General features: G+C 69.9%; 52 protein-coding genes, 1 tRNA gene and 1 riboswitch (2 of these 54 only partly in view). Of the genes, 36 read left to right on the top strand and 17 right to left on the bottom strand.

Features of this window, described 5'->3' with window-relative positions:
• The 3 genes from EBN03_RS26610 to acs form a co-directional block, all read right to left on the bottom strand.
• Positions 1-374: the beginning of an alpha/beta fold hydrolase gene (locus tag EBN03_RS26610; RefSeq protein ID WP_122190868.1), read on the bottom strand. The gene continues 580 nt to the left of window position 1, outside the view; 374 of the gene's 954 nt are visible here — the first part of the coding sequence; the start codon lies at positions 372-374; the stop codon falls past the left edge of the window.
• A gap of 56 nt (positions 375-430) precedes the next feature.
• Entirely contained in the window at positions 431-913 is a 483-nt protein-coding gene (locus EBN03_RS26605; protein WP_122190867.1) for a phage holin family protein, read from the bottom strand.
• Between the two features lie 195 nt (positions 914-1,108).
• Complete coding sequence (gene acs, locus EBN03_RS26600) at positions 1,109-3,067, bottom strand: acetate--CoA ligase (RefSeq protein WP_122190933.1); 1,959 nt, start codon at positions 3,065-3,067, stop codon at positions 1,109-1,111.
• A gap of 222 nt (positions 3,068-3,289) precedes the next feature.
• Here acs and EBN03_RS26595 point away from each other — a divergent pair, with 222 nt between their 5' ends.
• Genes EBN03_RS26595 through EBN03_RS26575 form a run of 5 tightly spaced genes read left to right on the top strand, consistent with a single transcriptional unit; the run spans position 3,290 to position 9,434 of the window.
• Positions 3,290-4,894, top strand: coding sequence for a peptide ABC transporter substrate-binding protein (locus tag EBN03_RS26595; RefSeq protein WP_325052095.1), 1,605 nt, complete (start codon positions 3,290-3,292; stop codon positions 4,892-4,894).
• Positions 4,895-4,918: 24 nt separating this feature from the next.
• Positions 4,919-5,845 (top strand): ABC transporter permease, encoded by a 927-nt coding sequence (locus EBN03_RS26590; protein ID WP_122190865.1) that lies wholly within the window; start codon positions 4,919-4,921, stop codon positions 5,843-5,845.
• The gene (locus EBN03_RS26585) at positions 5,838-6,968 is read left to right on the top strand and encodes an ABC transporter permease (RefSeq protein WP_122190864.1); all 1,131 of its coding nucleotides are present in this window, start codon (positions 5,838-5,840) and stop codon (positions 6,966-6,968) included. Before EBN03_RS26590 ends, EBN03_RS26585 begins: the two co-directional genes overlap by 8 nt.
• On the top strand, positions 6,965-8,662 hold the full coding sequence (locus tag EBN03_RS26580) for an ABC transporter ATP-binding protein (protein WP_122190863.1): 1,698 nt from the start codon (positions 6,965-6,967) through the stop codon (positions 8,660-8,662). The genes EBN03_RS26585 and EBN03_RS26580 overlap by 4 nt, the downstream gene beginning before the upstream one ends.
• Positions 8,663-8,687: 25 nt before the next feature.
• Positions 8,688-9,434, top strand: a complete 747-nt coding sequence (locus EBN03_RS26575) for an oxidoreductase (RefSeq protein WP_122190932.1) — start codon at positions 8,688-8,690, stop codon at positions 9,432-9,434.
• A gap of 457 nt (positions 9,435-9,891) precedes the next feature.
• On the opposite strand, the gene EBN03_RS26570 is transcribed toward EBN03_RS26575, so the two are convergent.
• On the bottom strand, positions 9,892-10,785 hold the full coding sequence (locus EBN03_RS26570; protein WP_407671243.1) for an HAD family hydrolase: 894 nt from the start codon (positions 10,783-10,785) through the stop codon (positions 9,892-9,894).
• Positions 10,786-11,098: 313 nt separating this feature from the next.
• Between EBN03_RS26570 and ssd the strand changes: the two genes are divergently transcribed.
• The 7 genes from ssd (at position 11,099) to EBN03_RS26530 (ending at position 17,910) form a co-directional block, all read left to right on the top strand.
• Entirely contained in the window at positions 11,099-12,181 is a 1,083-nt protein-coding gene (gene ssd, locus EBN03_RS26565; RefSeq protein WP_122190930.1) for a septum site-determining protein Ssd, read from the top strand.
• A complete protein-coding gene (locus EBN03_RS26560) occupies positions 12,178-13,389 on the top strand; it encodes a TadA family conjugal transfer-associated ATPase (protein WP_122190862.1) in 1,212 nt (403 codons plus the stop codon). Before ssd ends, EBN03_RS26560 begins: the two co-directional genes overlap by 4 nt.
• On the top strand, positions 13,386-14,174 hold the full coding sequence (locus EBN03_RS26555; RefSeq protein ID WP_122190861.1) for a type II secretion system F family protein: 789 nt from the start codon (positions 13,386-13,388) through the stop codon (positions 14,172-14,174). Before EBN03_RS26560 ends, EBN03_RS26555 begins: the two co-directional genes overlap by 4 nt.
• A gap of 225 nt (positions 14,175-14,399) precedes the next feature.
• Positions 14,400-15,002, top strand: a complete 603-nt coding sequence (locus EBN03_RS26550) for a type II secretion system F family protein (RefSeq protein WP_233608657.1) — start codon at positions 14,400-14,402, stop codon at positions 15,000-15,002.
• Positions 15,003-16,868: 1,866 nt separating this feature from the next.
• Complete coding sequence (locus tag EBN03_RS35265) at positions 16,869-17,069, top strand: DUF4244 domain-containing protein (RefSeq protein ID WP_233608665.1); 201 nt, start codon at positions 16,869-16,871, stop codon at positions 17,067-17,069.
• A complete protein-coding gene (locus EBN03_RS26535) occupies positions 17,069-17,428 on the top strand; it encodes a TadE family type IV pilus minor pilin (RefSeq protein ID WP_233608656.1) in 360 nt (119 codons plus the stop codon). The genes EBN03_RS35265 and EBN03_RS26535 overlap by 1 nt, the downstream gene beginning before the upstream one ends.
• A gap of 119 nt (positions 17,429-17,547) precedes the next feature.
• A complete protein-coding gene (locus EBN03_RS26530) occupies positions 17,548-17,910 on the top strand; it encodes an Rv3654c family TadE-like protein (RefSeq protein ID WP_122190926.1) in 363 nt (120 codons plus the stop codon).
• A gap of 317 nt (positions 17,911-18,227) precedes the next feature.
• On the opposite strand, the gene EBN03_RS26525 is transcribed toward EBN03_RS26530, so the two are convergent.
• The gene (locus EBN03_RS26525; RefSeq protein ID WP_122190859.1) at positions 18,228-20,603 is read right to left on the bottom strand and encodes a DEAD/DEAH box helicase; all 2,376 of its coding nucleotides are present in this window, start codon (positions 20,601-20,603) and stop codon (positions 18,228-18,230) included.
• A gap of 481 nt (positions 20,604-21,084) precedes the next feature.
• Here EBN03_RS26525 and EBN03_RS26520 point away from each other — a divergent pair, with 481 nt between their 5' ends.
• The 5 genes from EBN03_RS26520 (at position 21,085) to EBN03_RS26500 (ending at position 26,565) form a co-directional block, all read left to right on the top strand.
• Positions 21,085-21,291, top strand: a complete 207-nt coding sequence (locus tag EBN03_RS26520; RefSeq protein WP_019044597.1) for a cold-shock protein — start codon at positions 21,085-21,087, stop codon at positions 21,289-21,291.
• A 264-nt stretch (positions 21,292-21,555) separates the two neighbouring features.
• On the top strand, positions 21,556-24,516 hold the full coding sequence (topA, locus tag EBN03_RS26515) for a type I DNA topoisomerase (RefSeq protein ID WP_122190858.1): 2,961 nt from the start codon (positions 21,556-21,558) through the stop codon (positions 24,514-24,516).
• Between the two features lie 151 nt (positions 24,517-24,667).
• On the top strand, positions 24,668-25,192 hold the full coding sequence (locus tag EBN03_RS26510) for a mycothiol transferase (protein ID WP_122190857.1): 525 nt from the start codon (positions 24,668-24,670) through the stop codon (positions 25,190-25,192).
• Positions 25,193-25,202: 10 nt separating this feature from the next.
• Positions 25,203-26,423 carry a DNA polymerase III subunit delta' gene (locus EBN03_RS26505; protein WP_122190856.1) on the top strand — a complete coding sequence of 407 codons (1,221 nt, stop codon included), beginning with the start codon at positions 25,203-25,205 and terminating at the stop codon, positions 26,421-26,423.
• A gap of 66 nt (positions 26,424-26,489) precedes the next feature.
• Positions 26,490-26,565 (top strand) — tRNA-Thr (locus tag EBN03_RS26500).
• A 134-nt stretch (positions 26,566-26,699) separates the two neighbouring features.
• Here EBN03_RS26500 and EBN03_RS26495 read toward each other — a convergent pair.
• From EBN03_RS26495 to EBN03_RS26475, 5 genes are all read right to left on the bottom strand, one after another.
• A complete protein-coding gene (locus EBN03_RS26495) occupies positions 26,700-26,897 on the bottom strand; it encodes a hypothetical protein (protein WP_122190855.1) in 198 nt (65 codons plus the stop codon).
• Complete coding sequence (locus EBN03_RS26490; protein WP_122190854.1) at positions 26,897-27,571, bottom strand: ADP-ribosyltransferase family protein; 675 nt, start codon at positions 27,569-27,571, stop codon at positions 26,897-26,899. Before EBN03_RS26490 ends, EBN03_RS26495 begins: the two co-directional genes overlap by 1 nt.
• A 69-nt stretch (positions 27,572-27,640) precedes the next feature.
• A complete protein-coding gene (locus EBN03_RS26485) occupies positions 27,641-28,234 on the bottom strand; it encodes a GNAT family N-acetyltransferase (protein ID WP_122190853.1) in 594 nt (197 codons plus the stop codon).
• Positions 28,235-28,378: 144 nt separating this feature from the next.
• On the bottom strand, positions 28,379-29,044 hold the full coding sequence (locus EBN03_RS26480) for a hypothetical protein (RefSeq protein WP_147471713.1): 666 nt from the start codon (positions 29,042-29,044) through the stop codon (positions 28,379-28,381).
• A gap of 517 nt (positions 29,045-29,561) precedes the next feature.
• Positions 29,562-30,263: a hypothetical protein gene (locus EBN03_RS26475; protein ID WP_147471712.1), complete on the bottom strand. Its 702-nt coding sequence runs from the start codon at positions 30,261-30,263 to the stop codon at positions 29,562-29,564.
• Positions 30,264-30,833: 570 nt separating this feature from the next.
• Between EBN03_RS26475 and EBN03_RS26470 the strand changes: the two genes are divergently transcribed.
• On the top strand, positions 30,834-31,286 hold the full coding sequence (locus tag EBN03_RS26470; RefSeq protein WP_233608655.1) for a DUF2752 domain-containing protein: 453 nt from the start codon (positions 30,834-30,836) through the stop codon (positions 31,284-31,286).
• On the opposite strand, the gene EBN03_RS26465 is transcribed toward EBN03_RS26470, so the two are convergent.
• From EBN03_RS26465 to EBN03_RS26455, 3 genes are all read right to left on the bottom strand, one after another.
• Positions 31,283-32,593, bottom strand: coding sequence for an aminotransferase class V-fold PLP-dependent enzyme (locus tag EBN03_RS26465; protein ID WP_122190850.1), 1,311 nt, complete (start codon positions 32,591-32,593; stop codon positions 31,283-31,285). The genes EBN03_RS26470 and EBN03_RS26465 overlap by 4 nt on opposite strands.
• Before the next feature lie 42 nt (positions 32,594-32,635).
• Positions 32,636-32,749, bottom strand: a riboswitch (SAM riboswitch).
• Positions 32,750-32,807: 58 nt separating this feature from the next.
• Positions 32,808-33,272, bottom strand: coding sequence for a flavin reductase family protein (locus tag EBN03_RS26460; protein WP_122190924.1), 465 nt, complete (start codon positions 33,270-33,272; stop codon positions 32,808-32,810).
• 132 nt (positions 33,273-33,404) lie between these two features.
• Positions 33,405-33,878, bottom strand: coding sequence for a YbaK/EbsC family protein (locus EBN03_RS26455; protein WP_122190923.1), 474 nt, complete (start codon positions 33,876-33,878; stop codon positions 33,405-33,407).
• Positions 33,879-34,296: 418 nt separating this feature from the next.
• Between EBN03_RS26455 and EBN03_RS26450 the strand changes: the two genes are divergently transcribed.
• Positions 34,297-35,118 (top strand): crotonase/enoyl-CoA hydratase family protein, encoded by an 822-nt coding sequence (locus EBN03_RS26450; protein WP_122190849.1) that lies wholly within the window; start codon positions 34,297-34,299, stop codon positions 35,116-35,118.
• A gap of 201 nt (positions 35,119-35,319) precedes the next feature.
• Here EBN03_RS26450 and ppa read toward each other — a convergent pair whose 3' ends face one another.
• Entirely contained in the window at positions 35,320-35,811 is a 492-nt protein-coding gene (gene ppa, locus EBN03_RS26445) for an inorganic diphosphatase (protein WP_122190848.1), read from the bottom strand.
• A gap of 138 nt (positions 35,812-35,949) precedes the next feature.
• Here ppa and EBN03_RS26440 point away from each other — a divergent pair, with 138 nt between their 5' ends.
• From EBN03_RS26440 to EBN03_RS26420, 5 genes are all read left to right on the top strand, one after another.
• Positions 35,950-37,428, top strand: coding sequence for a D-alanyl-D-alanine carboxypeptidase/D-alanyl-D-alanine-endopeptidase (locus EBN03_RS26440; protein WP_122190847.1), 1,479 nt, complete (start codon positions 35,950-35,952; stop codon positions 37,426-37,428).
• 13 nt (positions 37,429-37,441) lie between these two features.
• Complete coding sequence (locus tag EBN03_RS26435) at positions 37,442-38,581, top strand: zinc-dependent metalloprotease (protein WP_122190846.1); 1,140 nt, start codon at positions 37,442-37,444, stop codon at positions 38,579-38,581.
• Between the two features lie 16 nt (positions 38,582-38,597).
• Positions 38,598-39,605, top strand: a complete 1,008-nt coding sequence (tilS, locus tag EBN03_RS26430; RefSeq protein ID WP_199742970.1) for a tRNA lysidine(34) synthetase TilS — start codon at positions 38,598-38,600, stop codon at positions 39,603-39,605.
• Between the two features lie 16 nt (positions 39,606-39,621).
• Positions 39,622-40,173 (top strand): hypoxanthine phosphoribosyltransferase, encoded by a 552-nt coding sequence (hpt, locus tag EBN03_RS26425; RefSeq protein WP_122190845.1) that lies wholly within the window; start codon positions 39,622-39,624, stop codon positions 40,171-40,173.
• Between the two features lie 517 nt (positions 40,174-40,690).
• Positions 40,691-41,590, top strand: a complete 900-nt coding sequence (locus EBN03_RS26420) for a LysR family transcriptional regulator (protein ID WP_122190844.1) — start codon at positions 40,691-40,693, stop codon at positions 41,588-41,590.
• Positions 41,591-41,597: 7 nt separating this feature from the next.
• On the opposite strand, the gene EBN03_RS26415 is transcribed toward EBN03_RS26420, so the two are convergent.
• A complete protein-coding gene (locus EBN03_RS26415) occupies positions 41,598-42,968 on the bottom strand; it encodes an amidase (protein ID WP_122190921.1) in 1,371 nt (456 codons plus the stop codon).
• Positions 42,969-43,100: 132 nt separating this feature from the next.
• On the opposite strand from EBN03_RS26415, the gene EBN03_RS26410 reads away from it, so the two are divergent.
• Both EBN03_RS26410 and EBN03_RS26405 read left to right on the top strand, forming a co-directional pair.
• Positions 43,101-45,485 carry a serine/threonine-protein kinase gene (locus EBN03_RS26410; RefSeq protein ID WP_122190920.1) on the top strand — a complete coding sequence of 795 codons (2,385 nt, stop codon included), beginning with the start codon at positions 43,101-43,103 and terminating at the stop codon, positions 45,483-45,485.
• Complete coding sequence (locus tag EBN03_RS26405) at positions 45,482-46,171, top strand: nucleoside/nucleotide kinase family protein (protein WP_122190843.1); 690 nt, start codon at positions 45,482-45,484, stop codon at positions 46,169-46,171. The genes EBN03_RS26410 and EBN03_RS26405 overlap by 4 nt, the downstream gene beginning before the upstream one ends.
• A 162-nt stretch (positions 46,172-46,333) precedes the next feature.
• Here EBN03_RS26405 and EBN03_RS26400 read toward each other — a convergent pair whose 3' ends face one another.
• Positions 46,334-46,588, bottom strand: coding sequence for a DUF2277 domain-containing protein (locus EBN03_RS26400; RefSeq protein ID WP_122190842.1), 255 nt, complete (start codon positions 46,586-46,588; stop codon positions 46,334-46,336).
• 166 nt (positions 46,589-46,754) lie between these two features.
• On the opposite strand from EBN03_RS26400, the gene EBN03_RS26395 reads away from it, so the two are divergent.
• Positions 46,755-47,591, top strand: a complete 837-nt coding sequence (locus EBN03_RS26395; protein ID WP_122190841.1) for a DUF1266 domain-containing protein — start codon at positions 46,755-46,757, stop codon at positions 47,589-47,591.
• Positions 47,592-47,650: 59 nt separating this feature from the next.
• On the opposite strand, the gene EBN03_RS26390 is transcribed toward EBN03_RS26395, so the two are convergent.
• Complete coding sequence (locus EBN03_RS26390; protein ID WP_233608654.1) at positions 47,651-48,589, bottom strand: hypothetical protein; 939 nt, start codon at positions 48,587-48,589, stop codon at positions 47,651-47,653.
• 302 nt (positions 48,590-48,891) lie between these two features.
• On the opposite strand from EBN03_RS26390, the gene ftsH reads away from it, so the two are divergent.
• The 9 genes from ftsH to panC all read left to right on the top strand — a co-directional run.
• On the top strand, positions 48,892-51,270 hold the full coding sequence (gene ftsH, locus EBN03_RS26385) for an ATP-dependent zinc metalloprotease FtsH (RefSeq protein ID WP_122190839.1): 2,379 nt from the start codon (positions 48,892-48,894) through the stop codon (positions 51,268-51,270).
• A gap of 103 nt (positions 51,271-51,373) precedes the next feature.
• Positions 51,374-52,006: a GTP cyclohydrolase I FolE gene (gene folE, locus EBN03_RS26380; protein ID WP_122190919.1), complete on the top strand. Its 633-nt coding sequence runs from the start codon at positions 51,374-51,376 to the stop codon at positions 52,004-52,006.
• A 59-nt stretch (positions 52,007-52,065) separates the two neighbouring features.
• On the top strand, positions 52,066-52,908 hold the full coding sequence (folP, locus tag EBN03_RS26375; protein WP_122190918.1) for a dihydropteroate synthase: 843 nt from the start codon (positions 52,066-52,068) through the stop codon (positions 52,906-52,908).
• Positions 52,905-53,282 (top strand): dihydroneopterin aldolase, encoded by a 378-nt coding sequence (folB, locus tag EBN03_RS26370; protein ID WP_122190838.1) that lies wholly within the window; start codon positions 52,905-52,907, stop codon positions 53,280-53,282. Before folP ends, folB begins: the two co-directional genes overlap by 4 nt.
• A gap of 31 nt (positions 53,283-53,313) precedes the next feature.
• Entirely contained in the window at positions 53,314-53,826 is a 513-nt protein-coding gene (folK, locus tag EBN03_RS26365; RefSeq protein WP_122190837.1) for a 2-amino-4-hydroxy-6-hydroxymethyldihydropteridine diphosphokinase, read from the top strand.
• 5 nt (positions 53,827-53,831) lie between these two features.
• Positions 53,832-54,302 carry a DUF3180 domain-containing protein gene (locus EBN03_RS26360; RefSeq protein ID WP_122190836.1) on the top strand — a complete coding sequence of 157 codons (471 nt, stop codon included), beginning with the start codon at positions 53,832-53,834 and terminating at the stop codon, positions 54,300-54,302.
• 69 nt (positions 54,303-54,371) lie between these two features.
• Positions 54,372-55,448 carry a DUF6779 domain-containing protein gene (locus EBN03_RS26355; protein ID WP_147471711.1) on the top strand — a complete coding sequence of 359 codons (1,077 nt, stop codon included), beginning with the start codon at positions 54,372-54,374 and terminating at the stop codon, positions 55,446-55,448.
• 232 nt (positions 55,449-55,680) lie between these two features.
• Positions 55,681-56,634 (top strand): Rossmann-like and DUF2520 domain-containing protein, encoded by a 954-nt coding sequence (locus EBN03_RS26350; protein WP_122190834.1) that lies wholly within the window; start codon positions 55,681-55,683, stop codon positions 56,632-56,634.
• Positions 56,634-56,801, top strand: partial view of a pantoate--beta-alanine ligase gene (gene panC, locus EBN03_RS26345; protein WP_122190833.1) — the start only. Its footprint extends 801 nt past the window's final position; 168 of the gene's 969 nt are visible here — the first part of the coding sequence; its start codon is at positions 56,634-56,636; its stop codon lies beyond the right edge, outside the window. Before EBN03_RS26350 ends, panC begins: the two co-directional genes overlap by 1 nt.

Raw genomic sequence — 56,801 nt, 5'->3', positions numbered from 1 at the left:
CCGCCGGTGCCGTGACCGACCAGGGTGGCGTCGGTGTGCCCGAGTGCCCGGATCAGGCCGGCGACATCCCCGGCGAGCGTCCAGCCGTCGTAGCCGCGCGGTGGCTTGTCGGTGTCGCCGTAGCCGCGCAGATCGACCGCGACCGTGCGGAATCCGAGTTCGGCCAAACCGGTGAGCTGATGCCGCCACGACCACCACAGGTCACCGAAGCCGTGCAGCAACACCACCAGCGGCGTGCCCGGCGCGGCGAAATCCCGCCCGGCCGGGGCAGCCTCGACGACATGGAACCGAATCCCGTTGGCATGCACATCCCGGTGGGTCCACGGACCGTCGTAGCGGACACTCGACGGGTCCGGGCTGGGCTTGGATGACACGCCGGACAGCGTAACCGGATCGCCCGGTTCAGCCGCGCGCGGCGACCGGCTTGTCGTTACGGCTTCGCGGAGTGGTCACCGGTGAAGCTGTGCTGCAGCGCCGACCCGGTCTCCTTGAGCGAGTCGATCGTCTTCTCCGGGGCCCGCAGGCGCCGCACCTTCATGTAGCCGAGCAGGGCCAGTCCGACCGTGGTGCCCAGCATGAGCAGGAACACCACCAGGAACGCCACCCAGCGGATCAGCACCGTGTCGAGCAGTTCGGCGAGGAAGAAGAAAAAGAAGAACGACGAATACAGCAGGACCGTCAGCGCGAGAATGAAATACACGCTGCCCTGCAGGCCCTTTCGGACCTCGGTGGTCAGCTCGGCCTTGGCCAGAGCTACTTCGGCCCGGACGAGCGTCGACATCTGTTCGGTCGCGTCGCGGACCAGGTCGCCGAAGCTGGCGCCCGCAGTCGTGTCGACGGCGGACAGCGGAATCGAGGCGACTGACCGGTCCCGGCCTCGGTCCTGCCCGTTACCGCCCTGCGTGAGGCTCAATTGCTCGACCCTTCTCCTGAACGCGTGTGTGCCACAGCGAGGTTACCTGCCCGTCCGAGACGGGCGTGTTTGCAATGCCGATCACGACCGGTGGGCGCCCGGCTCGTGCACACCGGACAGGTGGCTACGAACCGGGCGCGGGTCGTCGGCTGCGGTAATCAGCGCTGGTTACCGCGGTTTTCGGGTGCGGTCCGGTCAGCGCTGCTTGCCGGCGCGAATCGCTTCGAAGACGTTCGGGTCCACCAGCGTCGACGTGTCGCCGAGTTCCCGGCCCTCGGCCACGTCGCGCAGCAGGCGGCGCATGATCTTGCCGGACCGGGTCTTCGGCAGCTCGGGCACGATGTGGATCTCGCGCGGCCGGGCGATCGGGCTGATCTCGCGCGACACCTCCGCGTTCAGCTCCTTGATCAGCGCGTCACCGGTGTCGGTGGCCTCGGCGGTCAGGATCACGAACGCCACGATGCCCTGGCCCGTGGTGTCGTCGCTGGCGCCGACCACCGCGGCCTCGGCGACCCCAGCGTGGCCGACCAGCGCGGATTCCACCTCGGCGGTCGAGATGCGGTGCCCGGACACGTTCATCACGTCGTCGACGCGGCCGAGCACCCACAGGTCTCCGTCGGCGTCCAGCTTGGCGCCGTCACCGGCGAAGTACCAGCCCTGCGTGGCGTACTGCTTCCAGTAGGTCGCGCGGTAGCGTTCCCCGTCACCCCAGATGCCGCGCAGCATGGACGGCCACGGCTGATCGAGGACCAGGTAACCGTTGGCCTCGGTCTCGCCGAGCTCGACCGGCTTGCCCTCCTCGTCGACCACCGCGGCCGAGATACCGGGCAGCGGGCGCATGGCGGCGCCCGGCTTGGTCGCGGTCACGCCGGGCAGTGGGGAGATCATGATCGCGCCGGTCTCGGTCTGCCACCAGGTGTCCACGATCGGGGTGCGGTTGCCGCCGATCACCTCGCGGTACCAGCGCCAGGCCTCCGGGTTGATCGGTTCGCCGACCGAACCGAGCAGCCGCAGGCTCGACAGGTCGTGGGCGTCGGGGATCTCGCGACCCCACTTCATGAACGTCCGGACCAGCGTCGGCGCGGTGTAATAGATTGTGACACCGTACTTTTCGATGATCTGGAAGTGCCGGTGCTCGTCGGGCGAGTTCGGCGTGCCCTCGTAGACCACCTGCGTCACGCGGTTGGACAGCGGGCCGTACACGATGTAGCTGTGCCCGGTCACCCAGCCGATGTCGGCGGTGCACCAGTACACGTCGCTGCCCGCCTTGTGGTCGAAGACGACGTCGTGGGTGTAGGAGGCCTGGGTCAGGTAACCGCCGGTGGTGTGCAGGATGCCCTTCGGCTTACCGGTGGTGCCCGAGGTGTAGAGGATGAACAGCGGGTGCTCGGCGTCGAACGCCTGCGCCGCGTGCTCGGTGGACGCCTGCCCGACCGTCTCGTGCCACCACAGGTCGCGGCCCTCGACCCACGGCACCTCGACACCGGTCCGGCGCACCACCAGCACGTGCTCGGCGCTGGACGGCACATCGCCGTCGGCCGCGAGCGCCTGGTCGACGGCCTCCTTCAGCGGCGACGACTTGCCGCGCCGCCACTGGCCGTCGGTGGTGATCACCAGGCGGGCCTCGGCGTCGTCGACGCGCTGCCGCAAGGCATTCGGCGAGAACCCGGCGAACACCACCGAATGGGTCAGACCCAGCCGGGCGCAGGCCAGCATGGCCACGATCGCCTCGGGAATCATCGGCATGTAGATCGCGACCCGATCGCCGGTCTCCAGTCCGAGTTCGGTGAAGTAGTTGGCGGCCTGCGAGACCTCGGCCAGCAGGTCGGAGTAGGTGATGTCGCGGGAGTCGCCCGGCTCGCCCTCCCAGTGGATCGCGACCTGGTCACCGTGCCCGTCGAGCACGTGCCGGTCCACGCAGTTGTAGGCGACGTTCAGCTTGCCGTCACCGAACCAGCGTGCGACCGGTGCATCGGACCAGTCCAGGACCTGGGAGAACGGCTGGTGCCAGTGCAGCCGGCGGGCCTGCTCGGCCCAGAATCCGTCGCGGTCGGCGGCCGCGCGATCGTAGTAGGACGCGTCGGCGTTCGCCGCGGCAGCGAAGTCCGCCGCCGGTGGATACACGTCGCGATGCTCTCCGGTGGTGTCGGTCATAGCTAGGCTCATCTCCACGTCTGGGCCCGCGGCTGGGATACGGGCTCGAATCGACACTAATGGACCGGATCGGGCCGAGGGGGCCGCAAGGGCTACTCACCGGGAACCTTCGTGATGGAATCGTGAATGGCCTTAGCCGGGACAACCGCTCGCCGAGTCACTATCGTCCGGTGCAAATCCGGTCCCGGGGGGCCGCTCCCACCGACGAATACGGGGTTCGATGTGAGGCTGCGCAAAGTGCTGGTGCCGGCGGTGGCGCTGGCGGTGCTGGCGGGGACGGTCGTGGGGTGCTCGTCGAGCGGGAGTGGCTCGGACCTGGTGACCGCCAACGGAACCGAGCCGCAGCACCCGCTGATCCCCACCGACACCAACGAGAACGGCGGCGGCCGCATCGTCGACCGGCTCTTCGCGGGCCTGGAGTACTACGACGCGGACGGTAAGCCGCACAACGAGGTTGCCGACTCCATCACCTCGCCGGACCGCAAGACGTGGACCATCACGCTGAAGGACGGCTGGACGTTCAGCGACGGCACTCCGGTGACCGCGAAATCGTTCGTCGATGCGTGGAACTACGGTGCGCTGTCGAGCAACAAGCAGGTGCAGAACTGGGCGTTCGCCGATATCGCCGGTGCCGACGCGGTCATGGCGTCGCCGCCGACCGCGCAGACCATGTCGGGCCTGAAAGTGGTGGACGACAAGACATTCACCGTCGAACTCACCGAACCGAACATCGACTTCCAGCTGAGTCTCGGGTTCGCGCCGTTCTATCCGCTGCCCGCGGCGTTCTACCGGGATCCGCAGGGCTTCGGGGAACACCCGATCGGCAACGGGCCCTACATGATGGCCGGTCCGGATGCCTGGCAGCACAACGTCGCCCTGTCGGTGAAACCGAATCCGGCGTATCACGGTGGCCGGCCCGCGCGGAACAAGGGCCTGAAATTCGTCTTCTACCAGAGCCTGGACACTGCCTACTCGGATCTGCAGGCCGGAAACCTCGATCTCGACGACACCGTGCCACGCAGCGCGCTGGCGACGTTCAAGCAGGACCTCGGTGACCACGCGATCGAGAAGCCGACGGCCCAGAACCAGCACATCGGCATCCAGATCGGGCATGCGCCGCATTTCACCGGCCCCGAGGGGGTGCTGCGCCGCAAGGCGATCTCGCTGGCCGTGAACCGGGAACAGATCGCACAGGCCATCTTCAACGGAACACGGATCCCGGCAAAGGATTTCACCGCCTCCAGCCTGCCCGGATTCGACGGCAACCTGCCCGGCACCGACCTGCTGGCCTACAACCCGGACCGGGCGAGGCAACTGTGGGCACAGGCGGACGCGATCTCGCCGTGGGCCGGGAAGTATCAGATCGCCTACAACTCCGACGGCGACCATCAGGCCTGGATCGACGCGGTGGCCAACAGCATCAAGAACACGCTGGGCATCGACGCCGAGGGCGCACCCTATCCGACCTTCAAGACGATCCGGGACCAGATCACCTCGCACACTTTCGATTCCGCGTTCCGGTACGGCTGGCAGGGCGACTATCCGAGTATGCTCGAATTCCTCACCCCGCAGTACCTGAGCACCTCGCAGACCAACGACGTGGAATACAAGAACCCCGAATTCGACGCCGCGTTGCGAGCCGCGCAGGCCGCCGCGACACCGGAGGAGTCGTATCGGGCGACGGCCAAGGCGCAAGCGCTGCTGCTGGCGGACATGGCGGATATCCCGCTGTTCGACTACGTGGCCGCGGCCGGTACCTCGACCAAGGTGACGGCGGCGAAGCTCAGCTGGTCCGGCCTGTTCGACTACGAGAACGTCACCGGATAACCGGCGAGAGAACAGGTACCGACCTTGGCCTGGTACGTCCTGCGGCGGCTGCTGCAGATGATCCCGGTATTCCTCGGGGCGACGCTGCTCATCTACGCGATGGTGTTCCTCATCCCCGGCGACCCGATCCGCGCGCTCGCCGGCGACAAGCCGATGACACCGGCGGTCGAGCACGCGCTGCGAGCCCAATACCATTTGGACAAGCCGTTCTTCGAGCAATACCTGCTCTATCTGAAGGGCATCCTGACCGGTGACTTCGGCACCTCGTTCTCCGGGCGCCCGGTGAAAGAGCAGATGGCGCAGGCCTTTCCGGTCACGTTCAAGCTGGCGGTCATGGCGGTCGCGCTGAACGCGGTGTTCGGCACCGGATTCGGGCTGGTCGCGGGGCTGCGCAAGGGCAGATGGTTCGACTCGACCATGCTGGTGGCCAGCTTGGTGCTGATCGCCACCCCTACCTTCGTCATCGGGTTCGTCGCGCAATATCTGCTCGGCGTGAAATGGGGGCTGGTGCCGGTGACTGTCACCGGAAAAGCTTCCGTCGCAGAACTTTTCGTTCCGGCCTGCGTGCTGGCCTCGGTGTCCTTCGCCTACGTGCTGCGGCTGACCCGGAACTCGGTGGCGGAGAACGCGACCGCGGACTACGTGCGCACCGCGACCGCGAAAGGGCTGACCCGCCGCCGGGTCGTGGTCGTGCACATCCTGCGGAATTCGCTGATCCCCGTGGTCACTTTCCTGGGGACCGACCTGGGTGCGCTGATGGGCGGGGCCATCGTCACCGAGGGGATCTTCAACATCCCCGGGGTCGGCGGCACGCTGTTCCAGGCGGTCAGCCGCGGTGAGGCGCCGACCGTGGTGTCGTTCGTGACGGTACTGATCGGAGTGTTCCTGGTGGCGAACCTGATCGTCGACCTCGGGTATGCGTTGCTGGACCCCAGGATTCGCTATGCCTGAGGCGGGCAGCGGGCCGGAGGACCCGGAGCGGCAGGAGGACGCCGGACCGCTGGGCGCGGAGGGTGCGCGGCGCGGGGAGCACGCGGACAGCGGACCGCCGGGCGCGGAGGGTTCGCGGCATGGGGAGCATGCGGATACCGGCGGGCAGCGGCGCGGCGCAGCAGCGGAAGCCTCTGTCGGGCAGGAGCATGAGCCGCGGCCCGGGCAGGGGCATGTGGTCGCACCCGCCGACGCGGTCGAAGTGCTGGCGGTGGACGTCGTCGAAGAGGCGCCGCCGGTCAGCCTGTGGCGAGCGGCTTGGCATCGGTTGCGGCGCAATCCGCTGTTCCTGCTGTCCGCGGTGCTGATCGTGTTCGTGGTCGCGGTGGCGGTGTTCCCGGGCCTGTTCACCGATCAGGATCCGCGGTTGTGCCTGCTCGATCGCAGCATGGGCCCGTCCGGTCCCGGTCACATCTTCGGCTTCGACCTGCAGGGCTGCGACATCTACGCCCGGACCGTGTACGGCGCGCGAGCCTCCGTGCTCACCGGGGTCTGTTCGGCGCTGGGCCTGCTGCTGCTCGGTGGCACGCTGGGCGCGCTGTCGGGGTTCTTCGGCGGCCTGCTCGACGCCGTGGTGTCGCGGGTGGGTGAGGTCTTCTTCGCGCTGCCGCTGCTGCTGGCGGCGATCGTGCTGATGCAGCTGCTGCACCAGCGCACGGTGCTGACCGTGGTCGCCATCATGGTGGCGTTCACCTGGCCGCAGGCGGCGCGGGTCGCGCGGGCGTCGGTGATCGAGGCACGCAACAGCGAATATGTGACGGCGGCACGGGCATTGGGTGTATCCAAGGGCGGCGTCCTGGTGCGGCACGTGCTGCCGAACGCGGCCGGGCCGCTGATCGTGATCGCCAGCATCTGGCTCGGCGTGTACATCGTCACCGAGGCCACGCTGTCGTATCTCGGAGTCGGGTTGCCGCCCAGCGTGATCGGCTGGGGATCCGATATCGCGACCGGCCGGCAGCAGTTGCGGTCCGGGCACCCGATCCTGTTCTATCCGGCCACCGCGCTGGCGATCACGGTGCTCAGCTTCATCCTGCTCGGCGACGCCCTGCGTGACGCCCTGGACCCGAAGGCCCGAACCCGATGACGGAACCCGCTGTGGCCGAAGCAGTCCCGCTGCTGGATATTCGAGATCTGCACGTCGCCTTCCGTACCGGCGGCCGGGACGTGCCGGCGGTACGCGGGGTGAACCTGACCGTGTACCCGGGGCAGACCGTCGCGATCGTGGGCGAATCCGGTTCCGGCAAGTCGACGACCGCGCACGCGATCATCGACCTGCTGCCCGGCACCGGCCGGATCACCGCCGGGGAGATCCGGTTCGGCGGCACCGACCTGACCCGGATCGGCCGCGCCGAGCTGCGGACCGTGCGGGGCCGGCGCATCGGATTGGTCCCGCAGGATCCGATGTCGAACCTGAATCCGGTGTGGACCATCGGATTCCAGCTCGAGGAGACCCTGGCCGCGCACGGCATCGCCCAAGGGAAGGCCGCCCGCGTGCGGGCCGCCGAACTGCTGGCCGAGGCCGGGATCGCCGACGCCGCCGACCGCCTCGGGCAGTATCCGCACCAGTTCTCCGGCGGTATGCGCCAGCGCGCGCTGATCGCGATGGGTCTGTCCTGCCGGCCCGAGCTGCTGATCGCCGACGAACCGACCTCGGCGCTCGACGTCACCGTGCAGCGCCAGATTCTCGACCGGCTCGCCGAGCTGGCAGCGGAACTGGGTACCGCGGTCCTGCTGATCACCCACGATCTGGGCCTGGCCGCCGAGCGGGCCGAACACCTGGTGGTCATGTACCGCGGCACGGTTGTGGAATCCGGTCCGGCACAAACGATCCTGCGCGATCCGGTGCACGAGTACACCCGTCGCCTGGTGGCTGCCGCGCCGTCGCTGGCCGCGCAGCGGGAGTCGACCGGCCGGACCCGCGCCCGGATCCGCGCGCAGGCGATGCGCACGGCCGAAGCGCACGCCGAGGACGACCGCACCGAACTGTTGGTGGCCCGGAACCTGGTCAAGCACTACCGGATTCCCGGCTCGGTGCCGTGGCGGCACAGCGAGTTCATCGCCGTGGACGACGTCTCGTTCACGCTGGACCGCGGCACCACCACCGCCGTGGTAGGGGAGTCCGGATCCGGGAAATCGACTGTCGCCCAGCTGGTTCTGGGCCTGCTACCCGCCACTGCGGGCACCGTCAGCTTCGAGGGAACCGACGTCGCGACACTGAAAGGCAAGGCGGAGTCGGCCCTCCGGCGCCGCGTCCAGCCGATCTTCCAAAACCCGTACGGGTCGCTGAACCCGATGTACTCGATCTTCACCACGATCGAGGAACCGCTGCGGGTGCACGGCATCGGCACCCGCGCCGAACGGGCCGCCCGGGTGCGCGAACTGCTCGACCGGGTGGCGCTGCCGCGCAGCGTCGAAGTGCGCTACCCGAGCGAGCTGTCCGGCGGCCAGCGGCAGCGCGTCGCCATCGCCCGCGCCCTGGCCCTGCAACCGGACCTGGTGGTGTGTGACGAGGCGGTATCCGCGCTCGACGTGCTGGTCCAAGCCCAGATCCTGGACCTGCTGGGTGAGCTGCAGTCCGATCTCGGCCTGACCTACCTGTTCATCAGCCACGACCTGGCCGTGGTGCGGCAGATCGCAGACCGGGTGCTGGTGATGCGGCAGGGCCGGATCGTGGAGGCGGCGAGCACCCAGGAGGTGTTCGACCACCCGCGCGAGGAGTACACGCGCCGCCTCCTGGACGCCATCCCCGGCAGCCGCGGGCGGTTCGCGCAGGGGTGAACTACCCCCGGGTAGCGTGTGGGCGGTGAGTGATGTGTTGCAGCCACTGGTCGAGCTGCCGGGTGTCGGCGACGCCGCGGTGAAAGCGCGCGACGCGCTGGCCGAGGTACACCGGCACCGCGCCAACCGGCGGGGCTGGCCGACCACGGCCGCGGAGGCCGCGGTGCGGGCGGCGCGCTCGTCGGCCGCGCTGGAGGGCGGAAGCACCGACATCCCGGCGGACGGGCAGGTCGAGGACCCGATCCTGGCCGGCGCGCTGCGGGTCGGGCAGGCCCTCGACGGCGAGGCGCTGCAGAACCTGGTCCGGGTGTGGCAGCGGGCACCGCTGCAGGCGCTGGCCCGCCTGCATCTGCTGGCCGCGTCCGATCTGGTCGCCGATCCACAGGAACTCGGCCGGCCGCGGTCCGTGCCGGGGGTGGCCGAGCGCCTGGACCTGCTGGCCCAGACCGTGCTCGGGTCCAAAGCGCCCGCGCCGGTGGTGGCGGCGGTCGTGCACGGTGAGCTGTTGTCGCTGCGCCCCTTCGGTTCCGCGGACGGCATCGTCGCGCGCGCGGCCTCACGGCTGGTCACGGTCGCCAGCGGACTGGATCCGCACAGCCTCGGGGTGCCGGAAGTGTTCTGGTTGCGGCGCGCGCAAGCGTACGCCGACGCGGCCGCGGGTTTCGGTTCCGGAACCGCGGCGGGGGTCGGCGGCTGGGTGGTGTTCTGCTGTGGCGCACTGGAAGACGGTGCCCGCGAAGCCAAGTCGATCGCGGATTCGGCGACCGGCTAGCCCGGCGGGCACCTCGCGGGTAATAGTGTGCGGACATTACTGCGGGCGGTGCATCGTCTGTGCGAAACACCGCCCGCAAGCACGGACAGCCCGGTTACCAAGCGTGCTGATCGGGTTGTGTCCTGTTCGGCCTCGGCGATCTGCCGGTCCCGGCCGGTTCATCCTCGCAACCCGTGCGAGGCGTTCGCCGCCGAATTTCCGGTTGTCGCAAGCCCACAACGCTGTTGCCCTTGTCGCGGCGCGCTCCGCGTGGGTGCCTGGCGTCCGTGCTGGGAAGGGATGGGATGGGAGACCGAACCTTCTCTTCCGGTGCGGCCTAGGCCTTCCGTCCTTCCGTGCCACCATTGTTACCCTGTGACCGCACTCACATCAAGGGCTGTGCGAAATTTCAATGATCCGCCCCGGTCAGCGGTATTTTCGGGCACCGCGACGGCACGATCCGCGTCCGCTGACCGGCTCAGACAGGCGGGTTTCTGCGCAACAGGCGGTAACTGACCGCGCCGGCCACGAGCGCGGCGATCCCCACCGCGGCGGTCGCGGCCACGGTCGTGGTGGACGCCGCCGGCAACCGGGCCCACAGTGAGACCGGGTTGCTGAAGGTCAGGATCGGCCAGCCCCGGGAAGTGGCCTCGCGGCGCAGATTCCGGTCCGGATTCACCGCGGTCGGGTGTCCGACGGCCGACAGCATCGGCAGATCGGTGATCGAATCGGAGTAGGCGTAGCACTGCGACAGGTCGTAACCGTGCTCCTCGGCGAGCCGCCGCATGGCGGTCACCTTGCCCTCGCCGTAGCAGTAGAACTCGACGCTGCCGGCGTACTTGCCGTCCTCGATCACCATGCGGGTGGCCGCGGTGTGCGTGGCGCCCAGGGCGGCGGCGATCGGGGCGACCATCTCTTCGCCGGACGCCGAGACGATCACCACGTCGTGACCGCGAATCTTGTGGTCGGCGATCAGGTTCGCGGCCTCGGCGAAGATCAGTGGTTCGACGAGTTCGTGCAGCGTCTCGGCGACGATCGCCTTGACCTGCGCGACATCCCAGCCCGCGCACATCTTGGTGAGGTGCTCGCGCATCCGTTCCATCTGGTCGTGGTCGGCGCCCGACAGCAGGAACAGGAAATGGGCATAGCTGCTCTCCAACACCGTCCGGCGGTTGAGCAGGCCCTGATCGTAGAAGGGTCGGCTGAACACGAAGGCACTCGACTTCGCGATCACGGTCTTGTCCAGGTCGAAGAACGCGGCGACCCGAGTGCGGGGTCGCGGCGTTTCACCGGCTTCCGGTATCTGGTTGGCCTCGGCCGTCACGGATACAGAATAGGAGGCCGCGCCCGGTCCGGAGCCTCGGTGCCACACCGTCCTGTCGTCCGGGAGACACAGGCTCGCTACCTCGAAATTTCCAGTTTCGGGACTTGCGCCCCGGACCGGTGCTGGGTGTAGTATTGCTGGCACCTGGACATGGTCCAGGCGTGTTCAGCCCGACCCCCCGGGGCTGAACCTCGACGGCCCCAGCCTCCTCCCCCCCCGGCTGGGGCCGTCCTCTATTTCCGGCCGGGCCGGTCCCTTTTCCTGTAACTCGGCGTTCTGTTTTCATCCACAGGGTGCGAGTTGTCCACACTCGCCGTAAGGCCGGTCGCCACTGCTGGTGTGCGCGATCACGCTGACCGGTATGAACTCCGCACCGAGCCCGGCTTCCCCCGCACTGGTCCTGCTGGCCGACCATCGGCTGCGCGAGGAGATCCGGCGCATCGCCGCCGCGGCCGACCGGCCGCTCGACGAACAACCCGGACCGGTCGGCCGACCCCTGTGGGCCGCTGCGGAATTGGTGATCCTGGACACCGTCTCGGCCCAGCAGTGCGCCGCGGCCGGTCTCGCGCGCCGGCCGGGGGTCCTGCTGATGACCGTCGGCGAGCCGGGATTGGCGGAATGGCGGGCGGCCGCCGCGGTGGGTACCGACCGGGTGTATGCGCTGCCCCAAGCGGCCGAGCACGTGATCGAGGTCTTCGCGCAGCGCGACGGTCGCGGCACCGGTGACGGGCTGGTGGTCGCCGTCGCCGGCGCCGGTGGGGGCGCGGGCGCCTCCACCCTGGCCGCGGCCGTCGCGCTTACCGGCACCGGCCGGTTGCGGCCGCACACCCTGCTGGTCGACGGCGACCCGCACGGAGGTGGTCTCGATCTGCTGCTCGGCATCGAATCGGTGGCCGGTCCGCGCTGGCCGGATCTGGTGATCCAGGACGGCCGGGTCGCCGCCGCCACCCTGCACGACGCGTTGCCCACCGCGGCGCCGGGGCTGGCGGTCCTGGCCTGTGCGCGCCCGACCGGCAGTGAGGCACCGATCGAAATCGGCACTGCCGCAGTGCGAGCCGTGCTGGAGGCGGGTCGCGCCGCGGGCGATCTGGTGGTCTGCGATGTCTCCACCCAGCGCGGCCGGGCGGCCGATCAGATGCTCGACGGTGCCGACCTGGTCGTGCTGGTGGTGCCCGCCCGGCTGCGGTCGATCTCGGCCGCCCGCACGGCGGCCGTCCACATCGGCCGCCGAAATCCGCGGTGCCGCTTGCTGGTTCGCGGGCCGGCGCCGGGCGGCCTGCACGGCAGCGAAGTCGCTGCGGCACTGGGCCTTCCGCTGTTGGCGGTGGTGCGTGCGCAGCCGGGGCTCGACGGGGACCTGGAGCGCGGCGGGCTGCGCGTGCGACGTGGGCCACTGCGCACCGCCGCACTGGCCGTCGCAGCCGAATTGGCGGTGGCGCGATGAGCGCGGACGACGGGCGCCGCGGCGACCCGGTGGTCACGCCGGAGCTGCTGGACCGGATCCGGGAGCGGCTGGCGGTCGAACCGGGCGACCCCGATCCGGTCCGGGTGGCAGCCGCGATCCGGGCCGAATCGGCCGGAGTACTGGGGGATACGGACCTACTGCGCGCCCTGCGGCTGCTGCAGACCGAGCTGACCGGGGCCGGTGTCCTCGAACCGCTGCTGCACGATCCGCAGGTCTCCGACGTGCTGGTCACCGGGCCCGACGCGGTGTGGGTCGACCGCGGGCACGGGTTGCGGCGCACCTCGGTCTGCTTCGCCGACGAGGCCGCGGTGCGCCGGCTGGCGCAGCGCCTCGCTTTGTCGGCGGGCCGGCGCTTGGACGACGCCCAGCCCTGGGTCGACGGCCGACTGCCGGAATTCGATGCGGTGCTGGGTGATTCGTTCGGTGTGCGGCTGCACGCGGTACTCGCGCCGATCGCCCACGGCGGTACCTGCCTGTCGCTGCGTGTACTGCGCCCGGCCGCACAGGGACTCGACGCCCTCGCGGCCGGCGGCGCGGTGGCTCCGGCCGCGAAGGTGCTGTTGGAACAGATCGTCGCGGCCCGGATCGCCTTCCTGGTGGTCGGCGGCACCGGAGCCGGAAAGACCACCCTGCTCTCCGGTCTCCTGGCGAAAGTCGATGCGGCCGAACGCATCATCTGCGTCGAAGACGCCGCCGAACTGGCGCCACCGCATCCGCACGTGGTCCGGTTGGTCGCCCGCACCGCGAACGTCGAGGGTGCGGGCGCGGTGACGGTCCGCGACCTGGTCCGGCAGGCCCTGCGCATGCGCCCCGATCGCATCGTGATCGGCGAGGTGCGCGGCGCCGAGGTAGTCGACCTGCTCACCGCCCTGAACACCGGCCACGACGGCGGCGCCGGCACCGTCCACGCGAACTCACCGCAGGAGGTCCCCGCCCGCCTCGAAGCCCTGGCCGCCCTGGGCGGCATGGACCGCGCTGCTCTGCACAGCCAGCTGGCCGCCGCCGTCCACGTCGTCCTGCACGTCCACCGTCGCGCTGACGGTACCCGCGGCCTCCGTGAGATCGGCATGGTCGTCCGCGACTCCGATGGCCGAGTCCGCATCGAACCGGCCTGGCGCGCCGACGGCGCACCGGCTCCGGCGGCCGACCGGCTGCACGCGTTGCTCGCAGAACGGCTGTGCGCATGAGCGCGGCGCTGATTGTGGCCGCCGCCGCGCTTCTGACGGTGCCGGTGCCGGTGTCCCGACGCCGTTTCCGGGCACTGTTCGGTGCGGCGCCTACGCGGAAGGCGTTGTCGCGCAATACCGGTGTGGTCGGTGCTGTCCTGGCCGCGGTGATCGCCGTGTGGTGGGGTGCCGGAGCGGGGACGGCGGTCGCACTGGCCGCGGGTACGGCCTGGGTGCGGTCGCGGGCGGCGCGGCGGCAGCGGGTACGAGTCGCCGAGCGGCGGGCGCTGTCCACCGCGCTCGCGGCAGTCGTGGCCGAACTGCGGGCCGGCGCCCACCCGAGTACCGCGGCCCAGCTGGCGGCTGCCGAAGCCGACGGCGACACCGCCCGCGCCTTCGCGGTCGGGGCGGCCCGCGGCCGGCTCGGCGGGTCGGCCGCCGACGGCCTACGCGACCCGAACGCGGTCGTGGCGGCAGAACTCGCACGAGTCGCCGACGCCTGGCAGGTCGCCGAGAATCACGGTTTGCCACTGGCCGAACTCCTGGCCGCTGCCCGCGCGGACCTGGTCTCCCGCATGCGTTTTCACGCCCGTACCGCGGCCGCACTGGCCGGGGCCCGCGCGAGCGCCGCCGTGCTGGCGGGCCTCCCACTGCTCGGTTTGGCGCTCGGCGAAGCAATGGGAGCCGCCCCGATCCGGGTGCTGTTCGGCACTCCGGCCGGCGCGGTGGTCCTGCCGCTCGGCGTCGCCCTGGCCTGCGCCGGCCTGCTGTGGACCGACCTCATCACCCGCGGGTCGGTGTCATGACGGCCTCGGTGTGGATGCCGGTCGCGGCCGCGGGTTCGTCGGTGCTGCTGCCGGTATCGGCTGGATCCGTTGTCCGACTGTGCACATTCGCGGACCGGGGGTGGCGGCCATGATGGTTGCAACCGTCCGGGCGTCGTTCGCGGACGCGGGTTTGTCGGTGCTGCTGCCGGTATCGGCTGGATCCGTTGTCCGACTGTGCACACTCGCGGGCCGCGGGTGGCGGCCATGATGGCCGCGGCAGTCTGGGCGTCGGCCGCGGTCGCGGGATCCCTGGTCCTTCTGCCCACGTCGACGGGTTCGGGCCTCCGCCTGCGCGCCCTGTCGGCCGGCGCTGCGCCGCAGCCGGCGGGACCGGATAAGCGTCCGCGCCTCGATCCGCTCGCCGCGGCGTCGGCTCTCGATCTGCTGGCCGGATGTCTGCGTTCCGGGTTGCCGGTCGCGGTGGCGGCTCGTGCTGTGGCGCCGATCGCCCCACAGCCGCTGGGCACCGCATTGGCCCAGGCGGCCGGATTGCTGGCGCTGGGCGCCGATCCGACTGTCGCCTGGCAGCGCGCAGCCGACGACGCCGCCGATGAGGACACCACCGCCCTCGCTCGATTGGCCTGCCGCTCAGCCCGTTCCGGTGCCGCGCTGGCCGACGCGGTCACCGAACTAGCCCAGCAGCGCCGCGGTGCGATCGAGGACGCCGCCGCCGCTCGCGCCGAACGAGCCGGCGTCCTGATCAGCGGCCCACTAGGCCTCTGCTTCCTCCCGGCGTTCGTCTGCCTCGGCATCGTGCCGGTGGTAATCGGCCTGGCCGGCCGAGTACTGGGCGCAGGCCTGCGATGACCGCCGCGACGACTCGAACCTTCCGGCGCGGACCCGCCGCCCCGGACCTGGTGAAAGGGGACACCTGTGAACACCACACGACCGGCGGCCCAGCCGCAGCCGATCCGGCCGGATCCGCCCGCCCCAGCCCAGCTGGAAGAGCCTGGGTTGCAACCCGACCAGCTCCACCCATCGGAACGGGACGTGCTTGGGCAGTCGCTCGGTGGACCGCGACTGGACGAGCCTGGGCTGCAACCCGACTCGCTTGGCCAATCGCAACCGGACGCGCTTGGTCCGCAACCCGATTCGCTCGGTGGACCGCAACCGGACGAGCCTGGGCTGCAGCCCGGCTTGTTCGGTGGGCCGCATCCGGACGAGGGCGGGCCGCAGCCCGACTTGCCCAGTGGGCCGCATCCGGACGAGGGTGGGCCGCAGCCCGACTTGCTCGGTGGGCCGCAACCGGACGCGCGTGGTCCGCAACCCGATTCGCTTGGTGGTCCGCAACCGGAGGAGGGTGGGCCGCAGCCCGGCTTGCTCGGTGGACCGCGACTGGACGAGGGTGGGCCGCAGCCCGGCTTGCTCGGTGGACCGCAACCGGACGAGCCTGGGCTGCAGCCGGACTCGCTCGTCGCATCGCCACTGGACGCGCGTGGGCCGCAACCGGACCTGCTCGGTCGATCACAACTGCAAGAGCTTGGCTTGCAGCCCGACTCCCTCGACCGATCGCGATCGGACGTGCCTGGGCCACAATCGGGTCCACTCGGCCGATCTCAACTCGAAGCGACTGGGCCGCAGCCCGACGCGTCCTTCGCCTCTTGCTCGGACGAAGCGGGCTGCTCGGTGCCGGCATGCAGGTGTCAGCCGGGGTTCGGAGTCGCTGCGACCTCGCGATCGGCTGCGGTGCGTGCTCCGAACGGATCCCGTGTCCCCGTACGCCGGCCTGCACCACAGCCGCCAATCGGCGTGACCCGGAAGCAATTTCGCCGGGCGCTTCGGTTGCGGGCGGTGTGGTCGGATTCGCGCTGGTGGGCTGGGGGCCGGCTGTTTGCGATGGCCCGTGGGTTCGGGTTTCGGTTCTGGTCGGTAATGAACCGGACGCGATTCTCTCGGGCGCTCCGAGTAGCTGTGGCGCGGCGCAGTCCGTGGAGCGGTGTGGCCGCGTCGATTTCGGTGGTCGGCGGGAAGGCTTCGGGTCGGCCTGCGCTCACGTCGACGACGCGGCAATTGCTCCGCGGGGCGACAAGACGGGTGCGGGAGGTGACCGGGACCCTCGCGACGTCGCGCGGGCTGCTGGTCGTGGCGGCGCGGTCACTGGCGACCGTCGAGGTGGGTTCGGTGCTCAGGGCGCGGTACCGGCAAGTGTTGTGCGGGGGAACGGTCCAGATTCGGTCGATGGGGAAAAGGGGTGTGGCGGTGTTGATCACGATGGTGCGGATGTCCGGTCGGCGGCTGTGGGGCGCGGTCCGGTCTCGGGTGGAGGTTTCGGAACAGCGGGATGGTGCGCTCGAGCGCCACAACCTGCTTCGTTGGTTGCTCGACCAATTGCGTTCGACGGGCAGAGCTCTGGCCGAACTTGCGGGCGCGCGACTGCGCGATCAGTCCGTCGGCGCAGCGTTGCCGCAGGCGGAATTGCCGGTGCCGTCCGTATCGGTTCGTCAGGAACCGCAGGAGCTCGGTGGGTCGGAGCTGCGGTCGCCCGCGGTGGAACCCTTGCCGCTCGCAGTGGACCCGTTGCCGGCCGGGGAGGTCGTGCCCGTGCGCGGGAGCGGGATATCGATGGGCACCAACGGATTGCCGCGAGCGCTGATCGTGCGGACGGTTCTGGCGCATCGTGCGGGGGAGCGGTTGGTCTCGGCGGCACGGGGACTGCGCGAACGGGGTGGGGCAGTGCAGCGCGCCGGGACGCGGGTCCGCGCGTTCGCGGCGGCAGCGGTCGCCGGGGAAGAGGGGCAGAGCACCGCGGAGTACGCGATCGGGACCATCGCCGCGGCGGCGTTCGGGGCCGTGCTGTACACGGTGGTGACCGGGGATTCGATCGTCAACGCGCTGACTCAGATCATCGACAAGGCGTTGAAGACCAGCGTGTAGTGGCGCACGCGGGCCGGCAACCGATCGCCGCCGACGCCGGCGGGGTGACGGTGGAGGCGGCGATCGCGCTGTCGGCTCTGGTGATCGCGGTAGCGCTCTGCCTCGGCGCGGTGCTGGCGGCCGGCACCCAGGTGCGGTGCGTCGATGCCGCGCGCGAGGCGGCCCGGCTGGCCGCGCGGGGTGCGACGGATCAGGCCGTTCCGTCCGCACGTCGTGTCGGTCCGCCGGGCGCGGAGGTGACCCTGCGTCTCGAGTCGGACCGCATCGTCGCCGACGTGACAGCACGCACGCCACTGCTACCGCTGCTGGTCTTGCACGCACAGGCGGTGGCGGTACCCGAGCCGGGCGTGGTGCAGTGATCCGCGACCGACGCCGTCGCGAAATTCGCACCACGTGCCGGTGCACTCCGGGCGGCGCCGCGATCACCGCTGATGGGTTCGATCTGGCGGCCGGCCACCGCCGAGCGGCCCGCGCGCGCATGCCCGGGGTTCTCACCCGTGAGAATGGCGGCGCGACTGTGACCGCCTGCTTGGCGCTCAGTGCGCTGCTGGTGGTGACAGTGCTCGTCGCTCAGGTCGGGGTGGCGGTGGTGGCGCGGCATCGGGCGCAGTCGGCGGCCGATCTGGGGGCGTTGGCGGCCGCGGGGGCGCTGGACGAGGGGACGGTGGTGGCTTGTGCGCGGGCGCGGACGGTCACCGATGCGGCCGGGGTTCGGCTGCGGTCCTGCGCGGCCGCGGGATGGGATGTTCTGGTGGTGGTGGAGGCGTCGGTTTCGCTCGGTCCGATCGGCTCGAGAATCGTCGGCGCGACCGCACGAGCGGGTCTCACCGAGCAGCCCTGACCACGGTGAATACCGAACGGTTGGTGTTCGGTCCCATTCCGTGACCTCAGCCACATTCACATCGGAAGGACAGGGGGGATGCCGTCCAATAGGTTGTAGGCAATTCGATACCCGCGAATAGGGGCGTGCCGCTCGACTCCTCGACCGCGAAATGTGAGCAAAACCTATCGGTCGTTAGGCAATGGCGTAGTTAACATAAAATCCATCCTTTTTATTCGATAGGGCACCGGGTTGATGTGTCCGCTTCGGTGGGCATGCCAAGCGCTTGTCCGGTTACCTTCGGGTATCACCGTGGATGCGGTCCTATTGCCCGGCGGTCACGATTGCGGCGTATCAATATCCAGGTCGATTGACCAGTGCTCGGGAAGTTCGTCCAGCACCGCCGCGAGCAGCGCCGCCGCACCGGCCTTGTCGAGCGGGTTGTTGCCGTTGCCGCACTTCGGTGACTGCACGCACGACGGGCAACCCGACGGGCAGGGGCACGATTCGATCGCCGATCGGGTGGTGCTCAACCAGGTCCGGAGGCGGGCGAATCCACGCTCGGCGAAACCGGCGCCACCTGCGTGTCCGTCGTAGACGAACACGGTGGGCAGCCCGGTCGCGGGATGTTCGGCGGTGGACACTCCGCCCAGATCCCAGCGGTCGCAGCCGGCCAGCAGCGGCAGCATGCCGATCGCGGCGTGCTCGGCCGCATGCAGCGCACCGGCCACGTCTCGGGGCCCGATACCGGCTCTGATCAGCAGTTCTTCGGTCACTGTGTAGAAAACCGCTCTGGTCGGCAGGGTGTGCGCCGGCATGGTCAGCTCGACCGCGTCGAGCACCTCACCGGTCGAGAGCGTGCGGAGATACCCGACGACCTGACTGGTGACGCTGACCTGCGCGAACCCCGCGGTCACCCCGCCGTGCGCCCGTTCGTGCTCGACTTCGCCCAGCTCGATCGAGGTCACCGACCGGGCCCGGGTGGTCCAGCCGGGCTGTGCGGCGTGCACGAAGGCGATACCGGTCTCGAGATCGAGGTCGTCCACCACGAAGGTCTCGCCCTGGTGCAAGTGGACCGCCCCCGGATGCAGGGTGGCCGGCGCCCGCCCGGCGTCGGCGGTGCCGAGCAGTCGCCCGGTCTCCTCGTCGACGATCGCGACGGTGGCGCCGATACCCCCTCGGACGTCCACTTCGTCGTGCGGCGGGGTGGTCGCCGTGACGTGCCAGCGGCCACCCAGACGCGGATGCCGGCGGTGGCGGACCAGCCCCTGAGCAGCCAGTTCCCGGATCACCGAACCCGCGCCGAGCTCCTCGATCTCACTGTCGGTCAGCGGATGTTCCAGGCCCGCGCATAGCAGGTGCGGACCCAGCACATAGGGATTGCGCGGATCGATGATCGCCGCCTCCACCGCCCGGCCGAGCAGCGCTTCCGGGTGGTTGACCAGGTAGATGTCGAGCGGATCGTCGCGCGCCACCAGCACCACCAGCGCGCCCTGTGAGCGGCGCCCGGCCCGCCCGGCCTGCTGCCAGAACGAGGCGATGGTCCCGGGAAAACCGCTGATCACCACGGCATCCAGACCGGCGATATCGACGCCCAGCTCGAGCGCGTTGGTGGTGGCGGCACCGAGCAACGACCCGTCCGACAGCGCCGTCTCGAGCTCGCGCCGATCCTCGGCCAGGTATCCAGCGCGGTACGCCGAGACCCGGTCGGCGAGCTCCGGCGCGGCCGTGGCCAGCAGGTTCCGGGTATCGATGGCGACCACTTCCGCGGCCCGCCGGGAGCGGACGAAGGTCAGCGTCCGGGCACCCTCGGCTACCAGGCCGGCCATGATTCCGGCCGCGTCGACGGTGGCCGGCCGGCGGGTCGGGGCGCCGTTGTCGCCGGTCACGCCGGTGCGCAGCGGCGGCTCCCACAGCGCGACCGTGCGCGCGCCACACGGAGACCCGTCGGTGGTGACCGCTGTGCAGGGCGCGCCGATGAGTCGCGCGGCGCTGACCTGGGGATCCGCCGTCGTGGCCGAGCACAGCACGAATACCGGGTCCGCACCGTAATACGCGGCCAGCCGCCGCAACCGGCGGATCACCAGGGCCACATGCGAACCGAAGACACCCCGATAGGCGTGCGATTCGTCGATCACCACATAGCGCAGCCTGCGCAGCAGCCGGGCCCAGCGCTGATGCGAGCGCAGGATGCCGGCGTGCAGCATGTCGGGATTGGTGAAGATCCAGCGCGAGTTCTCCCGCACCCAGCGCCGGATCTCGGCGGGAGTGTCCCCGTCGTAGGCGGCCGGACGAATATCCCGCAGCGGTCCTTCCCCGGTCAGTTCGATCGCCGCGCGCAGCTGATCGGCACCCAGCGCTTTGGTGGGCGAGAGGTACAGCGCGGTGGCTCGCGGGTCCTCGAGCAGCGCGTTCAGCACGGGCAGCTGGTAGCCGAGCGACTTTCCCGAGGCGGTCCCCGTGGCGACGACGACGTGCGCGCCGTCGGCCGCCAGGTCCGCGGTCTGCGTCTGGTGCGTCCACGGCGCCGCGATCCCGGTGGCCTCGACCGCGGTGACCACGTCGGGGGACAACCACTGTGGCCAGGCCGTGAGCTGGGCGGTTCGGGCTGGGAGTTCGGTCACATGCGTGAGCCGCGCGCGCTGGGTGCCGTTAGGGTCGGAGTCGACCCCCGCAAGGACACGATCGAGCAACGATCGACCATAACTGGGCATCGTGGCGAGGGGAGTTCCGAGGCTGCTGCGGTCCGAAGTCACCGGATCGAGACCTCGTACCGCGCGGTCGGTGTGAACCGTGTGCGTCTTACCAGCTCACTGTACCAATTGGCTTCCAAGCGATGATCCGTCTCTGGCCCGAAATGCTGCATGTTCGACCGGTTATCGGAAAGCAAACCTACCTGAAGTATGGATTTCACCACCGAGCCCCTCACCTGCGCATTCGCAAGATCATCCGATTTGCAAATTGTCGGTAACCCGGCTGTCGAATTGCTCGAAGACATGGTTAAGTGGTCCCTGGTCGCAAGCTTCTGTGTTCGAGGGAACGGATCGAAAGTCCAAACCGTCAGCAGGATCGTGTTGCGAACGCGGTACTTGTTGCTTTCCTTGCAGGGGGAACAGAGTACGGCGGTCGGAACGGACCCGGTGGGCGAACCTACTTGCTCCACCGTTCCGGTAGGGAAAGAGAAGGAACAGCAGAATGGCACAGGGAACTGTGAAGTGGTTCAACGCGGAGAAGGGCTTCGGCTTCATCGCGCCCGAGGACGGCTCCGCCGACGTCTTCGTTCACTACTCCGAGATCCAGGGCACGGGCTTCCGTACCCTCGAAGAGAACCAGAAGGTTGAGTTCGAGGTCGGCCAGGGCACCAAGGGCCCGCAGGCCACCGGTGTTCGCGCGCTCTCCTGAGAGTAGCCACAACAACACACCTGCTCGTCCCCCACCGCATGCTGCGGTGGGGGACGAGCCGTATGTGGGACCGCTACACTTGACCGGAACACGGGGCGATCCAACACGCCGAACCGGAGGTGCGCTGCTTCGGTCTTCCGAAGGCAACGCCGTCGACACGGTATAAACGTCCCTGGCGGGCGATATCACAGGTCGCCGCCATGCCCCACACCGCGCGCAGCGCCCGTATGCCGCGCGGGACCAAACGGAAAGGTGTGTTCGCCGGTGGCAACACGAGACCGCGGTGCAGCGCCGACCACAGCCGGAGCTTCGGAACACGGCAGGCCCCTGCGTCGTCTCGTCATCGTCGAGTCCCCGACCAAAGCGAAGAAGATCGCGCCCTACTTGGGCTCGGGCTATGTAGTGGAGGCCTCGGTCGGCCACATCCGTGACCTGCCTCGCGGCGCCGCCGACATCCCCGCCAAATACAAGGGCGAGCCGTGGGCGCGCCTGGGCGTCGACGTCGACCACGACTTCGAACCGATCTACGTGGTCAGCCCGGACAAGAAGGCCAAGGTCTCCGAACTCAAACACCTGCTGGCCGACGCCGACGAACTCTTCCTCGCCACCGACCCCGACCGCGAGGGCGAGGCCATCGCCTGGCACCTGCTGGAGACGCTGAAGCCGAAGGTGCCGGTGCGGCGCATGGTGTTCCACGAGATCACCAAACCCGCGATCCTGGCCGCCGCTGCCGACACCCGCGAACTGGACAACGACCTGGTCGACGCCCAGGAGACCCGGCGCATTCTGGACCGGCTCTACGGCTACGAGGTCAGTCCCGTGCTGTGGAAGAAGGTCATGCCGAAACTGTCGGCGGGCCGGGTGCAGTCGGTGGCGACCCGCATCATCGTGCAGCGTGAGCGCGAGCGGATGGCGTTCCGCACCGCCGAATACTGGGATATCGCAGCGAAATTCGACACCGGTGGGGGCAGCGATGTCGCGAACCCGCGCAATTTCGGTGCCCGGCTGATCAGCGTCGACGGCGCGCGCGTCGCCGGCGGACGGGATTTCGGATCCGACGGCCAGGTCAAGACCGCGGGCGTGACCGTGCTGGACGAGGCCCGGGCCCGCCGGCTGGCGGAAGCCCTGCACGGTGTCGACTTCCGAGTCGACTCGGTCGAATCCAAGCCCTACACCCGAAAGCCGTACGCGCCGTTCATGACTTCGACGCTGCAGCAGGAGGCCGCTCGCAAGCTTCGCTTCGGGTCCGAGCGCACCATGCGGGTAGCGCAGCGGCTGTACGAAAACGGCTACATCACCTATATGCGTACCGACTCGACCACGCTGTCCGAGTCGGCGATCGCCGCGGCCCGCGCCCAGGCGACGCAGCTCTACGGCTCCGAGTTCGTGCACCCGACGCCGCGGCAGTACACCCGCAAGGTCAAGAACGCGCAGGAAGCGCACGAGGCGATCCGCCCGTCCGGTGACACGTTCGCCACGCCCGGACAGTTGCACGGCCGGCTCGACAACGACGAATTCCGGCTGTACGAGCTGATCTGGCAGCGCACGGTCGCCTCGCAGATGGCCGACGCGCGCGGCACCACGCTGACGGTGAAGATCAACGGCCACGCCGGTACCGGTGAGGACTGCGTGTTCTCCGCGTCCGGCCGCACCATCACGTTCCCCGGTTTCCTCAAGGCCTACGTCGAGAGCGTGGACGAGGAATCGGAGAGCCAGTCCGACGACGCGGAGTCGCGGCTGCCCGCGCTCACCGAAGGCCAGCAGGTCGCGGCCGCGGAGCTGAACCCGGACGGGCACAGCACCAATCCGCCGGCCCGGTACAACGAAGCGTCGCTGATCAAGACGCTGGAAGACCTCGGCATCGGCCGGCCGTCGACATACGCCTCGATCATCAAGACCATTCTCGATCGCGGTTACGTGTACAAGCGTGGTTCGGCGCTGGTGCCGTCCTGGGTCGCGTTCTCCGTGGTCGGGCTGCTGGAGGCGTACTTCGGCCGGCTGGTGGACTTCGACTTCACCGCCGCCATGGAGGACGACCTCGACGACATCGCCGGCGGCCGCGAACAGCGCGGAAACTGGTTGTCCAGCTTCTATTTCGGTGGCGAGCACGGTGCCGAGGGTTCGGTGGCGCGTTCGGGCGGGCTCAAGCGGATGGTCGGGGAGAACCTCGACGACATCGACGCCCGGTCGATCAACTCGATCAAGCTGTTCGTCGATTCCGAGGGCCGCGACGTGGTGGTCCGGGTCGGCCGGTTCGGTCCGTACCTCGAGCGCATGGTCGTCAACCCGGACGACCCGGACGGCGACCCGATCTCGCAGCGGGCCAACCTGCCCGACGACCTGCCCCCCGACGAGCTGACCCCCGAGGCCGCCGAGAAGCTGTTCGCCACTCCGCAGGAGGGCCGCGAGCTGGGTGTCGACCCGGCGACCGGGCACCGAATCGTGGCCAAGGAGGGCCGGTTCGGGCCGTACGTCACCGAGATCCTGCCGGAGCCGGCCACCGATCTCGACGCCGAACCGAAGAAGGGCGCGAAGAAGGCGGCCGCGCCGAAGCCGCGCACCGGCTCGCTGTTCAAGGGTATGGACACCGCGACGGTCACGCTCGAGGAAGCGCTGCAACTGCTTTCGCTACCGCGCGTGGTCGGTACCGACCCGGCCACGGGTGAGGAGATCACCGCGCAGAACGGCCGGTACGGGCCGTACCTGAAGAAGGGCACCGACTCTCGGTCGCTGGCGACCGAAGAGCAGTTGTTCACAGTGACTTTGGAGCAGGCGCTGGCGTTGTACGCCGAGCCGAAGCGCCGCGGTCGGCAGGCTTCGGCGGCCGCGCCGCTGCGTGAACTGGGCGCCGACTCGGCGACCGGTAAGCCGATGGTGATCAAGGACGGCCGGTTCGGCCCGTATGTCACCGACGGTGAGACCAACGCCAGCCTGCGCAAGGGCGACGAAGTCGAATCCATCACCGACGAGCGGGCTTCGGAGCTGCTGGCCGATCGCCGGGCCAAGGCGCCGGTGAAGAAGGCCGCGAAGAAGGCGGCCAAGAAGGCGCCGGCGAAGAAGACCGCCGCGAAGAAGACGGCAGCCAAGAAGACGGCGACCAAGACCGCCGCCAAGACGGCCACGAAGGCGGTGGCCAAGAAGGCCGCGGCGAAGAAGGCTCCCGCCAAGAAGGCTGCGGCCAAGGCGGTTCCGTCCGAACCTGCCTCGGAGTCGGCGAGCGTCTGAGTCGCCGTTCTCGCGGCCGCCGCCGGCTCGGTCGGCGGTCTCGGGAGTCGCCGTGGGATCCCTGGTGTGCGGCTGTGTCCGGGGCCGCGATTCTGTCAGTGACCCGGCGTAGCGTCGGTAGCGACCGAATCGCTGATCCGAAGGGCACCCGATGACCGAGGCCGCGCTCGACCAGGAACGTACCGATCTCATCGCCATGCTGGACAGTCAGCGCGCGCTGGCGCGGCTGCCGTTCACCGGCATCGACGACGAGCAGGCCCGGCTGCGCAGCACTGTCAGCGAGTTGACGCTCGGTGGTCTGCTGCATCACCTGATCAGTTGTGAGCGGATGTGGACCGGAGTCATCCGCGACCGGGACGAGAACGCGACCCTCGACATCTCCCGCTTCGGCGGCGAATACGTCATGGCCGAGGACGAGACAGTGGCCGGGCTGCTGGCGGAGTGGGACGCCCTCGCCACGCAGACCACCGAGCTGATCCGCACCGTGGACGACCTCGACACCCTGATCCCCACGCCCACCTCGCCGTGGCGGCCCGAACGGGTGTGGTGGACAGTGCGTTTCACGCTGCTGCACATCTTCCGCGAGCTCTGCCACCACAGTGGTCACGCCGATATCGTGCGCGAGTCGATCGACGGCGCGAACACCACGTATCAGCGCGCGAACGCGGGAATCTAGGGTGTAAGCCGTGGCGAGCGTCTTCGATCGGATGGTCGGGCAGGATGCGGTCCGGGCCGAGTTGACCGCGGCGGCCGTGGCTGCCCGCAGTGGGGTGCCGTCGTCGGCGATGACGCATTCGTGGCTGTTCACCGGCCCGCCCGGGTCGGGCCGGTCGGTGGCGGCGTTGTGTTTCGCCGCGGCCCTGCAGTGCACCGACCCCGGTACCCCTGGGTGCGGGCAGTGCCATGCCTGCACCACGACCATGGCCGGTACCCACGGTGACGTGCGCCGGGTCGTGCCCGAGGGGCTGAGCATCGGTACCAAGGAGATGCGCGAGATCGTGCAGGTGGCGGCGCGGCGGCCCAGTACCGGGCGCTGGCAGGTGGTCGTGGTCGAGGACGCCGACCGGCTCACCGAGGCCGCGGGCAACGTCCTGCTGAAGGTGGTCGAAGAACCGCCCGCCCGAACGGTTTTCCTGCTCTGCGCGCCCTCGGAGGACCCCGAGGACATCTCGGTGACGTTGCGCTCGCGCTGCCGCCACGTTCATCTGGTGACACCGTCGGTGCCTGCGATCGCGCAGGTCCTGCGGGAGCGCGACGGCCTGGCCGCCGATGTGGCGGACTGGGCCGCATCGATCAGCGGCGGTCATGTCGGCCGCGCCCGCCGCCTCGCCACCGACGATCAGGCGCGTGCCCGCCGGCAGCGCGCCCTCGCCCTGGTCGGCGCCACCGCCCGCCCCGGCGCGGCCTACGCGGCCGCCGACGAGCTGGTGAAGTCGGCCGAGGACGAGGCCAAGCAGGTCAGCGCCTCCCGCGACGAGCGGGAGAAAGACGAGCTGGCCACCGCGCTCGGCGCGGGCGGCACCGGCAAGGGCACCGCGTCGGCCACCCGAGGTTCGGCCGGTGCGCTGAAGGATCTCGAACGGCGCCAGAAGTCCCGTGCCACCCGCACCGGCCGCGACGCACTCGACCGCGCCCTCATCGACGTCGCCGGCCTCTACCGCGACGCGCTCGCCGTCCGCCTCGGCGCGGCCACCACCGGCACCCGCGGCGCGGCGACCGGGGTGGCCCTCACCCACCCCGACCTGCCCGACCAGATCCGCGAACTCGCCGACACCATCCGCCCCGAGGGCCTGCTGCGCTCCCTGGAAGCCGTCCTGGCCTGCCGCGAAGCCCTCGACCTCAACGTCAAACCCCGCTTCGCCGTCGCCGCCATGGTCGCCGGCCTGCTCGCCGCCCGCACCTCCTGACCGCCCCCACCCGCCGGTTTTCACATTCCGCCCCCGAGACGATAGACTCGCACCGCCGAAAGGCACGCCGCCTTAGCTCAGTCGGTAGAGCGCTTCACTCGTAATGAAAAGGTCGGGGGTTCGATTCCCCCAGGCGGCTCCAGACCACAGGCCCTTCCCGGACATCCGGGGAGGGCCTGTTGCATGTCGGTCGCTGCCGATCCGTGTTCCACTGGAAGTAGGCGAGCCATTCCTCGGTGGGCGTACTCGGCACGCCACGGTACGCACATTGCCGACTTACTCGTTCGGGTTCCCGTCTTGCCCGCTGGTGCGCGGCGATTCTCGGATCGGAGCAGATGCGTCGTTGTCGTTCCGACGGTGTGAGTGGAGGGCCTCGTCCAGGGCCTGGATCAGGGCGGCCCGCTCGGCTGGGGCGGTGGGCTGCAGGCCGAATTCCTCTGGGGTGCCGAAGATCAGGCCGTCGATCTCGATCATCAGATGTCCTCCGATCGGTCCAGCTGGTAGATGACGGTGCGCCCGGTGTCCGGGTCATCCCAGCGGTGCAGTATTTCGAAGGCGCTCTCGTCCTTGAACGTTACCTCCGCTTCCAGCCGCCGCATCGCGAACGGCGCCACATAACGACCGGTGCGGGAGATGGTCGCGATCTGGGTCGACCCCGCGAACATCTCCTCCGGATGGATGCTGGTGCTGACGAATCCGCGGTCGATCACGACCCGGCCGGGCCGATACTGGGCCAGGACATTGCGGGGTAGGTCGACACCGCGGTAGACGATGCCGTGGAATTCGGGCAGCAGGTCCAATGCCTCGGCGAGCTCGTCCCGCCGGGCCAGAATCGCCGGGTCGTCGAGCAGGCCGGGATGTCGCAGCGCCTCGTTGAGGTCGCGGTGGCCGCCGCTGGTGTACCAGTGCACCGAGTTCTGTAATCGCCGGTCCAGCAACGGTTTCTCGGTGAGCGGGCGGTCCTCCCGCCTCCGGAACCGCAGTTCCAGCCGATCGGCTGCCTCGCGGTCGATCATGCGGTACTCCTCGGCGAACTGTTCCAGGGCCCGCGGAAAATCCCGCACCGCAGCCCCCTGCTGCTCGGCCCACCGTCGGAAGAGCACGGTGATACTGGTCCCGCACTCGCGGGCCACCATCGCCGGCGTCATTTCCACAACCGTGCCTCCGCGGCGACGATGACACAGCTGGCACGAATCCTGTTCCCCCACATGAAAGGGCTACTCCACCGGCCACGGCTCGCTCGAGCGGCGGGGATCGTCCCGGTGCAGGGAGGCGGTCCACACATCCTGTGGTCGGCCGCGTTGGAGGACGAAGTCACCAATGATGCCCTCGTAGCGGAAACCCAGTCGCGACACCGTTTTACGGCTCGCCCAGTTGCCGACGATCGCGCTCCAGTGGACGACTTCGACGCCGTGGGTGAAGGCATAGTCGAGGACCAGGTCCACGGCTCGCGCCATGAGGCCGTGGCCGCGGGCCGCGGGATGAAGCCCGAATCCGATTGTCGCCGTGCCTGTTCCGGTCGGCCGGAAATCGATGCCGCCGCAGAAACGCCCGTTCCGCTCGGGATCGGTCGTCGTGATCGCCCACACCCGTTCCGAATTCGGCGCGGACTCGGTCCAATTGCGCGCCGCGAGGGCCAGGAATTCCTCGGCGTGCGTGCGACTGTACGGGCGGGGAACGGTCGTGTAGCGAACCATCTCCGGGTCGCGGCAGTGTTCGACCATGGCGTCCAAGTCCTGTTCGCGATGCGCGCGCAGGACGACCACACCGTCGGTGAGGACGGGAACGTCGTCCGGGTAGCGGAAGGTCATGAGACCAGAAGAGCAGGAGCAGGCGTGGACGGCAATCGAATTCGGGGATCGGTCGTCAGCGATAGCTGCTGTTGCCGCGCAATATGTCCGGCGCAGGGTCCGTCCCGAGGGGCGGGCCCTGCTGTTTATCCGGGGCCGTAGTAATTACGGGCCGACGGTGATCGCGGTTGCGGTGTTGTCGGTGTCGTAGGCCCCGAGCTTGACGTTGAACGTGGCGTTACCGGACGTCGGGCAGAGGCCGCCACCGGTGGCGGTGAACGGAACGGTCTGGCCGCTGTTCGGGGTGATGGTGGACGGGTTGGTCGTCGAGTTGGTGCCGTTGGCGAAGGTGCCGTTGACCGTTGCCGGGCCGGACGGCGCCACCGTCACGGTGCAGGTCGCCAGACCGCTGGTCTTGACCACCACACCACCCGTCGGAATGATCAGGCTGCCGGTGATCGGGCTACCGTTCTGCGCGGAGATCGTCCAGGTGCCACTGGTGGTGATCGACGAAATGCTGGTGAACGGAGCGTTGATCGAGCACCCCGAGATGCTCGGCGGCGCGGCGGTGATGCTGACCGGGCCCGCGGCATTGTGGTTGCCGGGGCTGGCGGGGACCTGGCCGTTGGCGACCATTGTCGTGCAGGTGGCGGTGAAGGTACCCAGGGTGAAGGTCATATTGCCGATGTTCTTCAGCTGGGCGTGGGCACCGGCCGGGCTGATGGTGGTGCTGCCGGCGGCAGCCGCGGGCCCGGCACCCCAGAAGGTGGCGGCGGCCGCGACGGCGGCGGTGGCAATCATGACTCGGGATAAAGAATTAGTGGAACGCATGCCCTACTCCTGAAATAATTCGGCCGAGCTGCTGTTGCTCGACCGAATTCAGGTTATCGAGCCGGATATCGACCGGGCAACATGAATTACATGCAGGTTTTGCACAGAATTCACATATACGCATAGCGTGGGTTTTCACATGCGGACCTGATAAAATTATCGGTCGATTTTCGCGAAGTTGTCGTTTGCGCAAAATCGGCGGCCGGTGTACGGCATTGTGTCCCGGTGCCGGTCGGAGCCCGATATACTGCACAGGGCCCGATGATCAAGAGGTCCGCCGGGTTCGTTCCGATCGACAGTTCGATGCGCCGTCCGACTCTGGTGGTCAGATGACCAACTTGCGAGCATGCATTCGCAGTGTGAGGTTCAACCGATCGGTAAGGTATTCGCCGATGCCCGGACGATTTCGTCGACCGGACGGTCATCCGGCGGAAATGTAAGCGCCGAATGTGCGTGCAAGATCCGAAAGAACCCCGCCGATGCGCGCAATGCGATCGACGGGGTCCGTGGTATCTCGCTACTTCGAGACGGTGATCGCCGTCGCCGTGTTGTCGGTGTCGTAGACGCCGATCTTGCCGGCAATGGTGCCCGAGGTGTCGGTCGGGCATCCGCCGCCGGTGATCGACAACGGCACCGAGGAGCTCGCCTGGGCGTAGGAGGGGTTGGTTGTCGAGTTGGTGCCGTTGGTGAAGGTACCGCTCACGCTGGCCGGCCCGGTCGGCGCGGCGACTACCGAGCAGTTCAGGAGGCCGGAGATGGTCGCCGTCACGCCGGCTTTCGGGATGTTGAGGCTACCGGTGATCGGGCTGCCGTTCTGGGCAGACAGGGACCAGGCGCCGTTGGTGGCGTTCGCGGTGACCGTGACGCTCTCGAAGGGCGCGTTGATCGAGCAGCCGCTGAAGGTCGGCACGCCGATGGCGACTGCCACCGGGCCGCTGGCGTTGTGGTTGGCCGGCGCGACCGGAACCTGGCCGGTCGAGGTCAGGCCGGTGCAGGTGACCGTGTAACTGCCGACCGCGATGGTCACGTTGCCGATGTTCTGAGCCTTGGCGTGCGCGCCGGACGGGTTGATGGTGGTGCTGTTTCCGGCGGCCTGGGCGGGCCCGACGCCGAACGCGGTGGCGACGGCGCCGGCGCCGATGACGGCGAACACAACCCTACGGAAATTCTTCTGGTTACGCATGACCTGCTCCTGAATTAATTGCGGGCCGAGCCCCATGTTCGGCCCGAATTCAGGTTATCGAGGCGATTGCTCGCGCCGCAATATCGCATACATGCATGTTTTGCACAGTATTTACGTAATGCGAATCTCGGTATTCGGATAACCGGTCGGAGTACAATATTCCGCCGCATTTACTCTATGTGGTCCATTGTGTAAATCTGGCCCGTGGATCTGCGTTCGTCTTGTAGACTCGGTCGGTTTGGCTCCGAATTCCGACTGCGCCGGAGTTGGTGCCGAACTGCTGATATAGCTTATATGCATTACGGAGCGGTGTGGTGAAATAATCATCCGTCCAGTCTCCATATGTAATGTGAACGGCCGTTCTCGCCTCGACGCTAAACCGGCAGGTATGGTATTGGTTCGGTGGGCCGCCGATCGCAATCTCTTCGAACTGCGACGCGCCTCCGGTCGCGGTAGCCTGCCGTCGGCTACCCGCATCGCCCACAATAAACGTCGACCGACCGGACGGTCAGGCGAATCGAAGAAATAAATTGCCGGAATTCGCGTGCGCCGAACGTAATTCCGCGCGTTGGCGGACCGCCGCCGACCCGATTACTGTGGACGACTGTGGACAACCCGCAGGTGTACTCGGCCGGACCGGTCACAACCACCGTCCGGTGGCGGGCGCTCGGCGCACCGGCCCTCACGGCCGGCCTGCTCGCCGGCGCCACCACCCTGCTGCACTTCCGCGATCCGCACGTCTCCGGCTCGTACGGGATCTGCCCGCTCTACGCGCTCACCGGCTACTGGTGTCCCGGCTGCGGCGGCCTGCGGGCCATGCACAACCTCACCGAGGGGCACGTGCTCGACGCCGTCCACAGCAACGTGCTGCTGCTGCCACTGCTGCTGACCTTCGCGGTCTGCTGGGTGGCCTGGACGCGCCGGGCCTGGCGCGGCGTCTCCGGCGGCATCCTGCCCTCGTTCGTCGGCCCGCGTGCGACCTGGGCGCTGCTCGCCCTGGTCGCCGGCTTCACTGTCCTGCGGAATACGCCCTGGGGCACCTGGCTGGCACCGGTCTAAATCTGGCAGGGCGCCGCGCCCGCCGTACCGGTGAGACCCGCGCGGGTCTCCGGCACCGGATTCCATTGCCCACCTTCACATCCGTAGTTCCAGGTGGTTCCGCGCTCGACGAGGGTGCCGATCGCGCCGACCAGCCGGTCCACGTCGTCGGCGCTGGTTCCGAGGCCGACACTGGCTCGCAGCGCGCCGTCCACGCCGAGGCGTGCCAGCAGCGGATGCGCGCAGAACCGGCCGTCCCGCACCCCGATTCCGTGTTCGGCGGACAGGTAGGCGGCGACCCGGCCCGGTTCGAAGCCGTCCACGGTGAACGCCACGATCCCGACCGCATCGGGGCTGTCGGCGAAGATGCGCAGCAGCCGTACTCCGGCAACGGATTCCAGGCCGCGGCGCAGCCGCTCGGTGAGCACCCGTTCGTGTTCGGCGCAGGCGGCGGCGTCGAAACCGGCCAGGGTGTCGCAGGCGGCCGCGATCGCCACGGCCCCCAGCACATTCGGTGAACCGGCCTCGTGCCGCTGTGGTGCCGCGGCCCATTCGGTGCGTTCGATGCCCACCTGGCGGACCGCGCCGCCGCCGGCCAGATAGGCCGGTGCGGCGTCCAGCCAGTCTCGCCGGCCGACCAGGACACCGGCGCCGAACGGCGCGTACAGCTTGTGCCCGGAGAAGGCCAGGTAGTCGATTCCGGTGCCCTGCAGGTCGATTCGCCGGTGCGGGGCCAGCTGCGCCGCGTCCACCAGGATCCGGGCACCACACAGGTGGGCGATCTCGGCCAGGCGGGGGAGCGGCAGTACCTCGCCGGTGACGTTCGAGGCGCCGGTGACCGCAAGCAGCGCAGCGGGTTTCGCGCACAGTTCGGCCACCAAGCGGCGCACGGTCTCCTCGACGGTGTCGGCGGCGCGCACCACTCGGCGCCCGTTCCGCGTCCACGGCAACAGATTCGCGTGATGCTCGATGTCGAGGACCACGGTGTCGCCCGGAACGCAGGCCGCCAGCAGGTTGAGCGAGTCGGTGGTGTTGCGGGTGAAGACCACCACCTGGTCGTCGCCCGCGCCGACGAAGCGGGCGACCGAATCCCGGCTCGCCTCATAGCAATCGGTGGAGATCCGGGAGGCGTAGCCGGCGCCGCGGTGCACGCTGGCGTAGCCGGGCAGCGCCTGGGCGACCCGGTCGCTCACCTGCTGCAGCGCCGGTGCGCTCGCCGCGTAGTCGAAGTTGGCGTAGATGCGAGTTCCCCCCTGTACCAACGGAACCCGCAGATCATGGGAGCTGACAGAAGCGAAGGCGCAGGTGGGGTCGACTACAGCGGTCATCACGGAATCCCGTCGTCAAGGACTCCGGGGAGGAACGAACGGAGTCCGCGCTTGCCGTGCCCGGTCGGACAGCGGCCCGGTCGTCACCCGGAGCACCCCACCGCGGAGGAGGGTTGCCGACCAGCTAGCCGGGGCTTGACGCTGGTACTCGTGACCTGTCCACGACAGTGGCAGACGCCGGCCGCGGTTGTCAACCATGCGCGCCGGGCGGCGGTCATTCCAGCCGGTCGGGCCGGTGATAATTGCCGTTGAAATACACCAGCGGCGCGGTGATCGGCTGCTCGGCTGTGTTGTCGAATACGTCGGTCACCTCACCGATCACCAGCGTGTGGTCGCCCAGTTCCATACGCTGGCGCACCGTTGCCCGCACCCAGATCGGGGTGCCGTGCAGCACCGGCTCACCGGACGCCAGCGTCGTCCACAGCTCGGGGTCGGCGAACCGCTCCCCGGCCGCGCGGGCGAACCGCTGCGCCAGGGTCTGCTGGTGGGCGCCCAGGAAGTGCACCACCAGCGAGTCGGTGGCCAGCATGGCCGCGATACTCGACGAGTTCTGCGCGATGTTGAACGAGATGAGCGGCGGATCCATCGACAGCGAGGCGAACGAGGTCGCGGTGAAGCCGACCGGATGCTCGGCGTCGCCCAGCGTCACGATGGTCACTCCGGCCGGGTAGTGCCGCATCGCGGCCCGGTACCGCGTCGCGACCGCCTCCGTCCCGGACGTGCCCGGGTCCGCCTCGAGCCGGGAATCGGGAAAACTGCTCACCCGATCAACGTACGTCCCGCTCGTGCCGCCCGCACCGGCCGGGGGCACTCAATCGACGTCGATGGCCAGCCCCGCGGTAATCCGCACCAGCTCGCTGAACGAGGTCCGGAACAGCGTGTTCGGGTGTCCCCCGCACGCCCATAGCTCACGATGCCGCGACAGGGCGTTGTCGATGTAGGTGGGCAGATTGGTGGGGTGGCCGACCGGCGCGGTGCCGTCGGCGGGCTGCCCGGTGACCTGCCGGGCCAGCTCCTCGGACGCGGCGGTGAGCCGGCCCTCCAATCGGATTCCGGTGCGGCCCAAGTCGACTCGATGCCCGCCCGCCAGCAGCAGCAGGATCGGATCGTCGTCGAGCAGGTAGACGCGCGCCTCGGTGACCGCGCCGATGTCCACACCGAGGGCGTGCGCGGTCTCGGCGGCGGAGTGGGCGGGCATGGGCTGAGTGATGATGACCCCATGATGGCCGCGGGCGATCAGCGTGTCCGATACCCGGGATGCGACCGGAGGCAACGACCTTCGCATGTCACCAGGGTAGAGGGCCGCGGTGGCCGCCGGAGGATAACCCGATTCTGCGGACGGTTGCCGCGGCGGCCCGTCGGGTGCGCCGAGCGGTTCCGGCCGGTGCACCGTGCGTGCCGGATCGGACTCGGAAGTCGTTCGGTCGCAATCGAATCGGGCCTGGAAACGGAACTCGGCATCCAGTGAACGGGAAACCGGGATCCGGGTCTGCCCGACGGTGCCACGATAGCGGGGATGGGTTCGAGGCCAGCGGTTCTCCCGGGCGGGGCCGATACCTTCGAGGTGCGACACGGTGAACTCCGGGCGTGCGGGGGCGATACCTCCATGATCCGCCGTCGCGCCGCTGAAAACCAGTGTCTACCAGCACGGTCGCTACTGCCCGGTAGGCCGGGTCCGCGAGGGTGGGCATTAGGCTGGCGGAATGACCGATTGGAAGGCATTCACCGTCGAGATCGCCGATCACGTCGCCCAGGTGACCCTGACCGGCCCCGGCAAGGGCAACGCGATGGGCCCCGACTTCTGGCGTGAGCTGCCGTTGATCTTCGCCGAGCTCGACGCCGACGACGAGGTGCGCGCGGTGGTGCTGACCGGCGCGGGCGAGCACTTCTCCTACGGCCTCGACCTGCCCGCCATGTCGCCGCTGTTCGGCCCGCTGCTCGGGGACAAGGCGCTGGCCGCGCCGCGCACCGCCTTCCTGCGCGACATCCGCCGGCTGCAGGCCGCGGTGACCGCCGTCGCCGACAGCGTCAAGCCGGTGATCGCGGCCGTCTCCGGCTGGTGCATCGGCGGCGGGCTGGACCTGATCGCCGCCGCCGACATCCGCCTGGCCAGCGCCGACGCACTGTTCAGCCTGCGCGAGGCCAAGGTGGCCATCGTCGCCGACATCGGCTCGCTGCACCGGCTGCCCGGCATCATCGGCGAGGGCCACCTGCGCGAGCTGGCCTACACCGGCAAGGACATCGACGCCGCCCGCGCCGAGCGGATCGGCCTGGTCAACGACGTGTATCCCGACCGCGACGCGGTACTGGCCGCCGCGCACGAGCTGGCCCGCGAGATCGCGGCCAACCCGCCGCTGGTGGTGCAGGGCGTCAAGGACGTGCTCGACCAGCCGAAGGCCGGCCGGGTCGCCGACGGGCTGCGCTACGTCTCGACCTGGAACGCGGCCTTCCTGCCCTCGGAGGACATCACCGAGGCGATCCAGGCGGTCTTCGAGAAACGCCCACCGGCCTTCCGCGGCAAATAGTTTCGCGCCGCGGTCCGATCGGGCCGCCGCGGCCCCCGTTTGCCGGAATGGTGGCGGGGGCCGTTCGGCGCTACTGTTTCCGGTACCGCATCCGGTAGGACTGCTTGTCCGATATGCCGGATCGGGCACCGCGGGCGCGGACGACATCGTCGTATCGGGGGGTCGACGGTGGCGTCCGCGCCACGCTCAGGTGCGCGGCAGTCAGTGGTCGCCCTGCTCCTTGGCACGGGCGAACGCCTCCACGACCAGCGTCTCGGCCTTCTCCCGGCCGTCCCAGCCCTCGACCTTGACCCACTTGCCGGGCTCGAGGTCCTTGTAGTGCTCGAAGAAGTGCTCGATCTCCTTGCGCTCGAACTCGCCCAGGTCGTTCAGGTCCTGGATGTGGTTCCAGCGCTTGTCGCCGGCCGGAACCGCCACGACCTTCTCGTCGCCGCCGGCCTCGTCGCTCATCAGCAGCACACCGACCGGGCGCGCCTCTACGATGACACCCGGGAACACCGGCTCGCGCAGCAGCACCAGGCAGTCCAGCGGGTCGCCGTCCGAGCCCAGCGTGTTATCGATCGAGCCGTAGTCCGCGGGGTAGACCATCGGGGTGTAGAGGTAGCGGTCCAGGCGGACCCGGCCGGTCTTGTGGTCGACCTCGTACTTGTTGCGCTGACCGCGCGGGATCTCGATGGTGACGTCGAACTCCACGTCATCTCCTTACTTCGTTGGCTCGGCTGCCGACTCGCCAGTTCGTTCGGAGGAACCCTGGCGAGGTGAGGATAGTGTGGGCGGGGAACGCACGGGCGAGGAGACGGCGGTTCGGTGGTTGGGCTTCGGAACAAGAACATGGGTGGGCTGGCCGCCCGGCGGCGGCGCAGAACGTGGATCGGACTGACGGCCGGGTTCGCCGCGGTCGTGGCGCTATCGGTTGCTGCCCTGCTCACGGTCAAACCGTGGACGCCCGAATTCCGGCACGGGGGACTGGTGATCGTGGCCGCGCCCGCGCCGGTGCGCGCCTTCTCCCAGATCGCGCCGGCCGCGGCGAACGCGCCCCAGCCGAGTGCGCGTGGTCTGGCGGCCGCGCTGGGACCGCTGGTCACCAGCACCGACCTGGGCGGTTTCTCCGGTTCGGTCACCGACGCCGCAACCGGCACCGTGTTGTGGAGCGCCGAGCCCGACAAGCCCGTGATCCCGGCCTCGACCAACAAGGTGCTGACCGCCGCGGCGGCCCTGCTCGTAGTGCCGTCCGACCATCGGGTCGCCACCACCGTGGTATCCGGCGCGACGCCTGGTGAGCTGGTCCTGGTCGCCGGCGGTGACCCGACCCTGACCGCCGCCCGCGACGGCAAGGGCTACTACCCGGGCGGGCCGAAACTGTCCGACCTGGTCAGCCAGATCAAGCAGTCCGGGCGGCACGTCGAGTCGATCGCGGTCGACACCTCGGTCTACTCCGGACCGGGCTGGCCGGTGGGCTGGGATCCGGCCGATATCGCCGGTGGCTCGTGGGCGCCGATCGAACCGGTCATGCTCGACGGTGGGCGCCTCGACTCGCTGGTCGAATACTCGCCGCGCAGCGGCACTCCCGCCCTCGACGCCGGACGCGCCCTCGCCACGGCCCTGGGTGTGGATCCCGCGGTCGTCCACCCGGGGAAAGCGGCGGCCGGTGCCGCCGAGATCGCGCGGGTGCAGTCGGCGCCGATGCGGGATCGGTTGCGGCAGATGATGGTCGACTCCGACGACGTGCTCGCCGAAACCATCGGCCGCGAGATCGCCGCCGCCACCGGCGCGGAACAGTCCTTCGGCGGTGCCGCGGGCGCCACGCTGACCGCGCTCGGCGCCGCGGGCTTCGACACCTCCGGGGTCACGCTGCTGGACAATAGCGGCCTGTCCACCGAGGACCGGGTCCCGGCGCGGCTGCTGGACAAACTGCTGGCCGAGGCGGCCGCACCCGCGACTCCCGCGAGCACCACGCCGACCGGTGTCCCCAACCCGGTTCCGGGCATCGGGGTGCCGACCACCGCCCCGGCCGCCCAGGGCGCGGTGGCCGGGCCGCTGGCACCGCTGCTGGACCTGCTGCCGGTGGCCGGCGGGACCGGTTCGCTGGCACCCCGGTTCACCGACGGCCAGCCCACACACGGCGGCGCCGGCTGGGTCCGGGCGAAGACCGGAACTCTGTCGGTCTCCAGTGCGTTGGCTGGGTACGTGCTCGACAACGACGGCCGGGTCCTCACCTTCGCGCTCATGTCCAACGACAGGCCCCCGGAGGCGAGCCGGCCGGCGCTGGACGCGATCGCGGCGGCACTACGCAACTGTGGATGCTCCTGACGGGTGGTGGACCATGACCGGAGACGACAGGCTCGCACGTCGGCCCGATGATGCCGGGCGGCCCGAAGAGGTTCTGGTCGATGTCGAGACCGGGCAGCTGGTCCACCGTCCGCGCCCGTCCCCGCTGGGCGCGGTGGACTGGGATCTCGCGGCGCGCACGGCCGTCGCGTTGGTGCCCGCCGGGCCCCGGACCAGCCGCTATTCCGCCGAGCAAGTGGTCGGTGAACTGACTTCGGCCGCGGTTCGCGCCGAGGGACCGGTCCGGGAGGTCAGCGGGCTGGCCGACGGCATGCCGATTCCGCCCGCGCAGATCGTCGACCGGCCCGGCTGGATCCGGGCCGCCGCCGGATCCATGTCCGAACTGGCCGGTCGGCCCGAACCCGGCGGCCGGAAGCCCGGGCGCGCCGCCGGACTGCAGGCGGGCGCGATGCTCGGGTTCCTGTCCACGGCGATCCTGGGCCAGTACGACCCGTTCACCGGCCCGGACGGCACGCTGCTGCTGGTCGCGCCGAACATCATGTCGGTGGAACGCGCACTCGGGGTGTCGCCCAGCGACTTCCGGTTGTGGGTGTGCCTGCACGAGGTCACCCACCGGGTGCAGTTCTCATCCTCGCCGTGGCTCGGCGGCTACATGAAGAACACCGTGGACATCCTCGGCGATGTCGGGGACGAGCCGGTGACCGCCATGTTGCAGCGGCTGGTGGCCGATCTCCGCGAGCGGCGGGCCGATCGGAACCCGCCCAGCGACGACCCCGCCGACCGTGGCGTGATCGGGCTGCTGCGGGCCGCCCAGCCGCCCGCGCAACGCGAGGCGCTCGACCGGTTGCTGGTGCTCGGCACCCTGCTGGAAGGGCACGCCGATCACGTGATGGACGCGGTCGGCCCGGCCGTCGTGCCGACCGTCACCGAGATCCGGGCCGCCTTCGACGAACGCCGCAAGCGCGCGGTGAACCCCATGCAGCGGCTGCTGCGGGCCCTGCTCGGCATGGACGCCAAGGCCGCGCAGTACGTGCGTGGCAAGGCCTTCGTCGACGCCGTCGTCGGCCGGGTCGGTACCGCGAACTTCAACGCGGTGTGGACCGCCCCGGATACCTTGCCGCTGCCCGCCGAGATCGAGCAGCCGCAGCACTGGATCGACCGGGTGCTCGGGTGAGCACGCACCCGGTCCGGTGACCGGTTCGCATCGCGCCCGGCTGCCGGAGACTCCGGCCGCGCTGGCGTTGCGGCACGCGGTGCGGAAGTGGCTGGACCGGTACCGCCCGACCGGGGTGGTGGCGGTCGGATTGTCCGGGGGCGCCGACTCGCTGGCCCTCACCGCCGCCGCGGTCGCCGAGGCCGACGTCGTGCACGCGCTGATCGTCGATCACGACCTGCAGGCCGGGTCGGCGCAGGTCGCCGCGGCGGCCGCGGCCGCCGCGACCGGTCTGGGCTGCCGGTCCGCGCAGGTGCTGCGGATCCGGGTCGACGGCGGCGGCGGGCTGGAGGCCGCGGCGCGGCAGGCGCGGTACGCGGCGCTGGACGCCGCCCGCGACGGGCTGCCGGTGCTGCTCGGACACACCCTCGACGATCAGGCCGAGACCGTGCTGCTCGGGCTCGCCCGCGGTTCGGGCCCGCGGTCGATCCAGGGTATGGCCGACTTCGCGGACCCGTGGGGGCGGCCGCTGCTGGGTGTACGCCGGGCCGATACCCGGCAGCTGTGCGCGGATCTGGGGCTCGAGCCGCACGAAGACCCGCACAACAGCGCGGCCGAGTTCCGCCGGGTCCGGTTGCGGACCGAGGTGCTGCCGTTGCTCGAGGAGGTGCTCGGCGGCGGGGTGGCGTCCGCGTTGGCCCGGACCGCCGGTCAGCTGCGCGACGACGGTGCCGTGCTGGACGAGCTTGCGGCCCGGTTGCTGAGTACCGCCGCCGCGGGCCCGGGACTGTCGGTGGCGGAGCTCGCGGCCGCGCCTGCGGCCGTGCGTCGCCGGGCGATCCGGCAGTGGTTGCTGGACGGTGGCGCGAAAGGCTTGGGAGAGAAGCACTTACGGTCCGTCGATGCCCTGGTCACCGATTGGCGCGGCCAGGGCGGCGTGGCGGTGGGCGGGTCGGCACCGGGGACGAGGTTGGTTGCCGTGCGGGAACATGGCAGGCTCCAGATGTCCCGGGTACGTCGGCTCGGGTCTCGCGAAAGCCAGTGAAGGGAATCCAGCGGACGTGTACGGGGACGACATCGCGTCGGTGCTGATCACCGAGGAGCAGATCCAGGCGAAGGTCGAGGAACTGGCCGAGCTCATCGGCAAGCGGTATCCGGCGGGCGGTCCCGAAGGGGATCTGCTGCTCGTCGGGGTGCTCAAGGGCGCCATCTTCTTCATGACCGACCTGGCCCGGGCACTGCCCGTACCGACTCAGATGGAGTTCATGGCCGTCTCGTCGTACGGGTCGTCGACCTCGTCGTCGGGTGTGGTGCGGATCCTCAAGGATCTCGACAAGGACATCGCCGGCCGCAACGTGCTGATCGTCGAGGACATCATCGATTCCGGGCTGACGTTGTCGTGGCTCAAGCGCAATCTGGCCGCCCGCAACCCGGCCTCGCTCGAGGTCGTGACATTGCTGCGCAAGCCGGATGCGCTGCGGGCCCAGGTCGAGGTCGCGCATGTCGGCTTCGACATTCCGAACGAGTTCGTGGTGGGGTACGGCCTCGACTACGACGAGCGCTACCGCGACCTGCCCTACATCGGCACGCTGCACCCGAAGGTCTACGAGTAGGACCGGTCCGGCTCGCGGCGCCTGCTGGGCGCCGCGAACGCGGGTACTCGTGCGCCCAGTTATCTGGTCATGTGTCCAAATGTGTGGTGGGACTCGGCCGTGCCGCCGGCTGGGCAGGGGTCCGGGACGGCTCTGTCCGAGGCTCCGGGTGGCGCTCGCGCGGTTCGGCGAACGGAATTGTCCGCCTGTGCGGGAGGGCCTGGGACCGTTCTATGTGACGAAGTTCACTGAGTGGGATTGCGGCGTCGACCGACCGGTTTGTCCGTTTGTTGCTGGACTGTCTGCCCGGCGGGGCGGCGACCAGCAAATCTGAGCTACGTGCTGGTCGGCACACTGGTCCGGCGCTGCCGCGTCGGTCGGGGGAGTTGTCTGCGGATTCGCTCAGAGTGATGTGCAATCCGGCATGGCAGCACATATGCTGTCCATAACAAACTTCGCGACCGTTTCCGGCCCGCGATTCCACACAACCGGCCCGATTTGGCTGGATTTTCGTGAGCGATTCTGATAGCAAAAGCCTATGGACCCGCATTTGCGCGACTTGCGGTACTTCGTTGCCGTCGCGGAGGAACTTCACTTCACCAACGCCGCACAACGGCTGCACATCGCCCAACCCACGCTGTCGCGTCAGATCCGGCAGCTCGAACGCCAGCTCGACGTGGTCCTGTTCGATCGCAATCAGCGCAGCGTCGCCCTGACCGTCGCCGGCAAGGAACTGCTCGACGGCGCCCGCAAGATCCTCGACCTCTGGGAGGTCACGAACGTGGCCCTGCAGGAGGCCGGTGAGGTCCTGCGCGTCGGTATCCAATCCTCGATCGGGCGCGGCCTGATCGCCGACCTGGAGAGCGCCAGCGGCCACCGCCTCGCCCTGCACTCCGCCTCCTGGAACGACCCCTCCAGCGGTCTGTCCAGCCTGCAGGCGGACCTCGCGCTGATGTGGCTGCCCGTGCCCGACGGCGTCCGCTACCGCTGGCAGGTACTGCGCACCGAGGCCCGCTGGGTGCTGCTGCCGGAGAACCACCCGCTCGCCGCCACCGAGACCATCGCCTTCGCCGACCTGGCCGACGAGAGCTTCATCGCCATGCCCGCCGAAGCCGGTTCGGCGCGCGACTTCTGGCTCGGCAACGACGCCCGGATCGGCCGCAACGTCAAGATCGGTGCCGAGGCCGCCTCCGCCGAGGAACGGCTCGAAGCCGTCAGCCTCGGCCTGGGCGTCTGCCTGCTCGCCGAGAACAATGTGCCGCTCTACCGCTGGCCCGGCCTCACCGCGCGCCCGGTGACCGGACTCGCGCCCTGCGAGCTGGTCGTGGCCTGGCGCAGCGACGACGACCGGCCCACCATCCTCGACTTCGCCAACCGGGTACTGGCCGGCGGCTTCGGTGCCGCCGCCCCCGCCCCGGAGCTGGTGGCCGCCGAATAACGCCGGATCAGGGCCGCGCGGCCTCGAGCTGCGCGGCCAGCCGCAGCAGCGTCGCCTCGCTTCCGGGCGGGCCGGCCAACTGCACCGCCAGCGGCGCGCCCGTGCGGGGATGCGTCCCCACCGGCAGGCTCACCGCGGCCCAGCCGATCAGGTTCCACACCGCGGTGAACGGCGTCCGGCGCAGGTCGTCGCAGACGTTCGCCGCCCAGGACCGGTCGTGCCACGACCGGGCCGGCGGCGGCGTGGCCAGCGTCGGGCTGAGCACCACGTCGTAGTCGTCGAAGAAGTTCAACATCCGGTTCTCGATCCGCTCGGCCTGCGCGGGCCGGATCAGGCCCGCCCGCAGCACCGCATTGCCCAACGCGGCATGAGTGCGGGTGCGGGTCTGCAGCCGGAAACCGCTCGGCAGCCGCCGCGCCTCCCGGGCCGCACTGGCCAACCAGCGCAGCACCAGCGCCGGCAGCAGGCCGGTGCCCGGCAGCTCGGCGAGCGCGACCGAGTGACCGGCCCCGGCGGCGGCCCGGCCGGCCAGCCGGGCGGCGTTGCGCCACGAACGGTCTACGCGCACAGCTGGATACGGGGATTCGGTCACCAGCGCGATCCGCAGTGGCGCGGGCGGATCCAGATCGGCCAGTGCCGGTCGCGCGGCCAGCACGGACAGCGCGAGCGCGGCATCGGTGACCGTCCGGGCCAGCACGCCGTTCTCGGCCAGGCCGTCCCAGGAGTCCACGCCGATATCGGACGGCACCACACCGCGGCCCGGCTTCACGCCCACCACGCCACAGCAGGCGGCGGGGATCCGAAGCGATCCGAGGTTGTCGGTTCCGTGTGCGATCGGCACCAGACCGGCTGCCACCGCCGCCGCGGACCCGCCCGACGCGCCACCGGCGCCGAACCGCGGGTTTGCCGGGGAGCGGGTGATGCCGGCGGGGGAGTCGGTGTTCGCCCACAGGTCCAGTTCGGACCCTTCGGTCAAACCCACCACCACGGCCCCGGCGGCGCGCAGCCGGCGGGTCACCTCGTGGTGGTCGGCGATCTGCAGGGCGATCGTGCTGTCGGCGGCCGTCGCGGTCGGCTTGACGGCGATCGGCACCCCGGCCAGCGGGAGGGCTTCCAGGTCGAGGCGCTCGGCCGTCTCGGCTGCCTCCGCGGTCGCCTGCTCGGTCCGAATCACGCTGAACGCGTTGACTTTCGGATTCGCGGCGGTGATCCGCAGCAGGGCGGCGGCGGTCACCTGCTCCGGCGTCGCTAGACCGTCGCGCACGGCGGCGGCGACTGCCGTGGCGGTCTGCGATCCGGAGTGGTCGGTGCCGGCCGGTTCGATTCGGGCCGGGTCCGATGTGCGAGGTCCGGTCACTGTGGTGTGTTCGCGGTACATGCGGTACATGCTCTGAATCCCCCCTATGTTCGAAACGGGGCATTAGCTCGGGATGCGAAATTATCATTGCCACTGCGCGCGGGCGATGATGTACATAGACGTGGCGGGTCGAGCCGAGATCAGGTGCTGCCGATGACAGACGCGTTCGGATCGAATGGAGACCGTGGCCGGGCGGCCACCGGCGCCGAGTCCGGTGCGGCCGCCGCCTTCGCCGCTGCCTGGAACAGCAGGTCACAGCCGCCCGATATCGCCGAATTTTTGCCGGACGCAGAGACATTGCGCTGCGATGTGCTGGTCGAGCTGATTCGGATCGATCTCCGCCGCCGCTGGCTCACGGGGCTGTCCCGGCCGCCCGCCGCGGCCCCCCGGAAACGGTTGCTGGACTATTGCGCGGAGTTCCCCGAGCTGCGGCCCGAGGCGCTGCCCGCGGACCTGGTCTACGACGAGTTCGTCATCCGCCGGCACAGCGGCGAGCGAGTCGACCCGGCCGAGTGTTTACGCGAATTCCCCAGTCAGGCAAGCGAACTGCAGCAGCTGCTGACCGTGGACGACGAGGACCGCAGCACTCGGCGCGCCACGGCGGACGAGCTGTCCAGTGGCCTTGACACCGAGACCGGCGAGCGCACCCGGACCACCGCCGACCTCACCGCCGTCGGCACCACGCCCGGCGATCTCGACCAGCTCGAGGTGGGTCGATGCATAGACGACTTCGACCTGCTCACCCAGCTCGGCGCCGGCGCCTTCGCTCGCGTGTTCCTGGCCCGCCAGCGCACCATGCAGCGGCTGGTGGCGGTCAAGATCTCCGCCGACCGGGGCACCGAACCGCAGACCCTGGCCCAGCTCGACCACGACTACATCGTGCGCGTGTTCGACCAGCGGCTGCTCCTGCCCGCCGCGCCCACCGCCGCGCGGTTACGGCTGCTCTACATGCAGTTCCTCCCCGGCGGCACCCTGCTCGGCGTGCTGCGCAAGGTCCGCGCCACGCCGCCCGCCCGGCGGTCCGGGCAGCTACTGCTCGACGCCGTCGACGCGGCCATGGAGGAGAAGGGCGAGATCCGGCCCACCGATTCCAGCGTCCGCGCCGAGATCGCCGCCTGCAGCTGGCCGGAAACCGTCGCCTGGCTGGGCCGCCGGCTCGCCGAAGCCCTCGCCTACGCCGACTCCCAGGGCGTCCTGCACCGCGACGTCAAACCGGCCAACGTTCTGCTGACCGCCGAGGCCGTCCCGAAACTCGCCGACTTCAACATCAGCTACAGCCGCGACCGCGACACCGCGGGCCCGCTCGCCTACTTCGGCGGCTCCCTGTCCTACATGTCGCCGGAACAACTCGAGGCCTGCCATCCCGGTTACGACCGGGCCGCGGCCGATCTCGACACCAGGTCCGACATCTACGCACTCGGCGTCGTGCTGTGGGAACTGCTGACCGGGGAGAAGCCCTTCGACGACAGCAAGCCGGCCGCCGACGCCACCACCGGCGGCGAAGTGGAGACCCTGTCGGCGATGCTGCGGCGCCGCCGGGCCGGGGTCGGCGCCGCCGCGCTCGCGGCTCTACCCGCCGACACACCCGCCGCACTGCGTCGTGTCCTGCTGACCTGCCTGGAACCCGATCGGTCCCAGCGCTGGCCCGGCGGCGCCGAACTGGCCCGCCAGCTCGACCTGTGCCTGGACGAGCGGGCCCGCGACCTGGTCGACCCGCCCCTGGGCAGCTGGCGGATGCGGTTGCGGCGCTGGCTGGTACCGATCGTGGTGGGCGCGGCCACCGTGCCGAACCTGGTCGCCTCGATGTTCAACGTTCAGAGCAACCGGGCGCTGGTGATGGCGCATCTGAGCGCGTCCGCGCAGCACGACTTCCTACTGGTGACATTCGCGGTCAACGTGGTTTTCTTCCCGCTCGGAATGATCACCTTGATCTACATGAACCGGACCTTGCTGAGTATGACCGCGGGACCGCGATCCGACCGGGACTACGATCCGCGGACCCTGGCCCGGGCGAGAACCGACGCGCTGCACTTCGGCGACCGGGTGGTGGTCGTGGTGTTCGCGTTGTGGGCGACGTCGGCGATCATCTTCCCGACGGTGCTCGCGATCGCCACCGGCGAGGTGGGCCTGCGGGTCGTGGTGCATTTCCTGGTATCGCTGCTGATCTACGGCGCCATGGCCGTCGCGTATCCGTTCATCCTGTTGAGCTTCTACCTCATCCGGTGCATCTATCCGATGTTCGTCGGGCTGGGCGGCATCGAACCGGCGGAAGCCGACAGCCTGCGGCGACTGGCCCGGCACGGCGCCGCGATGCTCGGGGCCGCGGCGTCGGTGCCGTTGTTGGCGGTCGCGGCGGTGACTCTGCTTCCACTACAGGACATTCCGACGGTGATCGTGTCGGTGCGGGTGCTCAGCGTGGGCGCGGTGATCGCGTTCGTGGTGGCCTATGTGCTGTTCCGCATGATGGAAGTGGACCTGCGCGCGCTCGAACGCGTGGTGGATCCCGCCGCGCCCCGCCGCAACCGGGGGGCCGAATGAGCGCCACCGAGACCGTGGCGGACCTGGCCGCCCGCGTCGCCGCGCAGGCCCGGAACTGCCCGCGGCGGTTCGTCCTCGGCATCACCGGCCCGCCCGGGGCCGGGAAATCGACGGTGGCCGAGCGGCTGCGCACCGCGCTGCGCGAGCTCGGGCAGCGCGCCGAGGTGGCGCCGATGGACGGCTTCCACCTCACCGATTCGGCCCTGGACCGGGCCGGCTTGCGCGACCGCAAGGGCGCACCCGCGACCTTCGACGTCGCCGGCTACTGCGACCGGCTGCGGGCCCTGCGGGATCGCCCGCTCGGTCAGCCGGTTCCGTGGCCCGGCTACGACCGGGTGCGGCACGAGCCGGTTCCGGGCGCGGTGCTCTTCGACCGGCAGCCCATCGTCATCACCGAGGGCAACTACCTGCTGCTCGACGACCCCGTGACGGGCTGGTCGGCGGTTCGGGGACTGCTCGACGCCGCCTGGTATCTCGACGTCCCCGACCATCTGCTCACCGACCGGCTGCGGGAGCGGCACCGGCGGGGCGGCAAGAGCCCGGAACTGGCCGCGCGGCTCGTGGCCGGCAACGATCTGCCCAACGCGGCTCTGGTCCGCGAGACCGAGCGGCGGGCGGATCTGGTGCTGACGCCGACGCCGGACTCGGCTGCCGGCTGGGTGGTGCGCGCCGGTGCGCGGCGATAGGGGCTGCGGGCCGGTCCGCGACCTTCGGGACCGGCACCCGGTGTGGTCCGGCGGTGCAGGTCGCCGGAATGGAACGGGTACCGTCCGGCCGCGGGCCGGGGCATGCGACGTCACCGCGGCCGGATCGGCCGAGGTGTGCTGTAGCTCACACTGTCTGTGGGATCACTCCGATTGGGCGGCGAGCCGGCGCAGCGGCGGCTCGGTCGACGGGGGAACCCGCCGGGCCGGCAGCTCCGCCAGCAGCTCGGTGGTGGCCGCCGCGACCGCCGCGACCGCCTTGTCGAAGGCCGGTTTCGTGGTCGACGACAGACCGGTCAGGCCGCCTACTTTTCGCACGTATTGCTGTGCGGCCAAAAAGATTTCCTGCTCCGTTGCCGGCGGCTCCAGGCCGCGTAGCACGGTGATGTTCCTACACATGGACCAGAGAGTAGTGCGGTGACGCGCCCGCCGACAGGGCGAAGATCGGCGCCTGTGGGAAATTTGCGAATTCGGTGTGACCCGAGTGGGACTTATCGGACTCAACACGCGCTTCGGGTTCCCGATTGCCGGACCCCACTCGCTCGGATGCGACACAATCGGAGGCATGCCATTGCGTGAGGTGCCGACTCTGACCACCTTCCCGTATCCGGCGCTGGACGGGCGTGAGGACGATCATTGGTCCGGTGCCCAGGTCTCCGACGACGAGTTACGGGCCCTGTCGCTGGGCGCCTTCTACTCCGCGCGCTGGGACGCGTTCCACGACGCTCTGCTGCTCGGCCCCGAACGCGCCCACCCGCTCGGTGACCGACGCGAACTCGCCATCGACACGCTGACCGGCGCGTGGGGCATCACCGACGGCGCCGAGGCGATGGCGTCGATGGAACAGTTGCTGGAGGGCATGCACGCGCCGCTGTACGCGCTCGTGCACCCGCTGGTCGCCGCCTCCATCAGCTCGCCCGAACGTGACCGCTTCGGCGAGCGTGCCGACCGGCACCGGGCCTTCCTGCGGCAGGTCGGTTCCTTCCGCGGCATGGACAACCCCGAGGCTCTGGTCCGCGACTACGACATCTGGTCGCAGGCGATCAAGCTCGACCTCATCGACCACCTGGTGCAGCCGCTACCTGCCGACATCCAGGCTTGGGACCTGGCCCGCGTGGTCGCGGTGGCGCGGATGGCGTTCACCGCCGGCTACCTCGACGCCGACGTGGCCTGGGACTACGTGATGCGCGCCCTGCGCCCGGCGCAGCGCCGCTACCGCAACTGGCGACAGTTCGGCGACGCCTACCTGACCGGCTGGACCTACTGGCAGGCCTGCGAGGACCTGGCGGAACTGAAGGCCGGTGGCACCGACCGCCGACTCGAGCTGGTCCGGTTGTGGGTGCGCCCGACCAGCCCGTGGCGCCGGATCAGCCTGCAGCCCGGGGGCGCCGGCGAACTGTAGTAACCGACAACGGCGGAGGGGCCGGGTGGCAGTAGCCACCCGGCCCCTCTCGTGTGCGCTCAGTTGGGCAGTGACCGTAGGATGCCGCGCCCGTACCGCTGGAACTGCGAGTCGTCGACCATGCCGAGCGAATGCCGTTCCACGAGCAGCTCCCACTCCGAATACAGTTGCGTCACACCGGGATCCGGTGGCGCGATCGCGCCGTCGGCGGCTTCGCGCTGGATCGCGAAGTTGATCGCGCCGATCACCCGGTCGGTGTCGGCGTGATCGGTGCCGGAGAACGTCAGCGTGAGCATGCCGTCGTTCACCTCGATACCGTGCTCGCCCGCGGCGCCCGAATCCGACGCGCGAGCCGTCAGCAGGGCCGCGACCGGCATCTCCAGGGCGCTGCGATTGCCGGTCAGCGGAATGAACAGCAGCCGCTGCGTGGTCACCGCCAGCAGGCCCCGGCCGCGGCCGTCGGATTGCTGGGCCGTCACGATCGCGGTCTCCAGCGTGTACTCGTCGGCACCGATGAACCGGTGCAGGGCGGTGATCGCCGACTTCGCCTCCCGCCGCGGCGCCATCCGCCGCACCGCGCGGTCCACGTCGGCGCGGGTCGGGCCGGACTTGCCCCACACCGGTGCCGGCGGGGCCAGGTCGGGCACCGACATGTCGATGCGCTGGGAGGCGAGGATCTGGTCGTTGATGCGCTCGAGAATCGCTGTCGCGGCCGGCAGGTCGTGCTCCGCGATGAGGACCGGCAGCGGGGTCCGGTCGGCCGGTACCCCGGTCAGGACCGGGCTCGGGTACCGCAGGTAGATCTCGATGACGACCGCGTCGTCGACGCGGCGATTCAGGCGCACCTTCAGCAGATCACCGACCGGGACGTCGAGGACGCGCTCGCCCTCGCCGCTCTCGGTTCCGCCCGGGCGCAGCACGACGAGTCGGCCGGCTCCGTGGCGCAGAATCGCTGTGGGTGTCCGTAACTCGACGATGTCCATACCCCCTGCGCTCATGTTGTGTCGTCGATCACATTCATGGCTTGCGTGTCATGATTGTGACCGCTTCGGGGCGACACCACGCCGTGTTTGCCCGATGGATCGGGAACTACTCGCGTCCGCCGACCGTTTACCTACTGAAATGCACTAGCTGCAGAACTGCGCGATGTATCGACTAGACCGTACGCGGTAACGTGGCCAGTCCGCACCCGTTTTCGCCCGGCGTGGCGGAATCGGAAGGGGAACGGCTTCCCGTCCGAGGCACTTCGCAGGCATCACCGGAATCACCGGAAAGGAACTGGCCCCGCGGCCGACGCTCTATGAACCGCAAGACAGTGTTCCGTAACCTGGCCATCGTCGCGCTCATCCTGCTCGCGATCTGGGGCGTCAGCTACTTCAGCAACGACACGCGCGGCTGGAAGACCGTCGATACCTCGGTAGCCCTGTCCGAACTCCAGAACGACAAGGCCAACGTATCCAAGGTCCAGATCGACGACAAGGAGCAGCAGCTCCGCATCACGTTGAAGGCGCCCAACGAGGCCAGTGGCGGACAGACGCAACTGGTCAGCAAGTACCCCGGCGGCGGTGAGGTAGCGGCCCAGGTCTTCAAGGCAGCCCAGGACAGCGGAGCGCCGGTCGACACCTCGGTGAAGCAGGACAGCCTGCTGTCGCAGATCGTGGTCTTCGCCCTGCCCATGGTGGTGCTGCTGGGCCTGTTCCTGTTCGTCATGTCCCGGATCCAGGGCGGCGGCCGCGGCGGCATGATGGGCTTCGGCAAGTCCAAGGCCAAGCAGCTGTCCAAGGACATGCCCAAGACCACGTTCCAGGACGTGGCCGGCGCCGACGAGGCGGTCGAGGAGCTCTACGAGATCAAGGACTTCCTGCAGAGCCCGGCCCGCTACCAGGCGCTCGGCGCGAAGATCCCCAAGGGCGTGCTGCTGTACGGCCCACCCGGTACCGGTAAGACGCTGCTGGCCCGCGCGGTCGCCGGCGAGGCCGGGGTGCCGTTCTTCACCATCTCCGGTTCCGACTTCGTCGAGATGTTCGTCGGTGTCGGTGCCTCCCGCGTGCGCGACCTGTTCGACCAGGCCAAGCAGAACTCGCCCTGCATCATCTTCGTGGACGAGATCGACGCGGTCGGCCGCCAGCGCGGTGCCGGCCTCGGCGGCGGCCACGACGAGCGCGAGCAGACCCTGAACCAGCTGCTCGTCGAGATGGACGGCTTCGGCGACCGCACCGGCGTGATCATCATCGCGGCCACCAACCGCCCCGACATCCTGGACCCGGCGCTACTGCGCCCGGGCCGCTTCGACCGGCAGATCCCGGTCGGCAACCCGGACCTGGCCGGCCGCAAGGCCATCCTGGCCGTGCACTCGCAGGGCAAGCCGATCTCGCCCGACGCCGACCTCGAGGGCCTGGCCAAGCGCACCGTCGGCATGTCCGGCGCCGACCTGGCCAACGTCATCAACGAGGCCGCGCTGCTCACCGCCCGCGAGAACGGGACCGTCATCACCGGTGCCTCGCTGGAGGAGTCGGTGGACCGGGTCATCGGCGGTCCCCGCCGCAAGAGCCGCGTGATCAGCGAGCACGAGAAGAAGATCACCGCCTACCACGAAGCCGGCCACACGCTGGCCGCCTGGGCGATGCCCGACATCGAGCCGGTCTACAAGGTCACCATCCTCGCCCGCGGCCGCACCGGCGGTCACGCCATGACCGTGCCCGAGGACGACAAGGGCCTGATGACCCGGTCGGAGATGATCGCCCGCCTGGTCTTCGCTATGGGTGGCCGTGCGGCCGAGGAACTGGTGTTCCACGAGCCGACCACCGGCGCCTCCTCCGATATCGACCAGGCCACCAAGACCGCCCGCGCCATGGTCACCGAATACGGCATGAGCGGCCGCCTCGGCGCGGTCCGCTACGGGCAGGAACAGGGCGACCCGTTCCTGGGCCGGTCGATGGGCACGGGGTCGGACTACTCGCACGAGGTCGCGCGGGAGATCGACGAGGAGGTGCGCAACCTGATCGAGGCCGCGCACACCGAGGCCTGGTCCATCCTCAGCGAATACCGCGACGAACTCGACTCGCTGGCCAGCGCGCTGCTCGAACGAGAGACGTTGCACCGCAAGGAACTCGAACAGGTGCTGGCCACCGTCGAGAAGCGGCCGCGGATCACCGCGTTCAACGACTTCGGCGAGCGGGTCCCGTCGGACCGGCCGCCGGTGAAGACGCCGCGCGAGCTGGCCGCCGAGCGCGGCGAGCCGTGGCCGGCGGAGAACCCGGACCGGATGTGGCCGGCCCAGGAGAACGTGCCCGCCCCCGCGCCGGTTCCGGCCAACGGCAACTACCCGCAGCAGGCTTCGCGGCCCGTGCCGCCGCCCGGCTACCGGACGCCGCCGCCGAGCGGCTACCCCGCGCACGGCACGCACGGTTCGCGCCCGGACTACGGCGCCCCGGCCGGCTGGTCGGCGCCGGGCTGGCCGCCGCAGGAGGGCGCGCCGCAGGCTCAGCAGCCGCAGCCCGGGTATCCCGGCTGGGATCGCCCGCGCGGTCCGCGTCCGGTGCGCCGCGAGGGCGAGCAGGACCGGCCCTACGCCCGCGACGAGGGTTCCTACGGTCAGGGCGAAGGCTCCTACGGGCCCGGCGAGGCCTACGGTCCCGAGGGCGGCGCCGAGTGGGACGGACCGAACGGCCGCCAGTGACCGGCCACGACTACGCTCGACCGTCGACGTGTCCTCGGGGCACGCGCGTGAACTGATCTTCGGAGGTGCTCGATTGTCGGCCAGTAACCGTGTCGTCACGGATATTGATACGGATCCGGGTCCGTCCACCGACAGTTCCGGGCGCCCGATCGCGCTCGCGACCGGCCGCCCGTTCGATCAGGACCGGGCCGAGGCGGCCGTGCGGGAGCTGCTCATCGCTGTCGGCGAGGACCCGGACCGACCGGGCCTGCTCGACACCCCGGCCCGGGTCGCCCGGGCCTACCGGGAGATGTTCGCGGGCCTGTACACCGAGCCCGACGACGTACTCAACACCACGTTCGACGAGGGACATCAGGAGCTGGTCCTGGTCCGCGACATCCCGATGTACTCGACCTGCGAACACCATCTGGTGGCGTTCCACGGGGTCGCGCACGTCGGTTACATCCCGGGCCCGTCCGGCCGGGTCACCGGCCTGTCCAAGCTGGCCCGGGTCGTCGACCTGTACGCCAAGCGGCCGCAGGTGCAGGAACGGCTGACCAGCCAGATCGCCGACGCCGTCATGGCCCGGCTGGAACCCCGCGGCGCGATCGTGGTCGTGGAGGCGGAACATCTGTGCATGGCGATGCGCGGGATCCGGAAGCCGGGAGCCAGCACGACGACGTCCGCCGTGCGCGGCCTGATGCAGAGCAGCGCCACCACGCGGGCCGAGGCCCTGGACCTCATTCTGCGCAAGTGAGCGGCGCGGCCGGGCCCGAGCCGCTCGTCACCCCGCGTGACGGGCGGTCGGCCGTGGTGATGGGGGTCGTGAACGTGACCGCGGATTCGTTCTCCGACGGCGGCCGTTACCTCGACACCGACCGGGCGGTCGCGCACGGGCTCGAGCTGTACGCCGCGGGCGCCGACATCGTCGACGTCGGCGGGGAATCGACCCGGCCCGGTGCGGTACGCATCGACGCGGCCACCGAGGCGGCCCGGGTGGTACCGGTGATCCGCGGGCTGGTCGCCGCGGGGGTGCCCGTGAGCGTGGACACCATGCGCGCCGAGGTGGCGGCCGCCGCGGTCGCGGCCGGTGCCCGGGTGGTCAACGACGTCTCCGGCGGCCGCGCCGACCCGGATATGGTCCGGGTGGTCGCCGATGCCGGGGTACCGTGGATTCTCATGCACTGGCGGGCCGACGCCGACTACCGGCATCTGGGTCCCGCCGACCATTACGACGACGTGGTCGCCGAGGTCATGGCGGAATTGTCCGAGCAGGTGGATCTGGCGATGGCCGGCGGCGTGCATCCGGGCCGGCTGATCCTGGACCCGGGCCTGGGTTTCGCCAAGTCCGCCGACCACAACTGGCAGTTGCTCGCGGCGCTGCCGCGGCTGACCGGTCTCGGGCTGCCGGTGCTGATCGGCGCCTCCCGTAAACGGTTCCTCGGAACGCTACTGGCCGGGCCGGACGATGTGCCGCGCCCGCCGGACGGCCGTGAGGTCGCGACCGCTACGGTGTCCGCGCTGGCCGCGCAGCACGGCGCCTGGGGTGTGCGGGTGCACGACGTGCGGTCGTCGGTGGACGCGCTGGCGGTCACCGACCGCTGGGCCCGTACGGCCCGCGAGCTGTCCTCGCCCCGGAGTGCACAGGAGTCCCGATGAGTTCCGACCGGATCGAGCTGCGCGGGCTGCGGGCCTACGGCTATCACGGCTGCTTCGACTTCGAGCGCCGCGACGGTCAGGAGTTCGTGGTCGATCTGACGCTGTGGCTGGATTTCGCGGCGGCCGCTGCCTCCGACGAGCTGGGTGACACGGTCGACTACGGCGCGCTCGCCGAACGCGCTGTGGACATCGTGACCGGGACCCCGCGCAACCTCATCGAGACGGTGGCCAGCGAGATCGCCGACTCAGTGATGACCGATGCGCGGATCGCGAAAGTCGAAGTGGCCCTGCACAAGCCGTCGGCGCCGATCCCGCACGCGTTCGCCGACGTCCGGGTGGTCACCACCCGGACGCGGGCCGCGGAGCAGCGATGAGCGTGGCATCGAGCGGCTGCGGGGCGCCGCGATGAGTCGTGCCGTGCTGTCGATCGGCTCGAATCTGGGCGATCGGGAAGCGCATCTGCGCAGCGTGGTCGAGGCGTTCGCGCCGTGGCTGGTCGCGGTGTCGCCGGTGTACGAGACGGCGCCCTGGGGCGGGGTCGACCAACAGGATTTCCTGAATGCGGTGCTGGTGGTCGACGACCCGGATGCCGGGCCGTGGGACTGGTTGCGCCGTGGCCGGGAGCTGGAGCAGGCGGCTGATCGGGTGCGGATCGTGCGCTGGGGTGCGCGCACGCTGGACGTGGACGTGGTCGCCTGCACCGCGGCCGGCGGGCCCGTGCGCAGTACCGATCCCGAGCTGACCCTGCCGCATCCACAGGCGCGGCACCGGGCGTTCGTGCTGGTCCCCTGGCTGGCGGTGGCACCGGACGCGACCCTGGATGTCGGCGAGCGCCGGTATCCGATCTCCGAGCTGCTCGCCGCACTGCCCGCCGAGGAGGTCGCCGGGGTGCGACGTACCGAACTGGTTCTGGCATGAACGTTATGCGCCCGACGCGGGTTCTGGACCTGCTGGCGAATCTGCTGGTCGCGGCCGGCGCGGCCTGGGTGGGTACCCGGATGGCCTACTCGACCTTCCCGCCGATCTCGGTCTTCGCGGGTGCCTCGCTGTATCCGGTGGCGGTCCTCGAGGGTGTGCTCGGGCTGTTGATCCGCAACCGGATCGGTGACGAGCGGATCGGGCCGGGACCCAAGCAGCTGCATCCGATCACGGCGGCCCGGGCGGTCGCGTTGGCGAAGGCGTCGGCGCAGGTCGGTTCGCTGGCGGCCGGGGTGTGGCTCGGATTCCTCATCTGGCTGTTGCCCGAACGCAGTTCGATGCATTCGGCGAGTTCCGATACTCCGGGCGCGGTGACCGGTTTGATCGCCGCAGTGGCCCTGGTCGCGGCGGCCCTGTGGCTGGAATATTGCTGCCAGGCGCCCAGCGAGCCTCCTGACGAAGCGGCTACAAGTTAGCTACGATGCGGTACGGATCACTGTGGATGCTGGTCACACCGGGCGGGGTTGCGTACTACCCTGACGTGCATGGCGTCACCGACCCGTACCAGCAATTCCCCGCGGAGTCGGGTCGATCCGGGCAGGGCCGTCGTCGGTGTGCTCGTTCTGCTCGGTGTGGTATCGAGCGCGTTCCTGGTGTTCAGCAGCAGTCTGCAACTGGTCCGGCTGGGCCTGGTGATCGCGTTGTGGGCGGCCGTGATCGGTGCCCTCGCGGCCACCCGGTTCCGGCGCGACGCCGCCGGTGACCAGGCCAAGGTTCGTAATCTGCAGACCGTGTACGAGTTGCAGCTCGAGCGGGAGATCACCGCGCGCCGCGAGTACGAGCTCGGGGTGGAGGCGCGGGTGCGGGCCGAGGTGGGTGCCGACGCCGCCGAGCTCGCCGCTCTGCGTACGGAGTTGTCCGTGCTGCGGGAGAGCCTGCAGCGGCTGTTCGACGGCGACCTGCCGGGCGAGCGCCGCGCGCTGCGCGCCGACGCCGTGCGGCTGCCGGAGTTGCTGAGGCCGGCGAACGATAGCTCTACGGATGCCGATTCGTGGGATGCGTGGAGTTCGCCCACCGGCGAGGACGCGCCGGTGCCGCTGAACGCCATGGCACCCCGCTACGAGGCCGACCATCCGGCGGCCCCGGCGTTCGCCAAGCCGTACGACGACCCGGTCACTGCGGAGACCTCGGTGGTTCCGCTCGAGCATCTGGCCGCGGCGTTCGCCGCGTCGCAGGAGTCCGCGAACCCGGGCTGGGCCTTCCGTTCCGTGTTCGATCCGGCGAGTGACGAGGTGCCGCCGGTCGCGGTCGACCCGGCCGCACCCGAGCCGGTTCCGGCAGCTGCGGCCGCCGCTGCCGACTCGACCGATCCCGCCGCCGATCCTGCCGCCACTGATGCGGCCGCCACTGATGCGGCCGACGCCGCCGCTGAGGTCACCGACACCGCGGGCGACGCGGACCGAGCGTCCGCGCGCAAGGGGTTCGCCGGTGTGGCTGGGAAGGCCGCGGCCGGTGCCCGTCGCCGCCGGCGGACGACCTCGAGCGATCCGGCGGTCCGCAAGCTGTCGGTCGCCGAGATCATGGCGAACCTGCAATCCGAACGCGGCGGCGTCCAGAACTGAACCGCGGCCTACACGTGCCGCTGGGAGCTGCGGCAGCAGTGGAACCGTAGGAGTTGCCGCTGGTCGGGGACGCGCCGCCGAGCGAGACGTCCGGTAGGTCGAGCGGTGAGACTAATCACCGACCCCCGGTCTGGCCCGAATCCGTGACCCGTCATAGGCTCGACTCGTCAACGTCCGGTACCCGCTAGCGGGACTGGAACGAAATTTCGAGAGGACAACGGTGACCTCTGGCATGGTCTCTGAAGTCGACCCTGCGCCTGCACGACTGACGGTGGGAATCGTCTCGGCGGGACGCGTCGGCTCCGCTCTGGGTGTGGCACTGGAGCGTTCCGGTCACGTCGTATTCGGCGTGTCCGCGGTCTCGGATGCCTCGCTGCGGCGTGCGCAGACCCGGCTCCCGGACTCCCGGGTGCTGTCCCCGGAAGAGGTTGCCGCGCAGAGCGAGTTGCTGATCCTGGCCGTCCCGGACGCCGAGCTGCCCGGCCTGGTGGCCGGGCTGGCCGCCGCCGAGGTGGTGCGGCCCGGCACCTTCGTCGCGCATGTCGCCGGCGCGCACGGGATCGCCGTCCTGGAACCGCTGACCGCGGCCGGTGCCCGGCCGCTGGCCATCCATCCCGCCATGACCTTCACCGGCCACGACGAGGACATCACCCGGCTGGCCGACTGCTGTTTCGGCATCACGGCCGCCGACGAGATCGGGTACGCGGTCGCGCAGGCGCTGGTGCTGGAGATCGGCGGCGAACCGGTCCGGGTCACCGAGCAGCAGCGCACGCTGTATCACGCCGCGCTCGCGCACGGCGCCAACCATCTGGTCACGTTGGTCCTCGACGCGGTCGACGTGCTGCGCGGCGCGCTCGCCGGCCCGGGTCTGCTGGGGCAGCAGCTGGTGGACGACCAGCCCAACGGCCTGGCCGAGCGGATGCTGGCCCCGATGGTCTCGGCCGCCCTGGACAATGCGCTGCGCCGCGGCCAGTCCGCCCTCACCGGGCCGGTCGCCCGCGGTGACGTGGCGGCGGTGGCGGCTCACCTCGCCGCCCTCGAGGGCTTCGATCCCGAAGTGGCCGCCGGGTACCGCGCGCTGTCGCTGCGGACCGCCGAACGAGCGAAAGCCGATCCCGCGCTGCTGGATCTGCTTGCCGCACACCGTGTATGTCCCCCGAGTGGGCTGACAGAGGGGAATTCCTGATGGCCGACCCGACCGCGTTGCGCGGTTCCTACACCCGGGGCGAGCTGACCGTGCTGCACGATCCGGCCCGGGTCACCGCCGTGGCCAAGGCCATGCGGGCGGTGAGCCGCAAGGTCGCGCTGGTGCCGACCATGGGCGCGCTGCACGAGGGACACCTGGAACTGGTG

The sequence above is a fragment of the Nocardia stercoris genome (genome assembly GCF_003696265.1).
Taxonomy (GTDB): domain Bacteria; phylum Actinomycetota; class Actinomycetes; order Mycobacteriales; family Mycobacteriaceae; genus Nocardia; species Nocardia stercoris.
This window is presented reverse-complemented; position numbering and strand designations above follow the sequence as displayed.

What these genes read in the sequence shown, in the direction of transcription:
- EBN03_RS26395 (WP_122190841.1), top strand. Translation starts at nt 46,755, where the DNA reads ATGCCATTGCGTGAGGTGCCGACTCTGACCACCTTCCCGTATCCGGCG.
- EBN03_RS26490 (WP_122190854.1), bottom strand. Translation starts at nt 27,571, where the DNA reads ATGACGCCGGCGATGGTGGCCCGCGAGTGCGGGACCAGTATCACCGTG.
- EBN03_RS26520 (WP_019044597.1), top strand. Translation starts at nt 21,085, where the DNA reads ATGGCACAGGGAACTGTGAAGTGGTTCAACGCGGAGAAGGGCTTCGGC.
- EBN03_RS26530 (WP_122190926.1), top strand. Translation starts at nt 17,548, where the DNA reads ATGCCCGGGGTTCTCACCCGTGAGAATGGCGGCGCGACTGTGACCGCC.
- acs (WP_122190933.1), bottom strand. Translation starts at nt 3,067, where the DNA reads ATGACCGACACCACCGGAGAGCATCGCGACGTGTATCCACCGGCGGCG.
- EBN03_RS26410 (WP_122190920.1), top strand. Translation starts at nt 43,101, where the DNA reads ATGACAGACGCGTTCGGATCGAATGGAGACCGTGGCCGGGCGGCCACC.
- folK (WP_122190837.1), top strand. Translation starts at nt 53,314, where the DNA reads ATGAGTCGTGCCGTGCTGTCGATCGGCTCGAATCTGGGCGATCGGGAA.
- EBN03_RS26580 (WP_122190863.1), top strand. Translation starts at nt 6,965, where the DNA reads ATGACGGAACCCGCTGTGGCCGAAGCAGTCCCGCTGCTGGATATTCGA.
- EBN03_RS26480 (WP_147471713.1), bottom strand. Translation starts at nt 29,044, where the DNA reads ATGCGTTCCACTAATTCTTTATCCCGAGTCATGATTGCCACCGCCGCC.
- EBN03_RS26440 (WP_122190847.1), top strand. Translation starts at nt 35,950, where the DNA reads ATGGGTGGGCTGGCCGCCCGGCGGCGGCGCAGAACGTGGATCGGACTG.
- folP (WP_122190918.1), top strand. Translation starts at nt 52,066, where the DNA reads ATGGGGGTCGTGAACGTGACCGCGGATTCGTTCTCCGACGGCGGCCGT.
- EBN03_RS26390 (WP_233608654.1), bottom strand. Translation starts at nt 48,589, where the DNA reads ATGAGCGCAGGGGGTATGGACATCGTCGAGTTACGGACACCCACAGCG.
- EBN03_RS26460 (WP_122190924.1), bottom strand. Translation starts at nt 33,272, where the DNA reads ATGCGGCACTACCCGGCCGGAGTGACCATCGTGACGCTGGGCGACGCC.
- EBN03_RS26475 (WP_147471712.1), bottom strand. Translation starts at nt 30,263, where the DNA reads ATGGGGCTCGGCCCGCAATTAATTCAGGAGCAGGTCATGCGTAACCAG.
- EBN03_RS26550 (WP_233608657.1), top strand. Translation starts at nt 14,400, where the DNA reads ATGATGGCCGCGGCAGTCTGGGCGTCGGCCGCGGTCGCGGGATCCCTG.
- EBN03_RS26465 (WP_122190850.1), bottom strand. Translation starts at nt 32,593, where the DNA reads ATGACCGCTGTAGTCGACCCCACCTGCGCCTTCGCTTCTGTCAGCTCC.
- EBN03_RS26560 (WP_122190862.1), top strand. Translation starts at nt 12,178, where the DNA reads ATGAGCGCGGACGACGGGCGCCGCGGCGACCCGGTGGTCACGCCGGAG.
- EBN03_RS26585 (WP_122190864.1), top strand. Translation starts at nt 5,838, where the DNA reads ATGCCTGAGGCGGGCAGCGGGCCGGAGGACCCGGAGCGGCAGGAGGAC.
- ssd (WP_122190930.1), top strand. Translation starts at nt 11,099, where the DNA reads ATGAACTCCGCACCGAGCCCGGCTTCCCCCGCACTGGTCCTGCTGGCC.
- EBN03_RS26400 (WP_122190842.1), bottom strand. Translation starts at nt 46,588, where the DNA reads ATGTGTAGGAACATCACCGTGCTACGCGGCCTGGAGCCGCCGGCAACG.
- EBN03_RS26355 (WP_147471711.1), top strand. Translation starts at nt 54,372, where the DNA reads ATGGCGTCACCGACCCGTACCAGCAATTCCCCGCGGAGTCGGGTCGAT.
- EBN03_RS26455 (WP_122190923.1), bottom strand. Translation starts at nt 33,878, where the DNA reads ATGCGAAGGTCGTTGCCTCCGGTCGCATCCCGGGTATCGGACACGCTG.
- EBN03_RS26510 (WP_122190857.1), top strand. Translation starts at nt 24,668, where the DNA reads ATGACCGAGGCCGCGCTCGACCAGGAACGTACCGATCTCATCGCCATG.
- folB (WP_122190838.1), top strand. Translation starts at nt 52,905, where the DNA reads ATGAGTTCCGACCGGATCGAGCTGCGCGGGCTGCGGGCCTACGGCTAT.
- EBN03_RS26360 (WP_122190836.1), top strand. Translation starts at nt 53,832, where the DNA reads ATGCGCCCGACGCGGGTTCTGGACCTGCTGGCGAATCTGCTGGTCGCG.
- EBN03_RS26420 (WP_122190844.1), top strand. Translation starts at nt 40,691, where the DNA reads ATGGACCCGCATTTGCGCGACTTGCGGTACTTCGTTGCCGTCGCGGAG.
- ftsH (WP_122190839.1), top strand. Translation starts at nt 48,892, where the DNA reads ATGAACCGCAAGACAGTGTTCCGTAACCTGGCCATCGTCGCGCTCATC.
- EBN03_RS26485 (WP_122190853.1), bottom strand. Translation starts at nt 28,234, where the DNA reads ATGACCTTCCGCTACCCGGACGACGTTCCCGTCCTCACCGACGGTGTG.
- EBN03_RS26525 (WP_122190859.1), bottom strand. Translation starts at nt 20,603, where the DNA reads ATGCCCAGTTATGGTCGATCGTTGCTCGATCGTGTCCTTGCGGGGGTC.
- EBN03_RS26450 (WP_122190849.1), top strand. Translation starts at nt 34,297, where the DNA reads ATGACCGATTGGAAGGCATTCACCGTCGAGATCGCCGATCACGTCGCC.
- EBN03_RS26350 (WP_122190834.1), top strand. Translation starts at nt 55,681, where the DNA reads ATGGTCTCTGAAGTCGACCCTGCGCCTGCACGACTGACGGTGGGAATC.
- EBN03_RS26555 (WP_122190861.1), top strand. Translation starts at nt 13,386, where the DNA reads ATGAGCGCGGCGCTGATTGTGGCCGCCGCCGCGCTTCTGACGGTGCCG.
- EBN03_RS26415 (WP_122190921.1), bottom strand. Translation starts at nt 42,968, where the DNA reads ATGTACCGCGAACACACCACAGTGACCGGACCTCGCACATCGGACCCG.
- EBN03_RS26405 (WP_122190843.1), top strand. Translation starts at nt 45,482, where the DNA reads ATGAGCGCCACCGAGACCGTGGCGGACCTGGCCGCCCGCGTCGCCGCG.
- EBN03_RS26435 (WP_122190846.1), top strand. Translation starts at nt 37,442, where the DNA reads ATGACCGGAGACGACAGGCTCGCACGTCGGCCCGATGATGCCGGGCGG.
- EBN03_RS26495 (WP_122190855.1), bottom strand. Translation starts at nt 26,897, where the DNA reads ATGATCGAGATCGACGGCCTGATCTTCGGCACCCCAGAGGAATTCGGC.